The organism is Sphingobium sp. LMA1-1-1.1 (assembly GCF_040676365.1).
GTDB lineage: Bacteria > Pseudomonadota > Alphaproteobacteria > Sphingomonadales > Sphingomonadaceae > Sphingobium.
The window spans coordinates 217,056-274,726 of sequence record NZ_JBEGHS010000001.1; the positions used below are offsets into that span (position 1 = coordinate 217,056).

A 57,671-nucleotide genomic window follows, 5' to 3' on the forward strand; every position below is an offset into this window, starting at 1 on the left:
CTCGGATCGAGGTGCGCAATCCGGGCAAGCGAAAGCTGGTTGCACAGGTAGGGATCGACGATTCAGGTGATGCCGGCGGGCGCCGGGTTCGGTTTGAAATTTATGGTGACCGAAAGCTCCTGTCCCAATCAGCATGGCAGGCTGCGGGAACAGCTCCAGCATCGATTGAGGCATCGGTTGCCGGTTATCGCATCATTGAACTGGTTGCCCGGACTGACCGGCCCGGCGGTGGTGATTTCCCGGTAAGCTGGGGCAACGCGGCACTGACCGACTGAGGGATGGCATAGCCGCGTCCTGCCGGTTCAGGGTTGGTCGTCATCTCTGAACCGGCAGGCGTGATATGCGCCCATCCCGATTTCAGCAGCTCCCGCCTTACATCAATGAACGGGGCGTTCCCGTAGACCGATAGAGGGAGGAGGCGGACAGCCAATTAGGCCATCCGCCGGGAATGATTTCGATCACGAGGCCGGATGGATCACTTCTTGCCGGCACCCTCCAGCAGGGCGTCGAGACCTTGCTGGTCCTTGATCTCGGTCGTCCAGCGGTTGATGAGGTCACCTGTATCCCACAGGAAGGGACAAAGGCCGTTCTCCAATGCCTTTTGGGTCACATATTTCATCCAATGTGCCCGCGAGGCCAGGTGCTTTTCCAGATCCAGCGGCGTCGTGCGCCGTGGCGCGCCATATTCGCCCAGCATGACCTGTATGCCCTTGCTTACGAACATCTGGTTGGCAAGCGCCATATGGTCGTCGACAGTGGGCTCTTCACCCCAGGTGGCGTTGCGATCCGGCTCGATCGTCGAATGGAAGTCCTTACCCCAATAATAGAACATCCGACCCCATGACGCGTCCTCGGACAGGATGCAGAAATTGGGAGGACTGTAGAAATGGGGTTCCACCATCAACCGGTCGCTCACAGTGTCGGTCGGCATATGCGTCCACAAGGTCTTGGACAGGTCCATGTTGACGTTGGGAAGCTGTAGTACCAGCACGCGATAGGCGTTCCTTCCGCCGGTGGAGCGGACCGCGTCGATGAAGCTTTGGTGATAGCTGTATAGAACGTCCATCTGCGTGGTCGTGTCGCAGTTCGGCTCGTTCGCGCTGGCGAAGATCAGCCGCTCGTCAAAGTCACGCATATGCGTGGCGATCTGCTCCCAGAACGCCTTTTGTTTCGCGTTGACGGCATCCTTCTTTTCAACCGTGACGTTGTTTTCGAGCCAGCCGCCGTCCCAGTGGATGTTGAGCATGACGTACAAGTCGGCGTTGATGCAATATTGCACCACTTCCCTGACGCGATCGAGCCAGCTCGCCTTGATCTTCGCCGTGGCCTGGTCTGCATATTGATCCCACGCGCAGGGCAGGCGGATCGCATCGAAGCCGGATGCCTTGGCCTTGTCGACAAATGCCTGGGTGATCATCGGATTGCCCCAGAAGGTTTCCCCGCCCGTGGCTTCCAGCGTGTTGCCGATGTTCAGCCCGAGCTTGAACTTTGCGGCAACCTCTTCGGCGGTTCCCATGCCGGTCGAGATCGCGGAGATCGGGTTCACATTGTAGCTGGGGTAGAGGCTGGGCGGAGGGGGTGGTGGAGGAGGCGGCGGAGGAGGTGGCGACGGCGGCGGTGGTGGGGGCGGGGCTAATCCTGATTCGCTGCCGCCGCCGCAACCCGCGGTTGCCAAGGCAAGGGCTGACACGACTAGCTCACGACGCCGCAGTTTCACACGCTCTCTCCATGGTTTAGCTCATGATGGAACGCCGCCTGTTCGGTTGATGGCGTCCCGATTTTATGCCCTATCGCTCCAAGACCGTCAGAGCGGGGATTTTGCGCATATAAAAATAATAGTTCACAATTGCAAAAGAAACTCATACAAATTATGCTTTGGAGGATGATTGCGGAGGTCCTCGCATCGCGATGCCAGCGGGATACCGAAAGATGCATTGCTACATTTCTCGCGATCTGCAATGATTACTCAGACAATAATGCGAATCCGGCCGAGGAGCATGTGCAATTCGCGTTGCCGCCAGAATTTCCCGGCTCGCCATTGGTGGGATCGCAAATTGCAGGGATGGGTGATCGCCGCGATTAGCCGGGTGGAGAGAAGGGTGCCGAGTGGAGCATTGTGACGAACATCGTGGTCGCTATCGATCTTGGGATCCAGCGCGATTGCTGCACAGCAGTGCAAATTTTAAAAATCAACTTGCATATATGCAAAAACCTTCCCTAGTTGTGAATCATGGGAAAGGATAAGAATTTGTGGGGCAATGCACGGCTTGCGCCAATCGGCTTTGGTGGGGCGGTCATCGGCAATCTCTACCGGGCTGTGCGCGACATTGACTCGGTCCACGCGGTGCACCGTGCGTGGCGAAGCGGTGTTCGGTATTTCGACACGGCGCCCTATTACGGCATGGGTTTGTCGGAGCAGCGTCTAAGAGTGGCCCTTTGCGATCTGCCGCGCGATCAGTTCGTCATTTCGACCAAGGTCGGACGCCTGCTCGACCCGACAAGCGAAAGCCTGCACCCCATGCGCGACGGATTTGCCGACCCGCTGCCGAACAAGGTGCACTTCGACTACAGCTATGATGGGGTGATGCGCTCGTTTGAAGAGAGCCTGCGCCGGCTGGGGTTGGATCGCATTGAGCTGCTCTACGCGCATGATCTGGGATCGTTGACGCACGGAGCGATGCATTCGCACCATTTTGCGCAGTTCGCGGAGGGTGGTTACCGGGCCATGGACGAACTGCGCGCCAGCGGGGCGGTGGACGCGATCGGGCTTGGCGTCAATGAGACCGCGGTGATCGACCAGGCCATGGCGGTCGGACGCTTCGATTGCTTCCTGCTGGCCGGGCGTTACACCTTGCTGGAACAGGAACCGCTGAACGGATTTTTCGATCGTGTCGCAGCCCATGGGGCGCGGATCGTGGCCGGCGGCGTCTACAACAGCGGTATTCTGGCGACTGGAACGCGCTCGGGCCAACCCGTCTATTTCGACTATGCGCCTGCGCCGCCCGAGATAATCGCGCGGGTCGGCCGGATCGAGGCGCTCTGCTATGAGGCCGGAGTGCCCCTGGCCGCCGCGGCGCTGCAATTCACCCGCGCGCATCCTGTTATCGCGTCGGTTCTGGTCGGGCTTGGCAGAGCCGATCTGGTCGACCGCACGCTGGCCCTCGCGAGCACCCCGATCCCGTCATCTTTCTGGACGGCGCTGAAGGATGAAGGAGTTATTCCGGACAACGCGCCGGTCCCGGTGGTCCAAGAGTTGCAAGGCTGACGCGGATGATCGATGCGCATCAGCACTTCTGGCAGTTGGCCAATCCGTTCACTGACTGGCCAACCCCCGACCTGGCGTTGATCCACCGGGATTTCCTTCCTGCCGACCTCGCGCCGCTGCTGGCTGATGCCGGCGTGACCGGAACCGTTCTCGTCCAGGCGGCTCCGGCGGTCGAGGAAACCCGCTTCATCCTGAAACTTGCCGAGCGGGCCGCCCATGTCAAAGCGGTGGTCGGCTGGATCGACTTTGCCGCGACGGATGCACTGGAACAGCTATCCGCGCTGGTTCGCCGTCCCCTGCTCAAGGGATTGCGCCCGATGATCCAGGGCGAGCCTGAACCGGGCTGGATATTACAGTCGGCGTTCGGCCCCTTGCTGGAGGCGATGGCCGTCGCCGGGCTGCGCTTCGATGCGCTGGTGCTTCAGCACCAGATCGACGATATTGTCGCGCTCGCCGCGCAGCATCCCGATTTGCTTATCGTGCTCGATCATTGCGGCAAACCGGCCATCGCTTCCGGCGACAGCGCTGCATGGCGGAATTCCATCGCGCGGCTGGCGGCGCAACCGAACGTCTATTGCAAGGTTTCGGGCCTGTGGACCGAGGCAGGCGATGATTGGTCGGCGGCGACGATTGCCCCTTATGTCGAGGCGGTTCGCGCCGCCTTCGGTACGCAGCGGCTGATGTGGGGCAGCGACTGGCCGGTATTGAATCTGGCCGGGGGATATCGGGACTGGCTCGACCAGGCCCTGGCCCTGTTCGATGATCTCGACCCTGGCGAACGCGCCGCCGTGTTCGGCGGCAACGCGGCACGCTTCTATGGATTTTCTTATGACTGATCGCGTCCGGGTCATTGCCCTGCACCCCGCCGACAATGTGGTTATCTGCGTCGCTCCCATCGATGCAGGGGAGCAGGTGGAAATCGATGGGGCACCAGTGATCGCGGCAGGCGCGGTCGGCCTGGGGCACAAGCTGGCGCGCCGCGATTTGGCGAGCGGCGACAAGGTGATGCGCTATGGCATCCCGATCGGCACCATGACCAGCCCTGCAGCAAGAGGAGAACATGTGCACCGGCACAACCTGCGCAGCGACTATATTCCGTCGCACGAACGCGACGTGCTGCGGGACGGAGATCCGACATGAACGATGCTCCTGTCCTTTGGAATGGCTATCTTCGGCCCGACGGGCGCAAAGGCATTCGCAACGTCGTGCTGGTCGCTTATCTGGTCGAGTGCGCGCATCATGTCGCGCGCCGGATCGTGACGGAGGTGGCGGACGATAATGTCCAGCTGATCGGTTTTCCCGGCTGCTTCCCCAATGCCTATGCCGATACGATGATGACCCGACTGGCGACCCATCCCAATGTGGGCGGGGTCTTGTTGCTCTCGCTGGGCTGCGAGGGGTTCGACCGCGAAGGGTTGGCGGAACGGATTGCCCGATCCGGCCGCCCGGTGGAGACGCTGGTCATCCAGCAGCAGGGCGGCACGCGCAAGACGATCGAGGCCGGCGTGGCCAAGGCACGCGAACTGCTCGCCGTCAGCGCCGAAAGCACGCCACGGGTGCAAATGGGGATTGCCGACCTCGTCGTCGGGACGATTTGCGGCGGGTCCGACGGGACCAGTGGCATCACCGCCAATCCGGCCGTTGGTCGAACCTTCGACCGGCTGATCGCGGAACAGGGAACCTGCATCTTCGAGGAAACCGGTGAACTCATCGGTTGCGAGCAGATCATGGCCGAACGAGCGATCACGCCCGAACTTGGCGTCTTGATCGAACAGGTAGTGGAAAAGGCCGAGCGCTATTATACCGTCCTTGGTTATGGCAGCTTTTCGCCCGGCAACGCCGAAGGCGGGCTGACGACGCAGGAGGAAAAGTCGCTCGGAGCCTATTCTAAATCCGGAAACAGCCCGATTTCGGGCTTGCTCAAACCCGGCGACCATCCTTCCGGACCTGGGCTTTACCTGCTGGACGTGGTGCCTGATGGCGAAGTCCGTTTCGGCTTTCCCAATATTTCGGACAATGCCGAAATCGTCGAACTGATTGCCTGCGGTTGCCATCTGGTCCTGTTCACCACCGGGCGCGGTTCCGTGGTCGGATCGGCGATCAGTCCGGTCATCAAGATCTGCGCCAACCCCGAAACCTATGCCCGCATGTCGAGCGACATGGATGTGGACGCAGGGCGCATCCTGGCGGGTGCGGCCGATCTGGATCAGGTCGCCGACGAGATCTACGACGCTGTGGTCGATGTCGCAGGAGGCAGGCAAAGCCTTTCAGAAGAACTCGGCCACCAGGAATTCATCCTGACCTACAAGCAGTTCGAGGCGGCAGGTCCGGCCTGCCTGCCGAACAGGAGTCGAACATGACCCCCAGTCCCTTCGGCCTCACTGGCAAGAGGGCGCTGGTGACGGGCGCCGGGCAGGGGATCGGCAAAGCCTGCGCCGAATTGCTGGCAACGCAGGGCGCGGATGTCCTGGCGATCGACCGCAATGCCGAAACATTGGCGGCGCTGGCGGGATGCCGCACCCGCCTTGTCGATGTGACCGACCCTGAATCAATCGCCGCGCTTTTCGCGCAGGAGGGTGCGGCCTGGGACATTCTGGTCAATTGCGTCGGCAAGGTTCATGGCGGCACGCTGCTTGACAGTACCGAGGCCGATCTTGACGAAGCCTATGCGATCAACGTGGCGGCGATGGTCCAGGTGATCCGCGCCGTCCTGCCTGGCATGATCGGTGCGGGGGGTGGTTCGATCGTCAATATCGCCTCGGTCGCCGGCGCGATCATCGGCGTGCCCGATCGCTTCGTTTACAACACGACGAAGGCCGCCGTCGTCGGCCTGACCAAAGCCATCGCCGTGGACCATGTTGCCGAGGGCATTCGCTGCAATGCGGTTTGTCCAGGCACGGTCCGTTCGCCCTCGCTGGAGGAGCGGCTGCGCGTGACGGGTGATTTCGACGCGGCGCTTGCCCGGTTTTCAGCGCGGCAGCCAGTTGGGCGATTGGGCAAGCCGGAGGAAGTGGCGGCGGTCGTCCTGTGGCTGGCCAGCGATGCGGCGGCTTTCGTGACCGGGCAATGCCATGTCATCGACGGAGGCTGGTCCAACGCCTGACGGCAGGTGATCAAAGGAAAAGCAAAAAGGGGAGGGTGCGCAGTGTCATCCATGCATTACGAAGCAGCAGAGCCGTCAAAGAGCCATGCCGATGGCCGGGCGACCCTGGTAGAGCGCCGCTTCCTGGTGGCTTTCGCGGTGGTTACCAGCCTGTTCTTCATGTGGGCAATAGCCAATAATTTCAATGATATCCTGATCAAGCAGTTCCAGAAGGCGCTGGAACTGTCGCGGATGGAGTCGGGCCTGGTCCAGACGGCCTTCTACTTCGGCTATTTCACCTTCGCCCTTCCTGCCGGATGGTTCATTGCCCGGCACGGCTACAAGGCAGGCATCATCGCGGGGCTTGGCCTTTACGCGGCCGGCGCGCTGCTGTTCTGGCCGGCGGCCGGAGTGCGCGCCTTCGGCTTTTTCCTTGTGGCGCTCTACATCATTGCCGCGGGTCTCGCCTTTCTGGAAACCGCGGCCAATCCGCTGATCGCTGCCATGGGTCGGGAGGAGAGCGCGGCGCAGCGCCTGACTTTTGCGCAAAGCTTCAACGGGCTTGGCGGCGTGATCGCGCCCTTTCTGGGCGGCGCCCTGATCTTTTCGGGCATCGAGCACAGCGCCGCCGAATTGTCGGCCATGCAACCCGCGCAGATCGAAGCCTATCGTGCGGCCGAAGCCCTTGCGGTACGGCTGCCCTATCTTGCGCTGGCTGCCGTTGTCCTCACCCTTGCCGCGATCGTGGCGCTGACGCGTTTTCCCGTGATCGCCGAAGGGCAGGGTATCGATCAATCCGGTGGCGGACTGGGTGCTGCGCTGCGCCGCCCACGCCTGCGGGCGGCGATCCTGGCCCAGTTCTTCTATGTCGGCGCACAGGTGACGGTGTGGAGCTATTTCATCAATTTCGCTCAGGACCAGACCGACATTGGTGAGAAACTGGCCGCGCAATGGCTGGGCATCAGTCTGTTTCTGTTCATGGTCGGGCGGTTCGCCGGCGCGGGGCTCATGCGCTATGTCCCCGCACCGCGACTGCTGACGGGCTATGCATTAATCGCGGCGGTGCTGTGCGGCGTCGCGATGAGCGCGGGAGGAATGATCGCGGTCGTCGCGTTGGGACTGACCAGCCTGTTCATGTCGATCATGTTCCCGACCATCTTCACGCTCGGCCTTGCCGGACTGGGGCCGAGCAAGCGAATTGCCTCTTCGCTGATCGTCATGGCGATTATCGGCGGAGCCATCTTCCCGCCGCTGACCGGCCTTATGGCGGAGCGGCTTCATTCGCTGGCAATGGCGATGTTCGTGCCGCTGGTCTGTTTCCTAGTGATCGCCTGGTTCGGCCGCCGGGTCACCCGTAACATGGCGATGGGAGGAGCCTGATGGCACGGCAGGTCTATGTGCTCGATCTCAGCGACGAGGCGCTGGCGGAAGAATATGAGCGGTGGCATCGACCGGGCAACGTGCCCGCGCGGGTGTTGCAGGACATCCTTGATGCCGGCAATACGCTGATGGAGATTTATCGTACCGGCGACAGGCTGGTGATGATTACGGAGACTGCGGGCGACGTGGAGCCTCAAGATCGGACTGGCAGCGCGGAATCCCAGGCCTGGGAGGCGCAGATGGACCGGTTCCAGAAGCCGGTGCCGTCAGCCGGCAGTGGCGTGAAATGGCAGCCTGCCGAACGCATTTTCATGCTGGCTGAACATCTGCGGAAGGATGTTTGACGCGATGGTTTCCGCTGGGGAAGCGCGCAAGCACGGTTAGGACGGATCGACATTCAGATGATGACGAGCCGAAAATGGTGGTTTTTCGTGACCCGGCGCGCAGCCTACTTTCAGTAGGTGAGCACCGGAAGCACGAAAGGCCAACATTTGCAGGCCGTCAGGGCTGAATGTCGATCCGTCCTAGGGCTGGTAGCCCAGCCGATCGGAAATCCGCTCCGTCGTGCGGCGCAGCATGTCGCGCGCCGCGTCCATTTCGACCTTCTGCGACCCGTCGATCAATGAGAGGAACGGAATGGTCAGGGCCGCAACCACATCCTTGTCGAAACCGAAGATGGGGAAGCTGATGTCGGTGACGCCGTAGGTTATCGGGCTGGGACGACTGTCGAAACCGGCCAGGCGGATCGCCTCCCGCCGCTCCGCCAGCCATTCGCGGTCGACCGTCACATGCCGTTCTTCCTCAACCTCGCGCACGATCCGGTCGACCCGTGCCTGGTTGGAATAGGCCAGGATCACCTGGCCCGAACAACTTTTGAGGATGTCGACGATAGTACCGACCTTCAGGGAAAATCCCCGCGTGCCAGGCTGCTCCTCACGCGCGACGACCATCCCGTGGCCCGTGGCGGGCACCACCAGATGGCAGGATTGGCCCGTTTCCAGCGCCAGCCCCTGCATTTCGGGTAAAGCGGCCCGCACCAGATCCTGCGATGGCGTGGCCCGGAACGCAACGTCCAGAAGCTTGTAGCTCACCGTGTATCGGTCTGTTGTCTGGGACTTACGCAAATATCCCAGATTCTCCATCACGACGATGATCCGGAAAAGCTCGCCCACCGTTCGCCCCAGATCGGCGGCGATTTCGCTGACCAGCGCCCCTTTGGGGTGGGTGGCGAGGTATTCGAGAACCTCAAAGGTCTTTTCGACTGCTGGTGCCGCGTAGGCGCGCTTGAGTTCGGATCGCGGCACGTTCGTTCATCCCCCTGGCATTCGATGGCGGCACCGTCATCCGATTTCGTCAATCGAAGGCTCAATTGCAACTTGAAAATATGTTTGTAAATATGCAAACAAGTGCAGACGATCACCTCATAGAGGTGCGCATCAGGGGAGAATCGGATGTCGGGCTTTACCAAGCGCCAATTACTTGGGGCACCGTTGGCGGCTGCCTTGAGTTCGGCGCTCGCTCCTGCGAGCGCCAGTGCGCGGCAGGGCGTGGCCAGGATCGCCGGCGGCCGTTTTGATTCGTCGGTCGCAAGTCTGAACAATTATGAAGTCCCTTCCTGGTTCGCCGACGCCAAATTCGGGATCTGGGCACATTGGGGTCCCCAGGCGGTTCCGGGGCAGGGCGACTGGTATGCGCGCTTCATGTATGTTCCCGGCCATCCGCATTACGACCATCACCTCAAGGCCTACGGTCATCCTTCGGAAAAGGGCTATAAGGACATCATTCCGCTCTGGATGGCGGAGAGGTTCGATCCCGATGCGCTGATGACGAAATACAAGGCGGCGGGAGCCAAATATTTCGTCTCCATGGGTGTTCATCACGACAATTTCGACCTGTGGCGCTCGCGCCATCACCGCTGGAATGCGGCGGAGATGGGGCCGAAACGCGACATTGTCGGTGCGTGGCAGGCGGCGGCAAAGCGCCAGGGGCTGCGCTTTGGCGTGTCCGAGCATCTGGGGGCAAGCTATACCTGGTGGCATCCCAGCCACCTATATGATCAGTTCTGGCCTATGCTCGGCCGATCCTATGACGGTAGCGACGCCCGCTTTGCCGACCTCTACCACGACAACCGGGGTGAACCGTTCATCAATACCCCGGAGTCCTGGTATACCAAGAATCCGGCCTTTCACCGCCACTGGTTCGACCGGATCAGCGATCTGATCGACAGCTACCAGCCCGACCTGTTGTACAGCGACGGCGGCCTGCCGTTCGGGGAGACCGGGCGCAGCCTGCTCGCCCATTTCTATAACAGCAGCATAGCGCGGACCGGCAAGCTTGAAGCGGTCTATAATTGCAAGCAGACCGGCTCCGGTGAATTCCATCGCAACGCGGTGGTGCAGGACGTAGAGCGCGGGGTGCTCAAGGGCATTCAGGATCGGCCCTGGCAGACCGATACGTCCAACGCGGACTGGTTCTTCAGCGAGAACTTTCCCCATAAATCGACAGCGACGGTCATCGGCCTGCTGGCTGACATCGTCAGCAAGAACGGCAATCTCTTGCTGAACGTCACGCTCTATCCCGATGGCAGCCTGCCGCCGGAATCCGACCAGTTGCTGGTCGAACTGGCCGCATGGATGAAGGTCAACGCCGCCGCTATCCATGGCACGCGCCCGTGGAAGATCCACGGCGAGGGGCCGACCGAAACGCAGGACGGGATGTTTCGGGAAGACGTGGCCTATACGGCGCAGGACATACGGTTCACCACAGGTGGTGGGGCCCTCTATGCGATCACTCTGGGCGAACCGCGCGGTCGCGTTTCGATCGCGTCGCTGGCCGCCGGCAATCCCCATGACCAGCGTCGGATCAGGCGCGTCACATTGCTGGGCAATCCTGCGCAACTCCATTTCCAACAGGACAGCGCGGCCCTGACGGTGACGCTGCCGGACCGACTGCCGAGCCGCCTGGCAAGCGCCCTGCGGATCGATTTCGCATGATAGGAAGGAAAGTTCAGTGAAGATGGGTGGTGAAGGGTCTTGTCCGGGACGCGGCCATTGAAGGCGATTCTGTGCGACGCGCCATTCGCGCTTTCGGTGATAGAACGAGCCCGGCCTCAGCCCGGTCCGGGTGAAGTTCTGCTGAAGATCGCGCGGGTCGGTTTGTGCGGTACCGATTATCATATTTATTCGGGGACCCAGCCTTACCTCTCCTACCCGCGGGTGATGGGGCACGAGATTTCAGGCACGGTTGCCGCGACCGGGGAAGATTCCGCCTTCGGCATTGGTCAGTTGGTGACCGTCAATCCCTATCTGGCCTGCGGCGAATGCCGTGCCTGCCGCCGCGGCAAGCCCAATTGCTGCAGCAACATCTCCGTTCTTGGCGTGCACCAGGACGGTGCAATGAGCGAATATGTGCTTGTGCCGGAAAGGGCACTGATAGACGCTACCGGGCTGTCGCCCGACCACGCTGCGATGGTTGAGTTCCTCGCGATTGGCGCTCATGCAGTGTCTCGCGCGGCTGTGCGCCGCAACGATCGTGTGCTGGTTGTCGGGGCAGGACCGATCGGCGTCGCTGCGGCGTTGTTCGCGAAGCTCGATGGTGCAGATGTGACCTTGATCGACACGCGGCAGGCCCGGCTTGATCATGCCCGCGAGAAGATTGGCATTGCCCACACAATATTGGTTTCCGATCAGTTGAAAGCCGATCTGGCGGCGGCAACGGACGGAGAATTCTTTGACTGCGTTTTCGATGCGACGGGTAATATCCAGGCGATGTCCGCAGGTCTTGCCTATGTCGCGCACGGCGGCACTTATGTGCTGGTGAGCGTCGTCAAGGATGACCTGATTTTCCCGGATCCCGAATTTCACAGGCGTGAAACGACCTTGCTGAGCAGCCGAAACGCCACTGCGGGTGATTTTGACAGAGTAATAGCTGCCATATGCAGTGGAAAGTTGCCGATGCGTGCTCTTCATACGCACAGCGTGGCGATGAACGACCTGCCGCGCGATCTGCCCAACCTGATCGATCAGGCTGATTTCGTCCTCAAGGCAATTGTGGTCATGTGAGTCATAAATATTTGATTTATAGACAATTTAATCAGTCTGATGGTTCGAACTACAACGCTTTAAACGCCAGGAGGGTAGAAATGTCTGAGGATTATTTTTCTTGCAGAGCCTTGCGCTAAACGACCAATTTGGTTACCTATTCAATTACTCGGACAAAATGATTCGAGGGTTCGTCTGGCGTGATATCGGCTTGATCCGATGCGCGATTGTCTAACGGATTTTATAACTGATGGCTCGGTTGGGGGCCAACCTCGTGGAGGGGGCATGATGGGAAAAGTTTCCATGCATTCAAATGGGATGCTGTTTGCGGGCGCGTCGTCGCTCGCGCTGGCCATTTGTGCGACAAGTACGCCGGCATTCGCGCAAAGCACGGACGCGGCAACCAGCAAAAAAGCCGAAGATTCGGGCTCGGATTCCACGATCATCGTGACCGGCTTGCGCGGAGCGTTGCAGACGGCTGCCGTGCGCAAGAAGAATGCGGACACCGTGATGGACTCCATCACGGCGACGGATATCGGTGCCTTCCCCGACAAGTCGGTTGCGGAGGCTTTGCAGCGCGTGCCCGGCATCACGGTCAACCGTTTCGCAGTGAGCAGTGACACCGCGCACTTCTCTGCCGAACCTAACGGCGTGATCATCCGCGGCCTCCCGCAGGTCCGCAACGAGTTCAACGGCCGCGACACCTTCTCTGCGAACAGTAGTCGAGGCCTGTCGTGGAGTGACGTTCCGGCGGAGTTGCTGGGCGGCGTCGACATCTACAAGAACCAGACGGCGGACCTGATCGAGGGCGGTATCGCCGGTTCGGTCAACTTGCGTACGCGCGTTCCCTTCGACGCGAAGGGGGAACTGATACAGATCGGTGCCAAGGCTAATTATGGAGACGCGGCCAAGAAATGGTCACCGGATCTCAACGCATATTACAGCAATCGCTGGAACACCGGAATCGGTGAAATCGGTATTATGGGGCATGTCGCCTACTCGCACGTCAATACTGCATCTCTGGGTCTGCAGTCCTACCGCGCGGGCGTTTTTACTGGAGGTATGATTTCCGGCAGCCAGGACGTCAACGCCCAGTTTGGACCAGGTGCTGTCGTCATTCCGACTGGCGTAAATATGCTGGACACCACATATGAGCGTAAGCGGACGGGTGTTGCTGCGGCCGCGCAATGGCGAAGCAACGACCAGAAATGGCTAGCGACTTTCCAGTATATTCGCTCGAACTATAACAATGTAATGCGCGAGCATGGCGTTGGCGTCAACATGTTCGGAATTCCCAGCTCCGATCCGAATTACCGTTTCCAGCCGGGCTACAGCGACATTCCAGTGCCAGCCCCGGGGACCGACCCGTTTACCTTCGGGCAGGATGGCTTCATTGATCGCGGCACATTCAACATGGCTGGCGGCTGGTGGGGTCCTCCGGCGGATGAAGCCAACATGGCACTCAACTCGGATGGCACCGCCATGATCCGCAGCTGTTATGGGGGGAACACCTATCCTGAGGGCTATTGCTCGGCATCTGACCAGCACGGTGTAGGCGTCAATGCAAGCAACCGCTATTCCAAAGGTCAGAATATGACCCAGGAAGGCGGGTTCAACCTCAAATATGAGGCGACCGATAATCTTCGGTTCAATTTCGACGCACAATATGTCGATTCGACTATCAAGTTGTACGATGCTGCACTGACTTTGTCGTCATGGGCAGATGTCGAACTTGACAACCTCGGTACGCACCCGCGTATTTTGGCATTCAACGCGCCGACGAACATCGCCCAATCTCCGGGCGGACTTTCGAATCCCAACAATTATTATATCCACGACCTTGCGGACAATGTTCAGGACAGTTCGGGTCAGGAAGTGGCCATGCGCTTCGACGGCGAATGGAATACTCCGTTCGACTGGGCAGATACCGTCAAGTTCGGCGTACGCTATGCCGATCGCGATCAGCGGGTGCAAGGCAGCTCCTATAACTGGGCCAACATTGCCAATACCTGGACGCAAGGCTGCCAGTACATCTACTTCAACGCGGATTCGAAGCCGGGATCGTGCACCAGCAATGGCGTTACGACGACGTTCAACGGCTACCCCGCGAATTTCTACAAGGTGGGAGAGTTTGGCAATCCGTTCTTCGGCGGCTCGCTTGGCATGTTCCCACATGTTCCTTTCTCGTTCCTTGCCAATCACCAGCTTGACCTGTTCAGCCGCGACAAGATTTCAAATCCTGATCCAGTTACCGGCGCGGGTGGTATCGGTTCCTTTATCCCGGTCTGTAGCCGTAATGGTCAGCCAGGCACTGGCGTTCCGACGGAAATGCCCAACAGCTGTTTCGCGCAAAACGAAATCGCCGACGTGTCGGAAACGACCCGCTCTGCTTATCTGATGGTGAAGTTTGGCGGAAACGACACCTTGCACATTGGTGGGGTAAGGGTTAGCGGCAATATCGGCGTGCGTTACATCAACACGCGTGTAAAGAGCTTGGGCTTTGAACAGTATCCGCGGCTTCAGGCCAGCCCGGAAACTGCCTGTCCGTCCACTCCGCTCGTTCCGGGCGGGTTGACGGGCAATGCGTCGCCGCCGCCGCTGCCGCAACCAGGCCAGCCTGTCCAGGTACCCTATAGCTCCATCTGCTATATGTCTCCTGAAGATGTCCAGTTTGCCATGGGTGACGGGACAGGCAAGCCCATCAACATCAAGGTGTCGCAGAATCATATCCTGCCCAGCTTCAACCTGCGCTTTGATTTCTCGCCCAAATGGGTGATGCGTCTTGCCGCGTCGAAGGCAATGTCACGACCCGATATGGGACTGTTGAGAAGCTATCTGAGTGTCAGTCAGAACTTGCCGGGCACTTCGCCTGATGATCCGCGGTGGATCAAGGACGCGCAGGGCAATATCATAGGCGCGGCGCCTGAATATATGGCCAGCGCGTTCAATGCGCGTCTGAAGCCAACGACTGCATGGCAATTCGACGTGTCGCTTGAGCATTATTTTGCCAATGCCGGCATGTTCAGTCTCGCGCTGTTCCACAAGCAGTTTTACGACTATATCCAGTTCGGGCGCTTCTTTGCGGAAGTTACCAATAACGGCGTGACCCGGACGGTTCAGGTCAGTGGCCCTGCAAACGGCAAGGGTGCGAAGATCCAGGGCGCCGAGGTCGCTTATAACCGCTTCTTCGACTTCTTGCCCGAACCGTTCAATCACTTCGGCATACAGGCCAACTACACCTTCATCCGTAACAAGGGTGTGCCGAATTCGAACCTGGCGTCCATGTGGCCGGGGGTTTACACGCCCAGCACGATCAATCCGGGATCGCTCGAAGGGCTATCGAAGCATTCCTTCAACCTCGTCGGCCTGTTTGAGAAGGGGCCGTTCGGCGCAAGGCTCGCGTACAACTGGCGGAGTCGATATCTTATCACCGCCGCCGACTGCTGCGTTGGCTTGCCGGTCTGGTCGAAGGCCTTGGGCTATCTCGACGGATCGATCCGCTACAGCGTGAACAAGAATATCGAACTGAGCATCGAAGGTAGCAATCTGCTCAATACCAAGACTGTAACCGAGCAGCAGATGTCCGATTCCCAGAGCCCTGAAGGCAAGATGATCCTGATGCAGAATAGCTGGTTCCGGCAGGATCGCAGGTTCACCTTCGGCGTGCGGTGGAAGATGGGCGGCTAAGACAAGCGGAGCGGGAATAGGGGGCGCTCCTGCGGGTGAGGCCCCCTTTCTTTTTTGGCCATGAATTTGTAGCCAGAGATTTCACAACGGCCTCATGCGGACGGATGGTTTAGGATGGGCGAACCTCTGGATATCGTGATTTTGGGCGGTGGGACGGCTGGTTGGATGGCGGCAACCGCTCTCGTGACATTTCTGCCTTCGTCCCGTTGCCGCGTGCGTTTGGTTGAATCGGAGGAAATCGGAATTGTTGGCGTCGGCGAGGCGACGCTGCCGCAAATGAAGAATTTCAACGACGCGATTGGCGTCAATGAAGCGGAAATGATGCGGGCCACCAAGGGCGCGTTCAAACTTGGCATCGAATTTGTCGACTGGGGTACGAAGGGTTCGCGTTATATCCATCCCTTTGGCACGCACGGAACGGCCGATACGGCCCACGTCTTTCATCATCGATGGGTAAGAGCCCTGCGCAGCGGCTGGGAATCCGATATTCAGGAATATTCGTTCGCCGTGCAAGCAGCGCGAATGCGCCGATTCAACTTTCCGAGCACGGATCAGGCGGCGATCGATTCGACCTTTTCCTACGCCTACCATTTCGACGCCAGTCTTTATTCCGTGTTTCTTCGTGGACTTGCCGAACAGCGCGGGGTAATCCGCACCGAAGGCAAGGTCCGGGAAATCGTTCGCGATCCGCAAAGCGGCGATGTCCGTTCGCTGACACTAGAATCCGGAGAGTCGATTACTGGCGACCTGTTTATCGATTGTTCCGGCTTTCGTTCACTGCTGCTGGACAAGACTCTTGGAGTGGCGTGGGAAGACTGGTCCAAGTGGTTGCCATGCGATCGTGCCTTTGCCGTTCCCAGCGAGCGCGGCGAGTTTACTCCGTTCACGCGTTCCACGGCAATGGAGGCCGGCTGGCGCTGGCGCATCCCCTTGCAGCATCGTACCGGCAATGGTTATGTCTGCTCATCGTCCTTCATCAAGGAGGAGGACGCGGCCGCTTCGCTGCTACGCAGCCTGGATGCCAAACCTCTGGCAGAGCCGCGCATGCTCAGGTTCCAGGCGGGCAGGCGCGTCGTCAGCTGGGAAAAGAACTGCGTTGCCATCGGTCTTGCCAGCGGATTCCTGGAACCGTTGGAATCCACCAGCATCTACCTCATTCAGGTCGCGGTCCTTCAGCTTCTGCCATTACTCCCGATGAAGCGGATCGACCCGCGGCTGCGGGATGAATTCAACCGCCTGATCGACATGGAGTATGAACGGATCCGGGATTTCCTGATCCTGCACTATAAGCTCAACACGCGCGATGACGCCGAAATCTGGCGCTATTGCGCCGCCATGGAGGTTCCTGACAGCCTAAACCACAAGATCGAGATCTTCCGCCACAGCGGGATCATAAAGCGCTATCATGGGCTGTTTTCGCCGCCGAGTTGGCTGAGCGTGTTCGTTGGTCAGGGTCTTGTTCCTGAGGGCTATAGCCGGCTGGCAGATACAGAGCCGGAGGATGACATGATCGCGGGTCTGGATGCCTTGCGCACCACGATCCGTGACAAGGTCGGGCAAATGCCCAGCCACGATGATTTCATCGCCGATTATTGCGCGCCGGAATCCCCGCTGGCTGCGGTTACCGAGGAGGTCAGACCGTGAGGCCGGTAAACGATGTGGTGGTGATCGGCCGCGATGCTCCCGTCTGGATGGCTGCCGCGGCAATTGTTCGCTCGCTGGGCGCCGCAGGGGTCAAGGTGCGGGTGATCGAATTGCCCAGCCTGTTGAAAGCGACCGATTGCTATTCCGCGCTTCCCGCTCTGGACGGCTATCATTTGCGTGTCGGTCTGAACGATCGGCTCGTGTGGACAACGTGCAAGGCCGTGCCTGTGGCGGGCCAGCGTTTCAATGGCTGGGGCGGCGCTGGCGCCCCGTTTCTCCACGGCTATGATCGTGAAATCGCTGATGCGCCCCTCGAGTTTACGCATTTCTGGACCAAGGCCCGCCAGGATGGACTGCGGTCCGAGTTCGAGGCTTTCTCGCTCGCTGCCATGGCAGCGCGGGCTGGCCGTGTCCCTGTCCCGCAGGACGGCGCCTCCCTCCGCGCGACATTCGGCTATAACATCGATGCCCGCTCCTATGCCGTGCTGCTGCGGCATTGCACGCTCGGGCTGGGCATTGGAGCGAAGGAGGCCACGCTTGCGGACGTCGAGGTCGACGGGGACCGGATCGCGGCTGTCGTGCTTGATGACGGTGAACGGGTGGAGGCCGACCTGTTTGTCGATGCCTCCGGACCGGAAGGGCGGCTGATCGGTCGCTTGCCGGGCACCGAACTGGAGTCCTGGCGTGAATGGCTGCCATGCGACCGCGTCATGGTCGCGTCGGCCAGAGCACTTCAGCCGCTACCCTCGTTCAGCCAGATTTCGGCATTCGCGCAGGGGTGGATCGGGCTCTTTCCGATGCAGAATCGCACGAGCGTCGTTGCCGTATATGACAGCCGCCAAATATCCGACCAGGAAATGGCGCAAAGCCTGCCAAGCCTCGCGCGGGCGCCGGTCAACAGCGAGGTGGCGGTGTCGCCGCTCAACCAGGGCATTCGTCGTCGCTGTTGGGTAGGGAACTGCGTAGCGATCGGCGAAGCCGCCTTTTCACTTGAGCCGCTTGATGCCGTGCAGTTGCATATGACTCATAATTGCATCTCGCAACTGATGGCGCTGTTTCCAGTCGAAGCGGGGCAGTTTCCCGAAGCGCAGACCTATGACGACATCATTCGTTGTGTCGCTTCCAATCTGCGCGATTTCCAGATCTTGCATTACAAGCTCAATCACCGGATTGGAGAGTTGTTCTGGGACCGTTGTCGCGAAACGGTCGTACCTGAAACTTTGCAACGCAAACTCGATATCTTCGCCGCGCGAGGGCATGTTCCGCTCAATGATTTCGAGACGTTTCAGACGAGTAGCTGGGCCAGTTCGTTCATCGGTCACGGGTTGATGCCGCAAAGCTTCGATCCCCGGCTTGATGCAATCGAAGAGCGCGAGCAGATTGCCGAAGTGCACCTGCGAATGAAAGCTGTCATCAGCCAGGTCGAAGCTTTTCCATCAGTGGAAGATTTTATCGCACCGACACAACAGCAAGGTCAGGCGCGAGCTGCCCCTTTGCGACAGGAACAGTTGTGAACATCCGCAGCGTGTCCGCCTTCGAAGTCGTTCGTCGCCCCGGTGCGTCAAAGTGTTCGGGCGTGCGCCGGCTTGATGCTCCCCGACGAGCGGATCATAGAAAGGGGTGGAGGCGAGGTGCTTTGCCCGAAGGCACTCGATCCACGTCCTCCGCATGCGATCTGGTCGGACCGACCAGATCGCATGCGGGCTTCGGGGTTGCGGTTGATCGTTGCCGATCAGCTCCGCTTGAGTACACCTGTGAAGTGGTGGATGCTGTCGCCGGTGCGAACGGTAATCGTGATCGGAAGATCGGCATCGGCCGTGGACTTCTTGTTCCGTTTCGGCATCTCGAACACCAAATATCCTCCCGAAGCAGCCTGAGGAGCCACCTGGTCTGGCATCAGCAGCTGATAAAGGGCGTCCAGTGTCTTGCCGCCGGGTTGCAGATATTCGTCATCGAGATTGCGCCTGAGCGATTCGAAATCGGTCTGGCGCGTTCCGATATTTGGAGCCGCCGCGGGAGAGTTGCCGGGCATCCCCGATTGGGTTTGTCCCATCAGCGACGACAGCGTGCTGTTGTTCTGTGCGGTGACGGCTGCTGCGCGGTTCTGCTCCCGCTTGATGAGGCCATAGCCACGATCAAACTCCGCGAGCGGGACCTTCTTGAGTTCGGAACCATCGGCCAGGGTGAGAGTCACATCGTCCGGGCCGAATTCAAACGGCTCGGTTCCGAGGTTCATGACGAGAACCCGGATGGTTCCCCGCTTGTCGGCTGCAAGGCCGGGGGCGACAATTCGTACAAGGGCGCGATCGGTCTTGTCATCCACCGCGTGGAGGCCGGCGTGGCCCTTCACCGTAGCGCCATTCGCAGGCTGCAGGTTCACCATGTAGCCATTGGCCAGCGCCGCGCCAGAAACCGAAAGTGCCGCCGCAGCCAAAAAGAGTTTTCGCAAACGCATGAACTTGCTTCCTTCGGTTGTGCAATATGGGGTGCTGCTGTTACAGGTACAAAAATCAGACAATTGCGTCAATGATCCGGCTCGCCAGTGGAACTGCCGAATAATCTGCCTGGACCGCTGAGAAAATGAGAGAGGAAACAGAACCGATGACATGGAAAATCCTTACCGCAGCAGCCTTCGTGGCGGCCATGGTTGAACCAGCGATTGCCCAGACCATACCTACGGGGCCGTTGCCGGGAACGGTGGACAGCACTGCGGCCGCCCGCAACGACAGGGCTCAGGTCGAAGGATATAACCGGATCGTCAATGAGGGCGTAAAGGTTTCCAGTCCAGGCGACCGTCGCGCGGCAAAAAGGAAAAACGGCCCGATTCTCGCTACTCCGGCCGATTTCGTCCCTGGGGCGGCCGTGCGGGACAAAAATGGCGTCCAGGTCGCAACCATCAAGGAACTCGATGAGGATGGCGCTGTTGTCAGCGCCGACAACAGGTTGGCCAAGCTGCCCATCAATTCTTTTGGCAAGGATTCCGCCGGGTTGATGATCGGCATCTCGGCCGACGAATTCCGGGCCGCCATTGCAAATACCTCGGTTCCCGCTGTGCAGGAATCCAAGATCGTCGACGCAACGGCCGCAGACATGACGCCGGGTGCCGTCATTCGTGACAGCGAGGGCGTGCCGATTGGCACGGTCGAAAAAGTGCTCGACACCGGCGTTGTCGTGGTCACCGATGGGAAGAAGGTCAAAATGGCGCTCAACTCCTTCGCGAAGGACGAGAAGGGCTTGATGATCGGCATTACGGCCAGCGAACTGAAGGCGGCGATCAACAAATAGCATCGCTCGCCGGCAGCGTTGCCCAAATTGGAACGATAAATTTGGAGGGGTATTGCCCTGGCGTTGTGGTTGCGCCTCCAATCCGTGGCGGCGGCGACTGCCTTATGGGATTTGCTGATGACCTGGACCATTTTCGTTTGTCGGATGGGCAGGCGAAGGTGGAGCGGACGCGGCACCGAAAATCAGCGTCAGGACAAGTTGTGCGTCGCTCAGTTGCCATCGGGCGGCGAAAGTTTTTGCGTTCGAAATAAGATGTTTGGTCAGGCGATGGCGGCGACCGTCGCGGGCGAAGCAGGGAGCAAGAGTTTCAGCCATGTTACGAAGTTTGAGGCTGCTGGTTTGCGTTGTCGCTGCAACCATGTCGTTCGTATGTCCGACGGCCTTTGCCAAGGAAGCGAAGACGGTAATCGCCATTCCGGAAGGACGGACACGGACCATCTTTAATGCCGATTGGCATTTCGCTTTGGGATCGCACTGGGGGGCAGAGGCGGCCAATTTCGATGATGCAGCATGGGCACGGATTGGATTGCCGCACAGCTTCAGCATGCCTTATTTTCGGGCGCCCGACTTCTACACCGGCGACGGATGGTACCGCAAATCCTTCCACCTCGCCAAGATTCCCGTGGGACGGCGCCTGGAATTGGAGTTCGAGGGCGCCTTTCAAGACGCGCGGATTTATGTGAACGGCGTCGAAATCGCGCGACACAAGGGCGGCTATACCGGTTTTCCGGTAGACATCACCAAGGCGGTGCGCCCAGGACGCAATGTAATCGCGGTATTGGTCAACAACGAATGGCAGCCAACATTACCGCCCAGGGCGGGTGAGCATGTGTTCAGCGGCGGCCTCTATCGCGACGTCTGGCTAGTCACGACCGACGAAGTGCATGTGCCCTGGACCGGAACGAGGATCACCACACCGGAACTGTCGGAGTCGTCCGGCCGGGTCGCGGCCGAGACCGAGGTTCGCAATGCTGGATCGACGTCTGCCGACGTCACGGTGCGGACGAGCGTGGTCGACGGCCATGGTCGAGCCATATCGACATTGCCCGACCAGCGGTTGACGGTAGCCCCGGGCAGCACGGCGATCGCTCGGCAATTGTCCGCGCCCATAGCGCGGCCTGGCTTGTGGAGCCCGGAAAGTCCCGTGCTGTACCGGGCGATCACCAGCCTGATCGTGAATGGCCGCGAGCGGGATCGGTTCGACACCGAATTCGGCTTCCGATGGTTTGAATGGACCGCGGATCGCGGCTTCTTCCTGAACGGCAAGCACCGTTACTTCCGCGGCGCCAACGTTCATCAGGATCAGGCGGGCTGGGGGGATGCGGTCACCAACGGTGCGATCGAACGCGATGTCAAAATGATCAAGGATGCGGGGTTCGATTTTATCCGCGGCTCACATTATCCGCACGATCCCCATTTTGCTGAGGCCACCGATCGCCTTGGCGTGATGTTCCTGTCGGAAATGAATTTCTGGGGAACCGCGGGGTTCCGCAATCCATGGGGTGCTTCGGCCTATCCGACCGATCCCGCTCATCGGGCAGAGTTCGACGCGAACGCCAAGCAGCAATTGACCGAGATGATCCGCATCGACCGCAATCGGCCTTCGATCGTGGTTTGGGGGATGGACAATGAAGCGTTCTTCACTGCGCCCGAAACCATGCCGGACGTGCGGCGGCTGCTTTCGGAAATGGTCGCGCTGACGCATCAGCTTGATCCGACCCGTCCTGCCGCGATCGATGGCGCGCAGCGCGGCGACATCGACAAGCTGGGCGACATTGCCGGCTATAATGGCGACGGCGCCAGCCTGTTTGCCGATCCCGGCATTCCCAATTTCGTCGCCGAATATGGCACCACCATGACCAATCGGCCGGGTAAATATGAACCGGGCTGGGACGATCTGGTCAATACCCGCGGCGCGGACAAGACCAAGGAAGGTTCGTGGCGGCTGCCCTGGCGGTCGGGCGAGGTGATTTGGGCGGGTTTCGATCACGGCTCGATCGCGGGCAAACGGTTCGGCGGCATGGGCATGATCGATTATTTCCGCCTGCCCAAGCGGCAATATTACTGGTATCGCAACGCCTATGCCGGAGTGCCGCCGCCGGTCTGGCCCGTTGCCGGGGAACCGGCGGCCTTGCGGATCACGACCAGCGCCCCCACCATCACGCGCGGCGACGGCACCGACGACGTGCAGGTGATCGTCAGCGTGGTCGACAGCCAGGGACGCCGGCTGAGCAACAGCCCGCCGGTCCGGCTGAGCATAGAGGCCGGGCCGGGCGAGTTGCCCACCGGGCGCAGCATCGACTTTGCTCCCGATAGCGACATCGAGATCCGCGATGGCGAGGCGGCGATCGCCTTGCGCAGTTGGCAGGCCGGGATTACCCGGCTGCGCGCAACTTCGCCGGGACTCAAGGACGGGCTGGCGACAGTGCGAACGCTGAAGGGCCCGCCATTCGTGCCCGGAAAGACCGCGCTTGCCGCGCCGCGCCCCTACACGGCCTTTGTCAGGCAGCAGAGCGAACGCCCAGGAGATGGCGAATTCGGGCTCAACAACCCGACCTTCGCCAGCAGCAGTGCGCCGGCCCACAGCTCGCGCCTGGCAAATGACGGCGATCCGTCAACCTATTGGAGTCCGGCACCGGGCGATGGCGAAATGACCCTCGCTATCGACCTGGAACGGGTGGTTGAGGTGCATTCACTGAACATCACCTTCCCGCAATCGGCGCCCTATGGCTTCATGGCTGAAATTCTCGATGAGCAGGGGCAGTGGCGCAAGCTTGCCGAGAATTTCCCGGGCATGGAAGACGCGATCACGCGGAAGCTCGAAACCGATCCGGTGATCGGACGGCGTGTGCGCATCCGCTTCTGGCCGCCCAAGGACGCGATGGTCGGGATCTCTGAATTGCGGGTCACTGGCGCCCTGCAGAACTGACAAGAACAAGGGGAATGTGGATGATGAAAATGGTCAACCGGCGCGCGCTGCAGCCGTCTCTGGCTCTGGCTTTGGCCGCGGCGCTGCTTGCCGGCACGCCGGCACAGGCGGACCGGCGAGTGGCGGCCGATATGAGCGCAATCGCGGGCGACACCAACCAGATGTGGCGCGACAGCGTGGGCGCGGACCATGGCGGACTGTTGTTGCGGCGTGAAAATGTCGATCAGTTGGAACTGACTCAGCGCGAGATCGGATTCCGCTATATCCGCTTCCACGCGATCTTCCTGCATGACACCGATCCCTATCGCGAGATCGATGGACGACCCTATTATAATTTCGACCGGGTGGCACAGGTCTATGCCAACGCGCTCAAAGCGGGGATCAAGCCGTTCGTCGAGGTCGGCTTCATGCCGACCGACCTCGCCAGCGACAGCCGCACGATCTTTCACTGGAAGGGCAACGGTTCGCCGCCCAAGGACTGGCAGAAGTGGTCGGATTTCATCACCGCATTCACCAGGGACATGGAAGCACGGTTCGGCCGCGAGGAAGTGCGCAGCTGGCGTTTTGAGGTGTGGAATGAGCCGAACCTCGATGGCTTCTGGACCAAAGGGGATCAGGCCAGTTATTTCAAACTCTACGACACGACCGTCCGCGCGATCAAAGGCGTCGATCCCGAATTGAAGGTGGGCGGCCCGGCGACTGCCGGGGCAGCCTGGGTTCCTGAGTTCCTTGCGCACGCCAGGCAGGTCGGTTCACCCGTCGATTTCGTGACGACCCATACCTATGGCGTTACCGGGGGCTTCTTCGATGAGAAGGGTGAGGGCGACAACCGGCTCGTGCTCGATCGCCGTGCGGTCATCAACGATGTTGACAAGGTGCGCGGGGAGATCGACCGTTCGCCCTTTCCCGGCTTGCCTCTCTACATCACCGAATGGAGCACCAGCTACAATCCGCGTGACCCGATACACGATACCTATCTCAACGCGGCGTTCATTCTCAACAAGCTGAAGGGCACCGAGAAGACGGCGCAGTCGATGAGCTATTGGGTCTATAGCGACCTGTTCGAGGAAGCAGGGCCGCCGCCGACACCCTTTCATGGGGGCTTCGGATTGCTCACGCGCGAGGGTGTGCGCAAGCCCTCCTACTTCGCCTATCGCTACCTTTCGCAGCTGGGCAAATCCGAGTTGCGGAACGGCGATGAGGAAAGCTGGCTGACCCGTGATGGCGACAATTTCTCCGGACTGATCTGGAACTACACGATCCCCGATCAAAAGCTGTCCAACCGGCCTTACTATACGCGGATTCATCCTGCGCAGAAGCTGGAGCCGGTGCGCCTGTCGCTGGCAGCAGTAAAGCCGGGCTCCTATCGCTTGCGCGTGTACCGAACCGGATACCGGGCTAACGACGCCTACACCACCTATATGGAATGGGGACGGCCGGACAAGCTGACCGACCAGCAACTGGCCCGCCTGCAAGCTCAGACCCGAGACACGCCGGAATTGGACCGGACCGTCAAGGTCGGCGTCGATGGTCGGTTCGAGCAAAAGCTTGATATCCGGACGAACGACATGTTGCTGGTGAAACTCGACCGGCAGTAACCGCCCTGGCTTAAGGCAAAGGGGCAAACAGAGAAAAGTCTGGCAGGGGATGCGCCTTCAGTTCCGGCGCATCGCCAATCGCATGGATCGATGCGTTCGAGCCATCGAACGCAGGCCATTTAGAGAGTCCCTTGCGGCCCGGCTTGCCGGTGCTGGCAAAGGCAATGACGGTTTCGGCGAGCTGGTCCGCAAGTTTTCGATCCTTCTCGCTCCACGCGCGCGGATCGACCGAGAGGTTGTCGAACAGATACTGGATTTCGGTGCCGTGCCCCGCACCGCAAGCATAATAGCATGGGCCAGCCGCTTTGGTTGGCTGGTGCGCGAAATAGTAGACATAGGGTGCGGAGCGTCCGTACCGGGCCTGCAACCGCGCCCAGTGCACCATCCGCCAACCCCACCAGTCATTGACGAACCGGACCATCGATTCCCGCGCCTGCGCATCGGTCGTGGCGGGGTAGGCGGCCAGCATCGCGGGTGAAGGGGACTGGGGCAAAAGCTCGCCCATCAACCCGGCGCTATTCCTGGCGTCGAAAGTGGTTCCGCCGGTCAGGTCTTTGCTTTCTTCCGCATTCCAACCGACCAGGAGTGGCACGTCGTTCTGCACACCGTCGCGGTAGGTCGTGGTCATGTCGGAACGGAGCAGGTGCCCGTCAATGTGGACGTTCGGTTGCCAGATGTGCTGTTGCAACTGTTCCACGCTCATCGCGCGCAAGGCTGTCAGATTGGTGGCCCCAGCCGTCCTGGCGAACACCTCGCCATTTGCTTCGGCGGTACGATTGTCGGTAAAGCGATGACTGTCCTCCGGGTTGATCGGCAGCGCATCGTTCCCGCTTTGGGCGATGGCCCTGTGGAACAGGCCTTTGGCAAGCGGCGAAGCGACCAGCACGGCGACCGATTCTCCGCCGGACGAACTGCCCATGATCGTCACCCGGCCCGGATCGCCGCCAAAGGCAGCGATATTGTCCTTCACCCAGCGCAAGGCGGCGATCTGATCGTGGATGCCCTGATTGCCCGAGACATTATCTGGCGATTCGCGCCTGAGCTCAGGGTGGGCAAAGAAACCGAAAACGCCGACCCGATAATTCAGGCTGACCACGATGGCACCGCGCTTTGCCAGATTGGCGCCATGCTGGTTGGGCTGGGTGGGTGTGCCGCCTTTCATGGCGCCACCGTGGATCCACACGATGACAGGCAGGTCTTTCGCCTCACGCGGCGCCCAGACGTTCAGGTAAAGGCAGTCTTCGCTCTTGGGGTTGGAAACCCAGGTCACGGTCTGTGCACAGGCGGGTGAAAAGGCGCGCGTCTCACGCTGGCCTGTCCATGGCACGACCGGTTGGGGCCTTCGCCAGCGCAAATCGTCCAAGGGAGGCGCGGCGAAGGGCACGCCCAGATATTCGTCAACACCCGCCTGCCGCGTTCCGACAATGGCCCCGCCGCTGACCTCAAGCGGCCGGGTTGCGGTTTGCGCGAGAGCGGAGCCGGGCCAGGCCGGCACAAGCAGTCCCGCCACCAGCAGGGCCTTCAATTTGCGCATGGCGCTGCTCCCCTGATCTGGCGTTCCGGACTATTTCTGGTCGATCTTCAGCGAGAAACCCGAGGCCGGGAGACCTGCGGGGTTATAGAGGTTGACGATAGGACTGGCCTGCCAGAGGTAGCGCACCTCGACCGCCTCCGGGTCGGCGGGCAGGGTCACCGTGTCGCCCGCAACCTCGCCGTGGACGAAGCGGCACTGCACGGCTGCATTACACAGTTCGAAACCGATTGCGCCGGCTCCGGCCATGGCGACCAGAGGTCCATGGCCAAAGCGCACCTCGATGCCCTTGGCGGTGCGCGATATGCCTGTCGGCGAAGGCCCCCGATCCTCGACCGCTTCGCCAAGCGCCAGATGGCGTGCAGCCAAGGCAAGCCTGCGCCCGACGTCCTGCTTGTTGGTCGGGTGGATATCCGCGACCTGGCCGATATCGACCGCGCTGGCCATGCCGACCTGGGGATCGGCGTCGGCAACCTGACGCTGAACGTCGCGCAATTGGCCCCATGGGTCGTCCGTTGGGGTGGAAACCAGCGGCCCCCAATTGGCGAGTTGAACCATGATGAAGGGCGTCGCGCCAAATCGCTTGCGCCAATCGGCAATCATCAGCGGCATGAGCTTGGCATAGCCCTTGGCATCGCCAGCATTGGCCTCCCCCTGATACCATGCGAAGCCCTTGACCGGGTAGTTGTGGAGCGGGGCGATCATGCCGCTGAACAGCGTGGTTCGTCCGGCGCCGCCCGTCCACGGCGCAGAGGGAAGCGCGCCAATCTGGTTTATCGGAGCGCCGGCTGCAAAACTCCATTTTTCCAGCGGGATGCTGGTTCCATCCGCCAGAGTGAGATTGCGTGGACCATCGCCCCACAGACCGCCGCCGCCGCCGCTGTCGACCACCGTAATGTCGATCAGATTTTTGCCCGGCTTGAGCGTGCCGCGCGGAACGGGGTAGTTGCGCAGGGTCGTCCATCCGCGCTCCACTCCCACGCTTTTGCCGTTGACCCGCGTGAAATCCGCGTCGTCTATGGCGCCGAGCGAAAGTTTCGCGCCTTGCTTCGCTTGCGCCGCGGTCAGGGTGATCGTGGCGCGATAATAGCCAATCCCGTCGAAGTTCGCGAGCGACGGCACCCCCCAGCTTTCCCACAAGCGCAGGCCCGGCACATCCTGCCATTTCGCGTCGGCGGGCGCGGTCTCCCTTTCGCCCAGCGCATTGCGGGTCATGCTGGTCCACTCTGCTGATGCCGCCTGCGGATCGCGGGCGTAGGTATCGAGCAGCGCAAGTTCGCCGGTGTAGCGAGGGATCGTCTGCAAGGCCTCACGGCTGATCCACTCCTCGATCGGCGATCCGCCCCAACTGGCGGCGACAAGGCCGATCGGTATTTGCTGGTGAAGCTGCAATTCGCGCCCCATGATGAAGCAGGCGGCCGAGAAATCGGCAGCCGAGGCGGGTGTTGAGACCTGCCAGGGGGTGGGGGCGGTAAACCGGTCCTGCGGCCGCGGGCTGGATTGCCGCGGAACGTTCAGCAGGCGCAGCATCGTGTTGCCTGCGCTGGCTACTTCGGCGTCCGAATTGGTCACGTGGCGCAGCGTGAATTCCATGTTCGACTGGCCCGAACAGAGCCAGACATCACCGACCATGATGTCGTCCAGGCTGATGACCTCGGTGCCGCTGCGCAGCGTGACGGCATAGGGACCACCAGCCCCGCGCGGTGGAAGGGTGATGCGCCAACGCCCTTGCGGATCGGCATTGGCCGAATAGTTTTCGGCTCCGATCGCAACCGTCACCTTGCTGCCAGGCGCGGCCTGGCCGCTGATAGGGATCGGACGATCGCGCTGAATGACCGCGTGGGAGGAAAGGGGCGTATCGAGTTCCAACGTCTGTGCGGATGCGATTGCAGGCATTGCAGATGCAGACAGCAGGAACAGGGCAGGGATCAGCTTCATTTCGGGCCTTTCAAGTTCGGGCGGAGGTTCCGGAAGGCAGATCGGCTCTCTCGTCTGGCCGTCCTCCGCCGCCGCGACATGGCAGCACGCCCTGACAGCTGGATCGCCCCGTGCGTTTTCCGGATCGATGCCCCTTCCTCTCGGTTGATGTCATGGCTAACGAAGGATAATAAATCAGACAATAGAGATTCGAGGGAGGAGATGACTTGTTCAGTCTTGAACGGCGCAACCTGCTTGCCGGAGGCCTCGGCCTTGGCGCCATGATGTCGGCTTCGGCCCCGGCGGTAACCTTCCAGCCGAACTGGACGTCGCTGGTGGATGGCTGGGAAACCCCGCAATGGTTCCGTGATGCCAAGTTCGGCATATGGGCTCATTGGGGACCGCAATGCCAGCCGGAGGCGGGCGACTGGTACGGCCGGTTGATGTATCTTCCTGGCAGCGGCGCCTACCAGCATCACCTTTCCAATTACGGCCATCCTGCCGACACCGGATTCATGGAGATCATCAATCGCTGGAAGGCGGAGGCCTGGGATCCGGCCGCTCTTCTGAAGCGCTACAGGCAGGTGGGCGCCAGATACTTCATGGCGATGGCCGGCCACCACGACAATTTCGACCTTTACGATAGCAGCCATCATTCGTGGAACGCGACGCGTGTGGGGCCGAAGCGGGATATTGTGGCCGGGTGGGAAAAGGCGGCCCGCGCCGAAGGTCTGCCCTTTGGTGTCAGCAATCATATCGCCCATGCCTGGCACTGGTATCAGCCCGCCTATGGCTATGATCCCGAAGGCCCGCGCGCGGGACAGCGCTATGATGCTTTCCGCCTGCGCAAGGAGGACGGCCAGGGCAAGTGGTGGGAAGGGCTCGACCCGCAGGAGCTTTATGTCGGGCCAGCTTTCGTCGCTCCGGACGGCATTGCCAGCAACAAGGCGATGGAATCCTGGCACGACGTCCATGACGGGCGCTGGCTGGAACAGGCGGCGGCAAAGAACCCCGCCTTCGTCCGCAATTGGCTGCTGCGCCAGAACGAACTGGTCGACCGGTACAAGCCCGACATGGTCTATTTCGACAACACGCGAATACCTTTCGGTTCAGTGGGCCTGGAAGCCGTGGCTCATTACTATAATCGTGCGATCGAATGGCATGGCAGCCCGAACGTAGTGCTGACGTCGAAGATTCTGACCGACTATATGCAGGGCGGCCTGATGAACGATGTCGAACGCGGCTTCTCTCCGGTCATGCGCGAGCAGCCCTGGCAGACCTGCACCTGCATCGGTGACTGGCATTACAACCGCGGACGGTTCGACCATAAGAGCTACGTACCGGCGCAAAAGGTCATCCAACGCCTGAGCGACATCGTGTCGAAGAACGGCAACCTGCTGCTGTCTGTGCCTGTGCGCGGTGACGGAACGATCGACAGCGAGGAGGAGAAGATCCTCGACGGCATTGCCGCCTGGCTGAAGGTCAATGGCGACGCGGCGATCTTCGGCAGCCGTCCCTGGCGCAGCTTCGGCGAGGGGCCGACCAGCGTACCCGGCGGACGGATGGATGAAGGCAGCGCGAGCGACTTCACCGAGCGGGACGTGCGTTTCACCACCAACAAGGGCGCGCTTTATGCCATCATGCTGCTGTGGCCGACCGACACGGCGCGGATAACGTCCCTTGGCAGGCGCGCGCTGGGTGGTGCGACCATAGCGAAGGCCGAACTGGTGGGCGGCGGAAAGCTGGGTTGGAAGCAGGACGACGATGCGCTGGAGATCAACTTCCCCAAGCCAGCGCCGGGGCAGATGGTGCCGGTGGTGAAGCTGCAAGGGGCGGGGCTGCTTTCTGCATCCTGACCGCAATGAAAAGGCCGGCCCTGACAGGATCAGGGCCGGCCTTTTTCATGTCGACGGAGATTTGCCCGGTCGCCTCACCGCATGGTGATGGTGACCGGATTGCCGTCGTAGACGATTGAATATTTGCCGTTCTCCGCGAAGTCGATCGGCTGCCGCGTCGCCTTGTCGTAGAAGCGAACCGAGATTGCGCGCTTCCCCGGCATGCCGGAGAATTCGCCTTCGCGCTTGCCGATGGTCAAGCTGTGCGCGGCGTCGTTCCACTGGATCGCGACACGCGAGAAAGCGCCCTTGCGGTAGCCTTCGCTGGTGCCATCGTCTTCGTAGAGCGAATAGCTCCCGTCCGCACCTGTAAAGACGTGCAGCACGATGGGGCCATCCGGCTCTTCGCCCGTGTGTTGGATCGCCGGCCCGGTCGGCACGATGGATCCGGCACGAACGAACAAAGGCATGCGCTCATAGGGCGCAGCGGCGTCGATCTCTTGCCCGCCGGTATGGAAGGCACCGCTATTGAAGTCGTACCAGCCCGAACCGGCGGGCAAGTAGACCTTGCGGCTACGCGCCTTGAAATCGGTGACCGGAGCGACGAGGAATGCCGGGCCGAACATATATTGATCGTCGATGTTCCAGACCTTGCGGTCAGACCCGAAATCCTGGACCAGACCGCGCATTATCGATCCATCCTTGAACCAGGTATCGGCTGCGGTGGTGTAGATGTAGGGCAGCAGCCGGTAGCGCAGCTTGTCGTACCAGATCATCGATTCCTGCATCGCTGGATCCTTGTCCGAGATCAGGTAGATTTCCCGGAACGGCGTTTCCCCGTGGCTGCGGAACAGTGGCGAGAAGGCGCCGAACTGGAACCAGCGCAGGTTGAGTTCGCGCCATTCCGCCAGATGCGCGGGGTCCTGGTTGGTATAGCGGTCTTCAACCGCAAAGCCGCCAATATCATGCGTCCAGTTGGGCAGGCCGGACATCGAGACGTTAACGCCAGCCGAAATCTGCTCGCGCAGATTGTCCCACCGCGCGGCCACATCGCCCGACCAGATCGCCGCGCTGGCGCGTTGCAGGCCACCAAAACCCGAACGGGTCAGGATGAAGGGGCGAACGTCCGGCCGTGCCTCGCGCAGCCCCTCGGCAACGCCTTCGACATGGACAAGCGGATAGCTGTTGAACAGCGGTTCCGCAGCGCCGATCGCCGTCGGCCCCATGGTCTTGATGCGCTGTTCGATCGACAGGTTGGAGTGGATATCCGGTTCGGTCGCGTCGAGCCACCAGGCGTCGAAGCCCTTCGATACCAGTTCGCGCTTGATCTGGTCGAAGTACATCTTGCGCGCGCCGGGCGAATAGGCATCGTAGTCGGTGTTGAGATATCCCGGCCCGACCCAGTCGAGATTCTTCATTTCAAGATTGCCGTGATAGAGCCAGCCGTTCTTGTCCAGCTCCTTGGCGTTTTCGGTGTTGGGATAGAATTTGGGCCAGACTGAAATCATGACCCGCGCATCAAGCGCGTGAATTTCATCGACCATGCCCTGGGGATCGGGGAATCGCTTGGGATCGAACCTGTGGCTGCCCCATTGGTCCTGCGGCCAGTAGAACCAGTCCTGCACGATATTGTCGATCGGGATCTCGCGCTTGCGATATTCACGCAGCACGCCAAGCAGTTCGTCCTGGGTTTCGTAACGCTGCCGGCTTTGCCAGAAGCCATAGGCCCATTGGGGCAGCAGCGTCGCCTTGCCGGTCAGCTTCCGGTAGCCTGCAATGGACTTGTCGATCGAGCCGCCACCAACGAAATAATAGTCCACCGCCTTTCCGGTATCCGATGTCATCCACAGCGAATGCCGGTCCTTCTGGGGCAGGGGATTGTTGTGCAGGAACGCCATATATCCGGCGTTGGGGGTCCATTCGATGCGGATCTTGACCGGCTTGCCGGCAGTCATCGGCAGTTTGAAATTATGATACCAGGGGTTCCAGTTCTGACGCCAGTGATCCATGACCAGCTTGCCGTCGGCATAGACCTTGAAATAGCTTGATCCATATATCTGGAATCGGTGCTCGCCGGTCGTGTCCGCCGTCACGTCGCCTGTCCAGACCACCTGCTGTTCCTGGGTCACGACGCCTGCGGTGTTCTGCCCGCTGTCGGCTGACGCCTTGGTCGTGGCCTTTGCCGCCGCCGGCCATTTCGCCTGGTCCTCGATATATTGATAGTCGATCACATCTTCCTGACGCAGCGCGGCGCGCGACTTGCCCAGGAAATATTCGGCCTTCCAGCCCGGCTTGCCGTCGCTCGTGACCTTCAGATCCTTGCCGACGAATTCATAGGGGCGTGGATTGCCGAAGCGGGTGATGCCGTCATTGTCCCACAGCAGGCCGTATCCCCGCGTCGAAACGACATAGGGCACGGCTATCGCCATATTGTGCTGGGCGAGTTCGACGTCCTCGCCATTATAGTTCATCTGGCCGTTCTGGTGCTGGCCCAGGCCATAAAAGCCCTCGTCGGTACCGGGATTGAACTGCTGGGACACGGTGAACCAGCGCTTGCCTTCCACGTCACGCGGGCGAAACGCACTACGCCCCGATTCCGTCAGGACAGCTTTGCCCGCGCGATCCAGAAAGCTGACCTGTCCACTGGCCAGATTGATCACCGCGCTCGCGCCGGGCAGCTTCAGCGTGACGCTGCCTTTGGACTGGGTGACCACCGGCTTTCCCGCTGGTTTGGCATTGACCATGAGGCTTTCGGGGACCTCGTTGAAATCGCCGGTGGGTACCGCAGTGACGCGGAAGCTATCATCGCCATAGGCGATCACGCGGACCCGCTTGGCGGCACCGGCGTCAGGAGTGACCACAACGCCGTTGTCGATGGGTTGATAGCTGCCGGCGATGGCCGAGGTGCTCGCGGTGGCGAGCAGCGCAAACAGCGCGATACGGGAAAGGGACATGGCTGTATTGCTCCGGCTGATCAGTTGGGATTGCCGACGGGTATCGGCGGCGTGCCTTTGACGGCGGCGAATGTGATGCGCAGCACCTGCTCGCGATCGGTGAAGTTGAGGCCGTAATCGATCGAATCGCCGTTCCAGACGCGACGGAAAATCCATTTGCCGTTGTCGTAACGACCTTCTTCGACGCGCAGCATCATCATCGATTCAAACGGCGCCGGTTTGGAAAGGCCGAAATAGACGCGCGCCTTGAAGCCGGTGACGAGGAACTCGTTTTCGGCGATCTGGGCAACTGCGAGACCGCCGACCGGCTCGGCATTGCCGGTGGGCTTGTCCGTGCCGAACTGCCACTGACCGAAGGTAACGGTCATGTTGTACTTGCCCATGTCGACCTTCTGGCTGTGCTCGGCTTTCGGGTCGGTCGGTTCAGCCACGCCCCAGGTCTTGCCCTGCGCTGCCCAGGCGGCCCATTCCCGCTGCATCGGCGCGAACAGCCGATAGTTACGGGCGAATAATTCCATCGTCGCGTCGTCGAGATCCTTGGCGCCGAGCGGATAATTATAATAGCCTGTGTAGTCCATGCCGAACGGGGCGAAGCCAATCGAACCGCGGCCGACGACCGGGAAGAAAAACCTCGCAAAATCCCGGTCGTTCCCGGTTTCCGGGACGATCAGCGCGTTGTCAGGCCGGTCGTAATAGTCGAGATACGCCATGTAGGCCGCGTGGTCGCGAGTGTAGATATCCGGCGCCACGATATCGATCGCCGGAGCGGCGGCCTTGTACACGTCGATGACAAAGTGCACCGGGCCTCCGCTCGAATAGGTGGTCGCAGGCTGGCGGCCGAAGGCGCCGGCCAGCGCCGCGTTCACGTACATCGGCAGGGGCTTCACGGCCTTGCCGGCAGCGGCGATCTCGTCGATGTAGCTGGCGATCGACCAGGCATGGAAGAATTCGTCGGCATCGCCGCCGAAAACCTGACGCCATGTGCCCGACTGCTTCTTCATCTGCTTGAGTAGTGGGGCGGGCACCTGCCCATCAAAGAGCTTTTGCGCGATCGGGGAAAAATCGCGGACCGATCCATAGGAACCGACCTCATTTTCCGGCTGAACCATGATCACGGTGTTCTGCGGGTCGTTCTTCTTGAGATATTCCATCAGCTTCACGAAGGCCCGCTTGTCGGCCTCCAGCGTCGATCGATAGTGCGGCGAGAGGGCGTAATGGACCTCGCCTTTGGCATTGATCATGTGCGGGAAGCGCTTCTGGTCGAGCTTGACCCAGGCCGGCGCGTAAGCCGGCGCGGTGTTCTTCCAGGTTCCGAACCATAGCAGGACGAGCCGAACATTGTTTGCCCTGGCCTGGGGCAGGAGGGTGTCGAGAAAGGAGAAGTCGAATTTCCCCTCCACAGGTTCGATCTGTTCCCATCCGACCGGGACTTCGACCGTATTGGCGTGCATCTTTCGGATCGCAGGCCAGACCTCGGGAAGCATGTCGGGGTAGTTGGCCGAATTGTTGACCTGTGCTCCCAGCATCAGGAATGGCTTGCCGTCCACAATGAGCGCATGATTGCCGCCCCTGCTTTCCAGGCGCGGGATCGGATGCTCTGTCTGGGCCGCGACCGGCGCCGCGAGCAGCGCAAGCAGCAGCGCAAGGCATTTCTTCACGCTTTGCATGACATTTTCCCTTTCCAGGCGTCGTCAGTTTCGCGGCGGGCAGAAGCCGCCGGGCGCCTGTGTCGTCAATTCCACATTGGCGATCGATACGGTCAGCGGGCCGGTCGCGGACAGGCTCCATGCGGGGTGGACATGCGCCATGTCGCCGCCGCCGCGCTGGGCGAAGCATTTGAGCGGGATGCGCACCGTTTTCCATCCCCCGGCCGTGCGGAACAGGTCGGTTGCATTGATCGTGCCCCAACCCATTGTGAGCGTGATCGAACCGCTTGCGGGGCGATCGACCCGGTAGACCATCTGCAACATCATCTCGGCATTGGTTTCAAAGCCAAGGTCGATATCCTCGCCGTCGATCGTCGCCTTCCCATTGGCCGCCGATCGCCAGCTCAATTGCATCGCGCCCTCCTGGCGCATCGCCGAATCCACCGCTGTGCGGGTGATCGCGGGATCGATCTGCAGCGTAAATGGCTTTTGGACGTGCCCATCGATGTAGTAGCGGCTCTTGTTGATCGGGGTGCCGTCGATTCCGGGAACCTCGTCGAGCGATCCCACCTTGCCCGGCTTCGCGTAACTCAGCCCATATCCGAAGGGGAACAGCGGGTCGTAGCTCGGTTGGCCCCGGTTGAGGAGAAACTGGGCTGCTGTCCTGGGCCAGCTGAAGGAAAGCCGGCCGGTAAAGTCCTGGCGTGGCTGACCCTCGGCATCGCCGACCAGCACATCGGCTATCCCGCCCCCCTCGCTTCCGGGCAACCAGGCGGCAACAAAGGCGTCGGACTGGTTCAGTTCCGGATTGACCCACATCGGACGGCCGGACAGGAATACGGAGACAACCGGGATACCGGCAGCCTTCAACTTCTTGAGCAGCGCGAGGGCTTTCTTGTCGCCAGGCTCGAATTCCAGGGAGCGGATATCGCCGCTGCCCTCGGCATAGGGTTTCTCGCCGAACACCACGATCGCCAGGTCGGGCCTGGTGGCATAGCTTCCGTCCGCGCTGAAGGTCGCGCTGCCGCCGCTCGATTTCATGGCTTCCGCGATCCCGGAAAAGATCGACTGGGCATTGGGGAAATCGGCATTGGTGTTGCCGTCCCCCTGCCAGGAAAGCGTCCAGCCCCCGGATTGCTGGCCAATGTCGTTCCCGGCGCTTCCCGCGACCAGGATATTCGCGGCTGCTTTCACCGGCAGCACGCCATCATTCTTCAGGAGAACGAGCGATTTGCGGACCGCTTCCCGCGCCAGTGCCCGGTGTTCCGGCGACCCGATCATATCGCTGCGTTGTTCGAACGGTCGGGCCGGGTTGAAGAGTCCGGCCTTGAACTTGACGCGCAGGATCCGCCTGACGGCATCGTCGATCCGGGCCATCGGGATCACCCCTGCGCGCACCTGCTTCACGGTATTATCGAACAGCCCCTTCCAGCTATCGGGTGCCATTGCCATGTCGAGCCCGGCATTGAAGGAGGCCGGGCAGTCTGTCGCGGTACAGCCGGGAATCTGGGCATGTCCGTTCCAGTCTCCGACAATGAAACCGTCAAAGCCCATCCGTTTCTTGAGAACATCGGTCAGCAGGGACTTGTTGCCGTGCATCTTGACGCCTTGCCAGCTGTTGAAGCTCGCCATGATGGTGTGCGTTCCGGCGTTGATCGCCGGAGGATAGCCCGCCGCATGAATGGCGATCAGCTGGCCTTCAGGGATATCGGTGTCGCCCTGGTCGATACCGTTGGTGGTACCGCCGTCGCCCAGAAAATGCTTGGCGCTGGCGGAGACATTTCCGGTCTGGATGGAGCCCGTTCCCGGCTTGCCTTGCAGTCCCTCGATCATGCGACCCGCATAGGCGGCGACGAGAGAAGGATCCTCCGAATAGCTTTCGTAGGTTCGGCCCCAGCGATCATTCTGCGCGACCGCCAGCGTTGGAGCAAAGGCCCAGTCGATCCCTGCCGCCGTGATCTCCTTTGCAGTGGCGTCCCCGATGCGACGGATCAGGTCAGGGTCGTTCGCGGCGCCCAGCGCTATATTGTGGGGAAACAGCGTTGCCCCGACCACATTGTTGTTGCCATGCACCGCGTCGATCGCGAACATGATCGGGATGGGCACGTGACCCGGACGCTTCTGCATTGCGATCTGGTTGAAGGCGTGCGCAGTCGCGATCCACGGCCCGGCAGGAGAACGGTCGGGCGCGCCGATCGGCGGCGAACTGCCGCCGGCAAGGATCGAGCCGAGCGGGTATTTGACAAGGTCCTCCGGCTGGATCGCCGACGTATCGGCCTGGATCATCTGTCCGACTTTTTCTTCCAGCGACAGCTTGGCCAATAATGCGGTGATCTTCGCTTCCGTCCGGTCGTCGATCAGGCCCGCGCTGCGTGCCTGCGGCCATTTGGCAGGATCGGCCACGCCCCGTGTTTCGGCTTGGGCAGGCAGAGCGTTAGTCGCCGCCAACAAAAATGGCAGCGTCAGGCCTGACATTGCGGCCCGCTTGTGGCTAACTCTCATTTCAGACAATTCCTCCCAAACAACCATTTCTATTTGTCATACAAAATAGATGCCCGCCTATCAAGATCGGGTCGCAAGCAGGATGAAGATTTTGCTCGCGCGTTGCGCAATGCGGCAATTTGACCCTTGATCCGGAGGCACCATCAACGAAATAGCCCGACGTTGCTGCCAGGACGGGCGCACCTGCCCAAGCTTTGGGGCGGGATCAGTCGATTGGACGGATCCGAATTGCCGCACCACCACCGTCGGTCATTGCGATGGTCAGGGAATCGCGGCTGGTGACGGTGATGGATTTCGTAGTCACTTCGTTGGGCGTCGCGCCGTCCTGCCAGATTTGCGCCTCGAACCGGCCCGTGCCGAGCAGGGTGAGCGGGACGATCACGTTTCGTGCACCGCCGGCGTTCATCGCGCCGATGAACCAATCACGCCCTTTGCGTCGCGCGAGAACGATGTGGCTGTCGGGCGTGCCGTCGATGAAGCGGGTCTCGTCCCAGGCCGTCGGGACGATCCTGATGAAGTCGAACCCGCTCGCATTGGCGTAGGCTTCCGGCGCGTCGGACACCATCTGGAGCGGGCTGTCGTAGACCACATACATGGCGAGCGCCTGACCCCGGCTGTTCTGGCTTACCGGCATTGATCCGTCGCTGGGTCCGGCGGCTTTCCCGCCGTTGCGGAAGCCGCCGGGGGTGTAGTCCATGGGACCCGCGAGCATGCGCGTATAGGCCAGCTTGACATTGTGCGCCGGCGTGACGGCGCCCCAGCCAATCTTGTCATACTCCGCACCCATCACCCCTTCCTGGGTGATATAGTTGGGATAGGTCCGCTGCATCCCTGCAGGCAGGAAAGCGGCATGCATGTCGAGCAGGAGTCTGCGCTTGGCGGTCTCGCGCGCCGCGCGCGTGTAGAATTCGACCATCTGCTGATCCTGCCGGTCCATGAAGTCGACCTTGATCCCCTTTATGCCCCAATTCCTGTAGTGGTCGAGCACCTCTTCCATCCGCGGTTCGAGATGTTCCCAGTGAACCCACAGCAGGAGGTCGACGCCCTTGCCCTCGGCATATTTGACGAGCGCTGGTATATCGATCCCGAATTCGGCGCGCAGGATGTCGGTGTCCTTGTTGGCGGCGCAGCAGCCGCCGGAATTCAGGGCCCAGCCGGCGTCGATCAGGAAATAAGGCAGCCCGGAATCGGCAGCGAAGTCGATGAACTTGCGATAGCGTTCCATGGTGGGCTTTTCGCTTTGCGTTGGGCCTGACCACCAGTCCCAGGCGGCCTTGCCGGGCTTCACCCAGGAGAAATCTCCGCTCGGCTGGTGCGCCAGGTTGCCGACGAGCTCAGAGGATATGAGGTCGCCGGCCCGGTCGCCCAGCATCATCACCCGCCAGGCCGTTTCAACGCCATTGCTTGACTGAACGGCAACCGAAGGACGGTCCTTGCGCGGGGTCAACTCCACTTGCAGCCTATCTCCGGAACGGCGCAGGGTTGAACCGGTATATCCTTCTATCCCCGACTGCAGAATGGCGAAATGATTGCGGCCCGAAGGCGTGGCGCAGGTTGCCAGATGGTCATAGAGCTTGTTGGGGTCGAGTGCGGAGACCGGGATGTCTTGCCATTCCCGCTCATGCGAGCCGCTGGTTTCGGTGAAAAGACAATGCGTACCGGCGGGCAGGCGATAGCCGGTTCGCTCGCCGGCGATGGCGACCGGTCTGCCGGTGGGGATGACATAGCGAAACGCAACGCCGTCATTATAGGCGCGCGCCTCTATTTCGAGGACGCGTCCGCCTGCGCCGGTTTCCTGGAAGCGGATGGTCGCACCATTGTAGTGATCGGTCGCCTGGCTGGCCTTGGTCGCAATCAATGGCAAGGTGCGATTGACCGAGCGACGTTGAACCTTCATCGATTCAAGGGCTCGGTATGGTGGCGCGTCGGCCAGGACAATGCCGAGCGGGGCCTCGTTGGCGATGGTTTCGCCGTTGCGCGTGACCGAATAGGTCGTGCCGTCCGTAGCGATACGCATTTCAACGGATCTGTCGGGCGAGGTGATGGCGATCGCCGATGTGGCTGCGAGGGCGAGAGCGAGCACTGTCTGATCTCCATTTACGATTCATTCTTATCGGGATGGATTTGCTGCGCGCCGCACCAGCGGCTCCGTCGCAATCCATCTGTCCGTGGATATGTCAGACATAAAATTCAGGCAATCGTGAATTTTTCTTACGGCCTTTAAGGCAGTCGGGCTATTCTGGCCGCATGACCCGTTCGACCGCGCAATCATGGGGCCAGTGGATCGCATATCTAACCGGTCTATCACATATAAAAATTCATTTTCATCAGACGAATCATAATTGTCTGATTGAAGGGGGATTCTGTCGATCCCTTGCATAGAATAGCGAATGTTCTAAGAGTTATTCCATTATTGGGTGAAAGCGCGTAACCGGCTGGTCAGCAGGGCTTCTGTGGACGTTGTGTTCTGTGCGGTGGAAAGGTAATTAATGAAAAAAATCGCCGCCCGGAAGGATGCCGTCAATGACGGCAAGAGATTACGCATACATGGTACGATCGCGCGCGACATCGGCATCGCTATTGTATCGGGCCGCTATAAGCCGGGAGAATTGTTGCTCGGCGAAGTCGATGCCAGCGAGCGATTGAAGATTTCGCGGACGGCCTATCGCGAATCACTGCGGATCCTGTCGGCTAAGGGCCTGGTCGAATCGCGCCCGAAGACCGGAACCAAGGTCTGTGCGCACGACAAATGGCACTTGCTGGACCCCGATGTGCTGCAATGGATGTTCGAGTTCGAACCGAGCGATTTCTTGCTTGAGAGCCTTTTCGAACTGCGCCGCTTTGTCGAACCTGAGGCTGCAGCCTTGGCCGCCATACGGCGGAACAGCGAACAGGTCGCTCGGATGGAGACGGCGATCAACAACATGGCCAAGCACACTCTTGGAACGGAGGCGGGTCGTGAGGCGGACAAGGATTTCCATTCTGCCTTGCTCGAGGCCACCGGAAATCCGTTCATCATGACGCTTACTGGCGGAGTCAGCGCGGCCGTTGCCTGGACGACGGTTTTCAAGCATCGAGTGGCGCCGCTGCGCCGCGATGCCATTCCCGATCACCGCCGGGTTTTCGAATGCGTCAAGGCCGGTGATCCGGACGCTGCACGTAAGGCCATGGCTGATCTGGTTCATCTGGCCCTGCTGGATACCAAGCCAGTAGCGACCCAAACCCGATAAGTCACTACGCGGCCGGAACCGGCGTTGGAAATTTGCTGTCAGCCGGCAGCAAAGCCATGCCCTTTTGCGACATCATCGCAGTCAGATTGACTTGTCTGACTTAATCCTTCAAATGATGGGCGAGTGACGCTGTCAACCTGTGGGGGGAAGCCGGATTTCGTTCCAGCCAGCTCGGCTGCATAATCTGGTTCATGGCTGCTGCGGAGCGTCGCGGCGATGGCCTCTGCTTCCCCGAAGGCCGCAGCCTGCCGCCATGCAAGAAAATGGACGATGGGAGAATGGGAATGAAGTGGTTGCATCGCGTGACGATGGGGGCCGCTGCCTTGATGGTTGCCTCGGGCGTCGGCGCACAGGTTGCGGTTAACGTGTCGGTGGATACGACCAAAGCCGGACCGAAGATCGAGCGCGCGGTTTACGGTCAGTTTGCAGAGCATCTGGGCCGGGGGATCTATGAAGGCATCTGGGTCGGCCCTGACTCGAGCATTCCCAATATCAACGGTTACCGCAAGGATGTGGTTGACGCCCTGCGCAGGATCAAGGTGCCCGTGATCCGTTGGCCCGGCGGTTGCTTTGCGGATGATTATGACTGGCGCGACGGCATCGGGCCGACCGCGCAGCGGCCTGAGCGGATGAACAAGTTTTGGGGCGGTGTGCCGGAGAGCAATACGTTCGGCACGCACGAGTTCATGAACTTTTCCGAATTGATCGGCGCGGATGCCTATGTTGCCGCGAACATGGGTTCTGCCACGCCGCGCGACACCGCGCAGTGGATGGAATATATGACCGCCGGCGGAACCTCCACTCTTGCCAGGGAGCGCCGCGCCAATGGCCGGGACAAGCCCTGGACAGTGAAGTATATCGGCGTCGGCAATGAAAGCTGGGGCTGCGGAGGGGAAATGCGTGCCGAATTTGCCGCAGACCTGAGCCGCCAGTTCGGTTCCTATGCGCGCCTTCACGCACCCGGAACCTTCCGCGTGGCGAGTGGCGGTAGCGCTGATGATTTCAACTGGACCGATGTCATGATGGAACGGGCCGGCAAGATCTTCGATGGGATCGGCCTCCATTATTATACGATCCCGGGAGACTGGGCGAAGAAGGGTCAGGCGACCGGCTTTACCGAACGGGAATGGGCCGTGACCTTGCGCAACGCCATGGCTCTGGATGGCATGATTGCGAAGCACGAAGCCATCATGGACAAGCATGATCCGAAGAAGCGCGTTGCCCTGGTGGTTGACGAGTGGGGCACCTGGTACGATCAGGAGCCGGGATCGACGCCGGGCTTCCTCTACCAGCAGAACACGATTCGCGATGCTGAGGTGGCGGCGCTGACGCTCAACATCTTCCATCGTCATACCGAACGTGTGAAGATGGCCAATATCGCCCAGATGGTGAACGTGTTGCAGGCGATGATCCTGACAGACAAGGGCCGGATGACCCTGACGCCGACCTATCATCTGTTCGACCTTTATCTTCCATTCCAGGGAGCGACACCGTTCCCTGCGACGGTAAGCGGCCCCCATTATGTGCTGGGTAATGTCGATCTGCCGATGGTCGACGCTTCCGCGGCGAAGGATGCAAACGGCAAGATGTGGCTGGCGCTGGTCAATCTCGATCCCAACAAGTCGGCACGGGTCACCACCAATCTCACCGGCAAGGGGCAGGGCCGGGTGTTGAAGGGCGCGGCAATGGATTCGCACAACAGCTTCGACAAGCCTGAAACCGTAAAGCCGGTCGCCTATTCCGGGCGCATGGTGAACGGCAAACTTGTCTTCGATCTGCCTGCAAAGGCTGTTGCGGTGGTCGCGATCGACTGAACTCGCCCATGCACGGCGGTCGGCGTTCGTCCAGCGGGGGCGAGCGCCGACCATCGGCCTGGAGCATTTCCACTATGAGTGGAAATGCTCTGGTCTTCTGATGCCGCATTATCGGAGCCGTTGACCGTAAACGGCAAATTTGAACATATTCCAAGTCCGCCATCGCGCAGGCGGCCTCATCGCGCGCCAACTGTCGCCGGTTGCGACAGGCCACCGATCAGACCCGGTCGACTTTCCACCAGCAGCGTGACGACATGTTCCTCGCTGCCGGCGGGCACTGTCACGTCCAGCGGAGCCTCCACGAAGCCAAGCTTCTCCGCGACCTTGCGCCCGTCCAGCCAGATCTCCGCACGCCCGACGATCCCGCCGAAGCGCAATATTCCGCCATTGGCCTGTACGCGGCGTCGGGGGACGAAGGTGGCGCGCAGCGAGATCCAGTTGCCTTCGCCCTGCGCTGCTTCGATCTGGCCCGTGCCGAGCCATAGCCAGCTGTTCATGTCGGAATCTATCGGTTTCCGCATCGGATCCGGCTTGTCCGAGGATGCCGGGGATTGCCGCCAGCCTTCAAGCGTCTGCACCGAAGGGGTTGGGGCAACTTGTGCGCGCGGGGTGGTTGCGACGCGCGCGATGCTCACCTGTCCGGTTCTGAGGTCCTCCGCCTGGGCAGTCAGGCGAAGCGGGCCCGCTCCGGAATCGGCGCGCACGATGACCTGTGCAAGCCCGTTGAACAGCTTGCGGTTATCACCCTTTTCGGGCTCGTGGCTGTTCGGATCGCCATTGCCCAGACCGATGATCGCGCCGCCCGAGATCGCGAATTGGACAGGAAGTTGCGCCGTCGGAACATGGCGGCCGCGGGCATCGACCGCATCGACGGTGATCGGCTGCGCATCCTCGCCGTCGCCCGACATGACGGTTCGGTCCGGCGTAAGGCGCAGGGCAACGGGTGCGCCGGTGGTCTCGACAAGGGCGTGGGCTACCCGCCTTCCGCCGCGATAGCCCACCGCTTCAAGGCGGCCTGGCGCCCAGGGAACCTGCCAGCGCGGCATTTCGAAGCGATCGACCACCTTTTCGCCGAGCGGCCGCGCATTGAGGAACAGGGCGACGCGTTCGACATTGGTCATGGCCATTACTGTGATCGGCTCGCCTTCGCGCCCGGCCCAGTTCCAGTGGGGGGCAAGGTCGAGCAGCGGCCGGTCGTCGACCCATTGGGCCCTGTGCAGCCAATATGCGGTCTTGGGAAAGCCGCACAGATCCATGATCCCGAAAAAAGAGGACGCTGAAGGCCATTCATAGGGGGTGGGCTCGCCCCGATAATCGAAGCCGGTCCAGACGAAAGCTCCCGCCACGAACGGCCTCGTCGCGACCGCCTTCCATGCCTCGCGATGCGTATTGCCCCAGCTGGAACGCTCATCGTCATAGGATGCGAAGACATGATGGTCAGGATTATTCTGGAAGGCGCCGCGCGTCATGAAGGCGCTGGTGTCTTCCGAGCTGGTGATCGGTAGGTCCGGATGCGCCGCATGGAAACGGTCATACAGGCCGGGCTGGTAATTGAAGCCCACCACGTCGACCGCTTGGCTGACATTATGCGGTGTGAACAGGCCGGCGTTCATGGCCGCGGTAACCGGACGGCTGGGGTCGAGCGCCTTGACCTCGCTGGCCATCCGGCGGACCATTTCATATCCGGCCTCGCTGCCCTGCATCGGCTCTTCGTTGAACACCGACCACATGATCACGCTGGGCCGGTTGCGATCGCGTCGCACCAGCCATCGCAACTGTTCGATATAGTCCGGGCTGGTGTTGAAATTGCGGTTCTCGTTCATGACCAGCATGCCAAGCCGGTCGCAGGCGTCGAGCAGTTCGACCGGCGGTGCATTGTGCGAACAACGGATCGCATTGGAACCCATGTCCTTCAGCCTGCGGATCCTCCATTCCCACAGCGCATCGGGCATCGCGACCCCGACCCCGGCATGGTCCTGGTGATTGCAGCTTCCCTTGATCTTGAACGGCTGGTCATTCAGGAAGAAGCCCTTGTCGGCATCGAAACGGAAGGTGCGGAATCCGATCCGCAGCACGCGCTGGTCCTCCGCATCCGTCGGACCCGCAAGGGAAAGCCGCAGGGTGTAGAGATTGGGATCATCGACGGACCAGAGGCGAGGGGAGGGGACCGCCAGTTCGAGTTTCGCCTCGGCGCTGCCTAGCGGAGGGACCTTGGCTTCGACCGTGCCCTTGGCGACGGTGCGACCCTCGGCATCGCTCAGCACCGCGTTGAGCGTCGCCATGGCCTCGGTCTTGAGAATGCTGGCCAGCGAAGCGGTGACTGGCACGGTCCATCGGCCATCGATGCCGCGCCGGGGATCGGCATGGACGCCGTCGGTCCGGATATGGACCGGCGGTCGCGTGGCAAGCCAGGCGTGGCGGTAAAGGCCCGCCCCTTCATACCACCAGCCTTCCATCTTTTCCGCGTCGACCCGGATTGCGATAATATTGAGATCATCGCCGAAACGCGCGGTCGGGGTCAGGTCGATATAGATGGAATTATACCCGCTCCAATTGTGGGCTGCGACCGATCCGTTGATCCAGATCGTGGCATTTGTCGCGATTGCGCCAAATTGCAGTTCAAGATATTTGCCGCGATCCGCCGGGTCGAGCCGCACCGCCCGCCGGTACCAGGCATAGCCGCGCTGGCGATAGCCTTGCGAGGGGTTGGCATCGCGGTCGAACGGCATGTCGACGGCCCAGTCGTGCGGCAGGTTGACAAGCGGCCAGTCCGAATCGTCGAAATTGACCGCTGCGGCGCCCTGAGCCTGACCCGCCTTGGCATTGGCATAGCTCCAGCCATGGCCTTTTATCGCGGGAAAGGGGATATCGCCCTGGTGAAACTGCCAGGCCCGGTCCAGCAGCAGGCGTCCGGGTTCTTCCGGCTCGGGGGGCAGGGACATCGTGGTGCGCGGGGGCGGCATCGGCAGTTGGAGACCGGCCGGCTCGGCGGGGATCCGCGCACCGGCCTTCGCGAGCGGGGCCGAGGCAGCCACGCAGCCGATCGAGGCCAGAAATTCACGACGTTCCATCGGGCGATAGTTCCCTTGTCGATTGTGGGCTGGCCTGCCTTTTCCGGGCAGGGTTATGTCGAAGATGCTGGGATCAGGCCGTGGCTGGCGGCAAAAGCCGTGAACAGCTTGGGCCAGATGGAGGCTGGCTGGGAGGGGGGCAGGCGGACGCCGAAACCATGCCCACCTGCTTCGAAGACATGTAGCGTCACGAGCCGCCTGGCGGCCCGCATCGCGTCATACATGGCCAGGCTGTTCGCCGAGGGAACGGCGTCGTCGTCGATCGTGCTGAGCAGGAAAACGGGCGGCGTATCGGCTGTCACGCGCCGGTTGACGGAGGCCGCGGCCAAAGCTGCGGGGGACGCCCCCGCGCCCAAAAGGTTGTCGCGCGAGCCGGTGTGGGTGAAATCGGAATCGAGGCTGATGACGGGATAGATCAGTCCGGCCACATCTGGTCGCGCCGGCAACCTGTCGGCGGTATCGACGGGGGCATAGATGGCCTCGTCGAACCGGGTCGCCAGCGAGCCTGCAAGGTGACCGCCGGCGGAAAAACCCAGCACGCCGACGCGGCCTGGATCAATACCGAAGCGGCTTGCATTGTGGCGGATGATGCGCATGGCGCGCTGCGCATCCTGCAAGGGCACCAGGCCCCGATCATGCCAGCCTTCGCCCGGAAGGCGGTAGGAGAGGATTAAAGCGGTAACGCCCAGGGCGTTGAGCCATTCCGCCTGGCTGACGCCTTCATTGTCATAGGACAGGAAAGCATATGAGCCGCCCGGCACCAGCAGCACCGCGGCGCCATTTGGCCGGGATGGACGCCATATCTCTATGGTCGGTCGGGCGATGCCGCGTATCCAGCGATCGGGTTTGGCTGGATTTCGCGCCTGATCGTCGATCCGGTGCTCGACGGGTATTGCGGGGTTGTAACCGGGGGGCAGGTCGGGCCAGAGTTCCACCGCTTCGGACGTGCGGGACTTGGCGGCCTGTGCAAGGGTCGGGGCCATTGCAAGGGCAGCGCCGGCGCCCATGAATGTACGGCGGCCCAGCTTCACGCGTCGATCTTTCGGGCATTGGTCATGGCGATGGTGTCGGTCATAATTCCTCCCTGGCTGTTCAATTTTGTATGAGTATAAGGTAAGCGCCGTAGCGGTCAACGCGCTCCGTAGCGCTGGGGCCGGACAAGGTTCGTTATCGCCGAGAGGTGATCTGTTGGGAGGATTTCAATGCGGACAGGACAGGCTCTTTTGCGGGTCGGGTCGTTTCTGGCAGGCGCGTGCCTTTTCGCTGCGCAGGCTCAGGCGCAGGTTGACGCCGGCCCCTGGCCCGGCGGCAGGAAGACCGCCGTGGTCCTGAGCTACGACGACTCGCTTGCCTCGCAACTTGAAATCGCCTTGCCCGCGCTGGATGCGGTGGCTCTGAAGGGCACATTCTTTCTGATCGGCAGCCAGATCCGTCCGGAGCAGGTCGAACGATGGCGGGCTGCCGCTGCCGAAGGGCACGAGCTTGGCAACCATACGGTTCGCCATGCCTGTCCGCAGGCCAGCTATCCCCCCGCGCGCAGGCTCGACACCAGCGACTCCTATGACGTGGAAATGATGATCGCCGAAATCCGCACGATGAACAGCATGCTGACGGCGATCGACGGAAAGCTCCGGCACGGTCTCGCAACGCCCTGCGGACAACATCTGGCGGGGGGCGTGGACTATCTGCCCGCGCTTCGTGCCAGCGGCCTCGTCCGCTATACCCGCAGCGCTGGGTCGTCGGACAAAAGGGAACTGGACCCGATGGACCTGCCGTGCATCTGGTTCGATGAAAAGGCCAGCGGCACCGACATGATCGCCGCGGTCCACCAGGCCGAGCGCACAGGGGGGCTGCTGATAATCGGATTTCACGGTGTGGGCGGCGATTATCTCAAGGTGAACGCCGAAGCGCATGCGCAGCTCCTCGCCTATCTGAAGGCAAATTCGAAAACCATATGGGTCGCGCCGCTCATGACGGTCATGGAATATGCCGCCCGCTGAGGAAGAATAGGCAAGATCCTGTCCAGCGCCGTCCTTGGAGCTAGCTGGACGGTTCGAGAATGAATATCGCAGTGTCGCGCGGCGCCAATGTGACTTTCAGTTCAGCCGCAGTGTCGCCGCGCACCGCGCCGGTCCAGGCATCGACGATCCGCATCGTCCGTCCGCCAAGATTGGCCGAACGCTGCGAATGGTCGTCGGCCAATGGTTCCGCCTTCCAGTCGATGGCATGGCTACGCGCCGTGGACGTGCGATTGAGAATGGCCACCGCCCAACGATCGCCCGAAAGCGGGCGGGCCCAGATTTCGACTTCCGGCGTCTTGAACCAGGGGAAGCCCTGAATGCCCAGCGCGTCCTGATCGATGGCGACGATGCGCGGATTGGTCAGGATCTTGGCGATCTCGGGCTTCATCCCGACAATATCGGTTCCCGCGATCAGGGGCGCTGCCAGCATCGCCCACAGCGCGAAATGCGATCGGTTTTCCGACAGGCTGGGAAGATTGCCGACCTCCATCATGTCGGGGTCGTTCCAGTGTCCGGGGCCAGCGGCCTTGCGCAGTGCCACCTGCTTGTCGAGAATCTCGAGCACGCCAAGGCTGCTCCAACTGCCATGACTGACCTGGCACGACCAGCAATTGGTGATGTCGCCGGTGGTGCGCCAAAGGTGGCCGACATTCTGCGCCCATTCCCACGGCTTGTTGTCGCCCCATTCGCAGATCGAGAAAACCACCGGGCGACCGGCGCGGTACAGGGCATCGCGCATCGTGGCATAGGCCTCGCGCGGGTTGCGCTGATCAGGACCGGCGCCGGTGTTGCACCAGTCATATTTCAGATAATCGACCCCCCAGCGGGCATATTGCAGAGCGTCCTGATATTCATGCCCCCGACTGCCGGGGCGGCCGCCGCAGGTCTTCGCTCCCGCGTCGGAATAAAGGCCGAACTTCAGGCCGCGGGCGTGGACATAATCCGCCAGAGCCTTCATGCCGGAGGGGAAACGCACAGGATCAGCCTGGATGAAGCCGTCCCTGTCCCGTTCACCTTGCCAGCAATCGTCGATGTTCACATAGACATAGCCCGCATCGCGCATTCCGTTGGCGACCATGGCGTCGGCGGTCCTGCGGATCAGGGTTTCATCGATGTTGCAGCCATGGTGGTTCCAGCTGTTCCATCCCATCGGTGGCGTAGGGGCCAGATCAGGAAACTTCTGCGCCAGGGCCGGGCTCGCGGCGAGCGCCAGCCCGCCGAAGGTCGCCATCAGCTTCTTTAGGATCATGTCCATTCATCCCGTTGAAACACGGATCGGTTGTCAGTTGTCGAAGCGCAGCACCGTGGCGCGGCCGTCATAGCTGATGGAGCGCGTTGCCGGAGCGGCGGCGATGCCGCCCCCATGCCCGTTGCCGATGACCACGATGTTCAGCTGGCGCTGCCGGACCATGCCCGGGAAGCTGCCCTGCCGCGCACCGATCGACAGCGTGCGTCGGGCATCATCCCACCGCAGCTTATAGCGCGCGGACTGGCCGCGTTCATAGGCGTAGGTCTCGTTGTCGTCTTCGTATATCGTGAACGTGCCGTCGGCGCCGGGATAGACCCGGATTTCCAGCGGTGCGTCGGGTTTCTCCGTGGCATATTGCACGACCGGGCCCATGGGGATGATCGAACCGGCCCTGACGTAGAGCGGCAGAATGTCCAGCGACGCGTCGCGTTCAACGGTCCGCCCGCCTTGCAGGCGCTGGTTGTTCCAGAAATCATACCAATCCCCGCCCTGGGGCAGGTAGGTCGTCATCTTCAGGTCGTGCGACGGCGTGGCCGCAGCAAGCGCCTTGAGCTCGGTCGGCGTGCGCCAGCCGAAGCGCAGGCTCCGGCCGCCGCCGGCCTGGTAATATTCGATCCGCACCGCCACCCGTTGCCCCTTGTGCAGCGTGCGCCTGGTCGAGGCATAGCGGGCGCCCGATTCCTTCCAGTCCTCGACGACCTTCTCGCCGTCCAGGAACAGGCGGTAGCCATCGTCGCCCGCCACGCCGATTTCATATTCGCCCTCTTCGGGGGCGATCAGTTCCCCCTCCCAGCGCGCCGAAAAGTCGTTGAGCGATTTCAGCCCGGCCGGCATGTCCGCCAGCGGCGGTCCCGGCCAGTTATAATCCATCTTCGTGTCGACCAGCTTCGGTCCCGCCGGCGTGGCAAGATCGCGGCCCTGGAAATATTGCACCGAAAGGCCCGGCCGGCCATCGGCCGTGCGCAGGACAGTGGCCGGCACGGTTTCAGCTGGCGGTTGCACCAGATTGTACATTGGCCGGCTGACCGGATGGACAAGCATCGACGAGCCGAACATGAAACTGTCGTTGATGTCGTAGGTGGCCTTGTCCGCGGCGAAATCCATCTGGAGCGGACGCATCAGGGTATAGCCGTCGGAGGTGACCTTCGCGCTCAGGCTGTAGATGTAGGGCAGCAGTCGATAGCGCAGATGGACGGCGTTCAGCAGCGACTGATACATCGCCGGATCCTTGTCCTTGAAGATATAGGGCTCGCGCTCGATGCTGGTGCCGTGGACCCGCATCAGCGGATTGAACGCCGCATATTGGAACCATCGGGCGAACAGTTCGCGATAGGCCGGATTATTCTCCCCGCCGGGAAAGTCGTCGACGAAGAAGCCGCCGGTATCCTGCGTCCAGTAAGGGTTGCCGGTAACCGTCACGTTGACGCCGCCCGCGATCTGCTTCCTGAACGTTGCCCAGCTCGCGATCGTGTCGCCCGACCAGGATGAGGCGCCCGTCCGTTGCGCGCCTGCCCAGGCGGACCGGGTCAGCGTAAGCACGCGCTTGTTGCTCGTCGCGCGCTGGCCGTCATACACCCCCTCGGTGGTCAGCAATGTGTAGGGGTTCAGGTAGCGCGAAAAATCTCCCATCGCGTTGCGGCCAAGTGCCTTGATATCCCGCACATTCTCCTGGGGATCCCACATCGCCGATGTCACCTCGACCTCGGTGCCGTCCATCCACAGCGCATCCACGCCCTTGTCGAGCAGACCCGACTTCACATATTTGAAATAGATCTCGCGGCCCTTGGCGCTGTAGGCGTCGTAGACCCGCGCCTTCTTGGATATCCAGTGCAGCGGGGCGAAGCGCAGGCCCGACTGGTCGAGTTCATGGGCCAGGGCGGTGTCGTTGCCCACCGATGGCCAGATGGAGATCATCAGCTTCAGGTTGAGGTCGTGCAACGTCTTGGTCATCGCCTGCGGATCGGGATAGCGCTCGCGATCCCAGATCATGCCCGACCAGCTGCCATCCTTGTCACTGCCCCAATATTGCCAGTCCTGGACGATGTAGTCGAGCGGGAACCCCTCGCGTCGAAAGTTGCGCGCCACTTCGATCAGCCGGTCCTGGGTGGGATAGCGTTCCTTCGACATGAACAGGCCGAAAGCCTGCTTGGGATACATCGGAGCCTTCCCGGTCAGGCGGCGATAGGCGCCGACCACCGCATCCATGTTGCCGCCCGCCATCAGATAATAATCGACGCCGCCTGGCGCGTCCTCGGCCCACAGCTTCGCGCCGTCGGCACCGTCGGAAAAGCGCATCTGCGAATAGGTGTCCCACAAAACGCCATAGCCTTCTGTCGACATCATGACCGGAATGATGATGCCGATATTGGTCTGGACCAGCAGCAGGTCCTTGCCCCGCCGGTTGACCTGTTCATCGTCGGTGAAACCGAACCCGTAAATCGCCTCATCGGGCTTCAGCGTGAAGCGGTTCTCCACTTCATAGGTCGGTGCGCCGGAAATGGTCCTGGGACTCACTGACTGCGGCGCGCCGGCCTTTTCCCGCGTCAGCAGTTTGCCGGAGGCATCGAAGAAGCTGATGGCGCCATCGCTCTTGTCGATCATCACGCGCAGCTTTTCGCCGCTCATCGTCAGCGCGGCGGCAGTTTCCTTGATCGAAAATCCTGTTGTTGCGGGCGGGCCAAGCACGACGAGACTGGGCTGGTTCCAGTAGGAATGTCCCAGGCTGGCGTTCACGCGGACAATGTCGGGGGCATAGAACAGGACCGTCTTCACGGTCCCGTCGAGCTGATATTGCACACCGTTCGTCAGTCGGACGAACCGAAAACCCGGCTGGGCAGAAACGACGGAGTCCGCAATCTGGCCGGTCGCGGAAAGCCCGCTGCGGGGCGTATCTGCCATGGCGGGCACCGCTTGAAGCGCTGTCAACGCCAAGGCCGCAGGGCCGAAATAGGGTATGATGTTCATCCTCGCCCTCGGAAATTGTCTGAGTAGATCGCCTGTGCCACGTCGCGAGACGTTATTCAAGCATCACGCGATCTCCCCCATATCGTCGTCGATCAATATAGGCTGGCGCGGGACATCCGGTCTCTTTCGGCCAGGCGTTCGAAGCGATCGCAAACACGCCCTGAACGGCTTAAAGGATGCGCATGGCGGGGGGTATCCACGCCCCGATCATCCTGTGGTGAATGCCGTGCTTCGCCGCCAACTCGGCTGAGGTCAGTTCACCCCGAATGGCCTCGTTCGGCGTGGGCCAGCCATTCGTAAGCGACCGCCTTGAAGTTGTTGGACGCCGCCACCGTCGCCGCGATCCGGTCCAGCTTGACCCGCTCGGCCGGGCGTTCGCCTCGCGTCAGCAGCTTGCGGGCGGCGTCGCGTCGTTCGCGTGCATCGCGGGCCCCCGTGTCAGGCCACACGCCGAAGGCGAGGGTCTTCTGCTTGCCGAGATAGCGGTAGTTCATCCGCCAGTAGCGCCCACCCTTGGGCGTCACATAGAGGAACAACCCGTCGCCGTCGGTGAGCTTGTCACGCCCCTTGGCGGCTTTGATAGCACCGCCGAAAGCGCTATGATGGTGTCTCCCCATCAAGGAGCGGTGGACACCGTCAAATGTACCATCGGATTATTGGTATGCGGTGATATCCAGCTACTCCGTATGATCGGAGTATGTCACAGAAAACCCGCATAAACAGCCATTTACGAGACGCAATGGCACCTTCCGAGAAGGGAATATGGTGACCCCTACGGGAATCGAACCCGTGTTTCAGCCGTGAGAGGGCCGCGTCCTGACCGCTAGACGAAGGGGCCACAAGCCGCTCAGGCAGCGAGTGAGGTGCCGCGTTTAGGATCGCGTGCCGACGCCGTCAAGGGAAACTCGCACGACTTATTGCGGCACATAAAAAACCACCCCATGCGATTCGCACGGGGTGGCCAAGGTTCAGGGAGGAGACGCCTCCAAAGGGGGAGGCGCCCATACGACACACCCGAAAGGGGGGCAGGTGCGCCGTATGTTCAGTAAATAGAGAAAGTCGCGCGGTGTTTCAAGTGGCACCGTGCAACCTTTTTCCTTAAATATCTGTCACAAATGCGTAATTTGCTTAAGCGTTCGCTGCTTCCGGCGCGGAGGGCACGGCAATCGGGCCCTTCCCCTGCGCGACCTGCGCCTCGAACAGTTCACGCATGAGCTGAAGCGAAAAGAGGTGCGCATAGATCAGCGGCAACATGCCGTTCTGACTGATCTTGCGAAGCTGGTCGCCCCGCATGTCGCGCAGCTTTTCCTCGTTCACCATGCGAAAACCGCGATAAACGAAGGGCTGCTCATTGCCCGGCACCTGAATGGCGACTTCGCCGTCCATCAGCAGGTCGAGATCCTTGAGATCCTTCATGAACTGACCGGTGCGCGCCGCAGCCTGCTCGAAATCCTCGCAGAATTTCAGCACGCCCTGCGTTAGTTCACTGGGTTTGCCGTCCTCGAACAGGGGCTGGCCCTCCTCGAATGTGCCCAGCGCGTCGCTCGTCGGATCGAAGCAGAGCGAGAGTTCGTCGCTGTCGGGACGCAGCTTTGCCAGCATCCAGGGATAGCGGCGGACGTAAGCGGGCACATAGGCCGGTCCGCGCAGCTTCCCTTCGTCGTCGAGGAAGGTGTTGACCCCTTCATTGAGACCCATCAGCGCCAGCGGAACCGACTCATCGCCAGCAGAAAAAATAATCGGTACGAAGCGCTGGGCGGCGACAAATTCGTCGACAGTCAGCGGGATGGCATGCTGCGTCGTCAGGAACGGCGCCGAATCGACCGTGCGGCTGCGCCAGGCGACATGATCGACGCTGCTCAGCGGAATGAGGTCGTTGTAGAAGACGGGAAGACCGTTCGCGGGCGCGCTTGCCATGATGTGCTAGTCCATTTCCAACAAAAAGCGGCGCATATTTCCTTGCGCCGCGAGCTTGATACTGGGCCGAGTAGGATAAAGCCGTTGAGCGTGGGAGGCAATCGCTTTGTCGATACCCCGTGCTCCGGCCGAGGCGCCTTCAGCCTTCGTCCGGCCGAGGGATCAGCTTGTCCGGGTTCATGATGCCCTGCGGGTCGAAAGCAGCCTTGATCGCTCGCATCGCGTGCAGGCGTGCGGGACTGGCAAGGCGGCCGAGTTCCGCCCGCTTCATCTGGCCGATGCCGTGCTCGGCGGAAATGGAGCCGCCCGCTGCGACGACCGCGTCATGGACGAAGGCGTTGATTGCCTGCCCCTGCGCCGCGATCCAGGCCGGCCCGTCGGTCGTGCCCCTTGGTGCGCGGACGTGAAAATGGACGTTGCCATCGCCCAGATGCCCGAAGGAGGAAGCTGTCGTGCCCGGGAAAGCCCTTTCAGCCGCAGCCGCCGCATCCACCATGAAGGCGGGCATGCGGGCGACCGGGACGCTGATGTCATATTGAAGCGCCGGTCCCTGGGCCCGTTCCGATTCCGATAGCGATTCGCGAATACGCCAGAAGGCGTCGGCCTGCGCTTCATTGGCGGCGATCGCGGCATCGACGGCAATGCCCTGTTCCAGCGCGGCGGTCAGAGCGCCTTCCAATCGTTCGGCTGGGCCGGGATCGCGCAGATCGCCATGGTCTATCTCGATCAACACGTGCCAGGGCGTGCGCGTCGCGATCGGGCAGCGGGTGCCGGGAATGTGCGAGAGGACATGGCCCAGTCCGTCGTCGGCAATCACCTCGAACCCCTCGACGCTGTCGCCCAGATGCGCTTCGCAAAGCCGAAGCAGAGCCAGTGCGTCGGTGGGCGAGGGGACCCCGATCCAGGCGACGGCGCGCGCGGCAATCGCGGGTACGAGGCGCAGTGAAGCGGCAGTGATGATCCCCAGGGTCCCCTCGGCGCCGATCAGCAACTGCTTGATGTCATAGCCGCGATTGTCCTTCTTGAGCGCGTCCAGGCCATGGAAGATGCTGCCGTCAGGCAGGACAGCCTCCAATCCTTCCACCAGAGCGCGCATGGTGCCGTGGCGCAGCACCTGCGTGCCGCCGGCATTGGTGGAAATGAGGCCGCCGATCGTGGCCGAACCCTTGGCCCCAAGGCTCAGGGGAAAGCGGCGACCAGCCGCGGCGGCGGCATCGTGGAGGTTCGAGAGGATGACGCCCGCTTCGCAGACAGCCAGATTGTCTTGCGGGGACAGGCTGCGGATATGGTTCATCCGGCGCAGCGACAGGACCAGGGCGGAACCGTCTGGCGGAGGCGTGGCCCCGCCCACCATGGAAGTGTTGCCGCCTTGCGGGACAAGGGGCACGGAAAGATTGGCGGCAAGCTGGACGGCGGCCGCGACCTGCCGTGTCGTTTCAGGCTGAAGAATGGCGGCCGCTGCGCCATGATAGCGACCGCGCCAGTCGCTGAGCCACGGGGCGATATCGTCCGCATCGGTCACGACACGCTTTTCCCCCAACAGGGTCGTGAATTGCGCGATAACATCTTGTCCTATCATGGGACTGTCCTATGCCTTGGAATTCATCGGCGGTTCAACCTCTGGCACATAGCGTCTCCGTCCCAAAAGGGGTTCGACTTGTTTCATTCTGTCCTGCTGCTGTTGACGGCGCCGGCCGCCGAGCCCGTGCAATGGGCGCAACTGACGATCGAGCAACGCGTCATCATCCGCGTGCCGATGGCGAAGAGGGGCAGGGCGCCCGCTCGTCCCGCGCCGCAGGCGAGGAACGACTGGAAGGAGAAGAAGGGGCCGCGGTGCATCGCGCTGCGCTCGATTCGGTCGGCAAGCATATTGATGGACAACGCCATAGACCTGCTGCTGGCGGACAACCACCGCTATCGCGCAAGGCTGGAGCGCGGGTGCAACAGCATGGGTTTCTATTCCGGCTTCTATGTCGAGCCCGATGAGGACGGCTCGCTCTGTTCCGGACGGGACGAGTTGCAGGCGCGGAGCGGATCGAGTTGCGCGATCGACAGTTTCCGCCGCCTGGAGCAGGCCGATCCCGACGATTAACGCCATATCTTCGCGATTTTCTTGACAAGAGGCCGATATTTTCGCAAGGCGCGCCCGATTTCCCCTGCGCTTTTCGCGCGGGTGGAGAGCCTCCTGTCCCGGACCCTTGAATGACCTTTGCCGATCTCGGCCTTTCCGACGAATTATTGAAGGCCGTTATCGAGGCCGGATATGACACGCCCACGCCTATCCAGGCCCAGGCCATCCCTCCCGTGCTGATGATGAAGGACATCATCGGCATCGCGCAGACGGGGACGGGCAAGACGGCCAGTTTCGTGCTGCCGATGATCGACATCCTTGCCCATGGCCGTGCCCGGGCGCTGATGCCGCGATCATTGATCCTGGAGCCGACGCGGGAACTCGCGGCACAGGTGGCGGAGAATTTCGAGAAATACGGCAAATATCACAAGCTCAACATGGCGCTGCTGATTGGCGGCGTGCAGATGGGTGATCAGCTCAAGGCGCTGGAAAAGGGCGTGGATGTCCTGATCGCGACGCCCGGCCGCCTGATGGACCTGTTCCAGCGGGGCAAGATCCTGCTCAACGGTTGCAGCATGCTGGTGATCGACGAAGCCGACCGGATGCTCGACATGGGCTTCATTCCCGATATCGAGGAAATCTGCACCAAACTGCCGGCGCAGCGACAGACGCTGCTGTTTTCCGCGACAATGCCGGCGCCGATCAAGAAGCTGGCTGATCGCTTCCTCAGCAACCCCAAGTCGATTGAGGTGGCGCGGCCCGCCACCGCCTCCACCAACATCACCCAGCGGCTGGTGAAGGTGGATTCGCGCAAGAAGCGCGAGGCCCTGCGCGCGATGCTGGATGCAGAGGACGTGCTGAGCGCGGTGATCTTCTGCAACCGCAAGACGACGGTGAGGGAACTCAACAAGAGCCTTCAGCGCCACGGCTACAAGTCGGGCGAGATCCATGGCGATATCGACCAGTCGGCGCGCATCGCTGAACTGGAGCGGTTCCGGGCCGGGACCGTCAACATTCTGGTGGCGTCGGACGTGGCGGCCCGCGGGCTGGACATCAAGGGCGTGAGCCATGTGTTCAACTTCGATGCGCCCTGGCATCCGGACGATTATGTCCACCGCATCGGGCGCACCGGGCGTGCGGGGGCGAAGGGCGTCGCCTACACCTTTGTGACGTCGGATGATGCAGAGGCGATCGACAACATCCAGAAGCTGATCAAGCAGAAGATCGAGACGATCGACGCCCCTGCCGCCGCTGCTCCTGCCGCAAAGGCGAAGGAGGAGCCGCGCCGTCCCGAAAAGGATCGCAGGTCGGACAAGCGCCGCGACGACCGTCGGGAGGAACCGCGTGCCGCGAGGTCTGTCGATAATGGCGTCCGGCCGCGGCGGCCCGAACCCGTGGACGATGGCCCCGACGAGGGCTGGAACGGACCGGTCCCGGAATTTCTTTCAGTGGGATTCGGCATTTAAGGGCGCCATTGCGGGCTGGCTCGAACTGCATACTCCTTTCATCTGCGGATCGCGGCCCTTCGACGGGTATTTCGGCAGGCCCCTTTAACCCACCTGGCGTTTCGCCAGTTTCCTTGCCAGCGTTCGCCGGTGCATACCCAGGCGCCTTGCCGCTTCGGAGATATTGAAGTCGCTGTCCTTCAACACTTCGTGGATATGTTCCCATTCCAGCGTCTTGATCGATGTCGGGCGCGGCGCCAGTGGTGTGGATGGATCGCCGGCAGAGCGGGCGAAGGCGGCCTCTATATCATCGGTGTTTGAGGGTTTGGCGAGATAGTTGGACGCGCCCAGCTTGATCGCCTCTACCGCCGTCGCGATGCTGGCAAAGCCGGTCAGTACGACGATCACCATCGCCGGATCATGGGCATGCAATGTCTGCACGCACAGGAGGCCGGACTCCGCGCCCAGCTTCAGGTCGACCACCGCGAAGCCAGGTCTGCTGCCAGCCAATATCGTTTCCAGCGCCGCATGGCTGTCCGCCGTCAGCACGCCATAGCCCCGCCGTTCGAAGGAGCGCTTCAGAGTCTTGGCGAA

Annotated in this window: 40 protein-coding genes and 1 tRNA gene (2 of these 41 cut by a window edge); 22 read left to right on the forward strand and 19 right to left on the reverse strand. The window is 61.3% G+C overall.

From position 1 onward, the window contains the following. A protein-coding gene (locus tag MRBLMA1_RS01180; protein ID WP_363734572.1) for an NPCBM/NEW2 domain-containing protein crosses the window boundary here: on the forward strand, positions 1-275 show its 3' portion. Its footprint begins 1,618 nt before the window's first position; only the last 275 of its 1,893 coding nucleotides appear in the window; its start codon lies beyond the left edge, outside the window; it ends in the stop codon at positions 273-275. Between the two features lie 200 nt (positions 276-475). Here the strand turns inward: MRBLMA1_RS01180 and MRBLMA1_RS01185 are convergent, their stop codons facing one another. After that, entirely contained in the window at positions 476-1,546 is a 1,071-nt protein-coding gene (locus MRBLMA1_RS01185; protein ID WP_363734573.1) for a glycoside hydrolase family 5 protein, read from the reverse strand. Positions 1,547-2,248: 702 nt separating this feature from the next. On the opposite strand from MRBLMA1_RS01185, the gene MRBLMA1_RS01190 reads away from it, so the two are divergent. The 7 genes from MRBLMA1_RS01190 to MRBLMA1_RS01220 are packed head-to-tail and all read left to right on the forward strand — an operon-like array spanning position 2,249 to position 8,071. Then, entirely contained in the window at positions 2,249-3,265 is a 1,017-nt protein-coding gene (locus MRBLMA1_RS01190; protein ID WP_363734574.1) for an aldo/keto reductase, read from the forward strand. A gap of 5 nt (positions 3,266-3,270) precedes the next feature. Then, on the forward strand, positions 3,271-4,101 hold the full coding sequence (locus tag MRBLMA1_RS01195) for an amidohydrolase family protein (RefSeq protein WP_363734575.1): 831 nt from the start codon (positions 3,271-3,273) through the stop codon (positions 4,099-4,101). Continuing rightward, positions 4,094-4,405 (forward strand): UxaA family hydrolase, encoded by a 312-nt coding sequence (locus MRBLMA1_RS01200; protein WP_363734576.1) that lies wholly within the window; start codon positions 4,094-4,096, stop codon positions 4,403-4,405. Before MRBLMA1_RS01195 ends, MRBLMA1_RS01200 begins: the two co-directional genes overlap by 8 nt. Next, positions 4,402-5,625 carry a UxaA family hydrolase gene (locus MRBLMA1_RS01205; RefSeq protein ID WP_363734577.1) on the forward strand — a complete coding sequence of 408 codons (1,224 nt, stop codon included), beginning with the start codon at positions 4,402-4,404 and terminating at the stop codon, positions 5,623-5,625. The genes MRBLMA1_RS01200 and MRBLMA1_RS01205 overlap by 4 nt, the downstream gene beginning before the upstream one ends. Then, positions 5,622-6,368: an SDR family oxidoreductase gene (locus tag MRBLMA1_RS01210; protein ID WP_363734578.1), complete on the forward strand. Its 747-nt coding sequence runs from the start codon at positions 5,622-5,624 to the stop codon at positions 6,366-6,368. The genes MRBLMA1_RS01205 and MRBLMA1_RS01210 overlap by 4 nt, the downstream gene beginning before the upstream one ends. Before the next feature lie 51 nt (positions 6,369-6,419). Further along, positions 6,420-7,727, forward strand: coding sequence for an L-fucose:H+ symporter permease (gene fucP / locus MRBLMA1_RS01215; RefSeq protein ID WP_363734579.1), 1,308 nt, complete (start codon positions 6,420-6,422; stop codon positions 7,725-7,727). After that, positions 7,727-8,071 carry an L-rhamnose mutarotase gene (locus MRBLMA1_RS01220; protein ID WP_363734580.1) on the forward strand — a complete coding sequence of 115 codons (345 nt, stop codon included), beginning with the start codon at positions 7,727-7,729 and terminating at the stop codon, positions 8,069-8,071. The genes fucP and MRBLMA1_RS01220 overlap by 1 nt, the downstream gene beginning before the upstream one ends. 180 nt (positions 8,072-8,251) lie before the next feature. On the opposite strand, the gene MRBLMA1_RS01225 is transcribed toward MRBLMA1_RS01220, so the two are convergent. After that, a complete protein-coding gene (locus MRBLMA1_RS01225; RefSeq protein ID WP_133652229.1) occupies positions 8,252-9,031 on the reverse strand; it encodes an IclR family transcriptional regulator in 780 nt (259 codons plus the stop codon). Positions 9,032-9,178: 147 nt separating this feature from the next. On the opposite strand from MRBLMA1_RS01225, the gene MRBLMA1_RS01230 reads away from it, so the two are divergent. The 5 genes from MRBLMA1_RS01230 (at position 9,179) to MRBLMA1_RS01250 (ending at position 18,612) form a co-directional block, all read left to right on the forward strand. Beyond that, on the forward strand, positions 9,179-10,720 hold the full coding sequence (locus tag MRBLMA1_RS01230) for an alpha-L-fucosidase (RefSeq protein WP_363734581.1): 1,542 nt from the start codon (positions 9,179-9,181) through the stop codon (positions 10,718-10,720). A 57-nt stretch (positions 10,721-10,777) separates the two neighbouring features. After that, positions 10,778-11,788 carry a zinc-binding alcohol dehydrogenase family protein gene (locus tag MRBLMA1_RS01235; protein ID WP_363734582.1) on the forward strand — a complete coding sequence of 337 codons (1,011 nt, stop codon included), beginning with the start codon at positions 10,778-10,780 and terminating at the stop codon, positions 11,786-11,788. Between the two features lie 264 nt (positions 11,789-12,052). After that, positions 12,053-15,454, forward strand: a complete 3,402-nt coding sequence (locus MRBLMA1_RS01240; protein ID WP_363734583.1) for a TonB-dependent receptor — start codon at positions 12,053-12,055, stop codon at positions 15,452-15,454. A gap of 114 nt (positions 15,455-15,568) precedes the next feature. Next, positions 15,569-17,098 (forward strand): tryptophan halogenase family protein, encoded by a 1,530-nt coding sequence (locus MRBLMA1_RS01245; protein ID WP_363734584.1) that lies wholly within the window; start codon positions 15,569-15,571, stop codon positions 17,096-17,098. A gap of 14 nt (positions 17,099-17,112) precedes the next feature. Then, entirely contained in the window at positions 17,113-18,612 is a 1,500-nt protein-coding gene (locus tag MRBLMA1_RS01250; RefSeq protein WP_363734585.1) for a tryptophan 7-halogenase, read from the forward strand. A gap of 218 nt (positions 18,613-18,830) precedes the next feature. Here MRBLMA1_RS01250 and MRBLMA1_RS01255 read toward each other — a convergent pair whose 3' ends face one another. Next, positions 18,831-19,553 carry a hypothetical protein gene (locus MRBLMA1_RS01255; RefSeq protein WP_363734586.1) on the reverse strand — a complete coding sequence of 241 codons (723 nt, stop codon included), beginning with the start codon at positions 19,551-19,553 and terminating at the stop codon, positions 18,831-18,833. A gap of 146 nt (positions 19,554-19,699) precedes the next feature. Between MRBLMA1_RS01255 and MRBLMA1_RS01260 the strand changes: the two genes are divergently transcribed. Beyond that, complete coding sequence (locus MRBLMA1_RS01260; RefSeq protein ID WP_363734587.1) at positions 19,700-20,383, forward strand: hypothetical protein; 684 nt, start codon at positions 19,700-19,702, stop codon at positions 20,381-20,383. Between the two features lie 102 nt (positions 20,384-20,485). Here MRBLMA1_RS01260 and MRBLMA1_RS01265 read toward each other — a convergent pair whose 3' ends face one another. Beyond that, positions 20,486-20,929, reverse strand: a complete 444-nt coding sequence (locus tag MRBLMA1_RS01265) for a hypothetical protein (RefSeq protein ID WP_363734588.1) — start codon at positions 20,927-20,929, stop codon at positions 20,486-20,488. Here MRBLMA1_RS01265 and MRBLMA1_RS01270 point away from each other — a divergent pair. Both MRBLMA1_RS01270 and MRBLMA1_RS01275 read left to right on the forward strand, forming a co-directional pair. Then, a complete protein-coding gene (locus MRBLMA1_RS01270; RefSeq protein WP_363734589.1) occupies positions 20,928-23,312 on the forward strand; it encodes a glycoside hydrolase family 2 protein in 2,385 nt (794 codons plus the stop codon). The two genes, MRBLMA1_RS01265 and MRBLMA1_RS01270, sit on opposite strands and share 2 nt — an antisense overlap. Before the next feature lie 20 nt (positions 23,313-23,332). After that, on the forward strand, positions 23,333-24,910 hold the full coding sequence (locus tag MRBLMA1_RS01275) for a GH39 family glycosyl hydrolase (protein WP_363734590.1): 1,578 nt from the start codon (positions 23,333-23,335) through the stop codon (positions 24,908-24,910). Between the two features lie 10 nt (positions 24,911-24,920). On the opposite strand, the gene MRBLMA1_RS01280 is transcribed toward MRBLMA1_RS01275, so the two are convergent. Together MRBLMA1_RS01280 and MRBLMA1_RS01285 are read right to left on the reverse strand one after the other, a co-directional pair. Continuing rightward, on the reverse strand, positions 24,921-26,444 hold the full coding sequence (locus tag MRBLMA1_RS01280) for a carboxylesterase/lipase family protein (protein WP_363734591.1): 1,524 nt from the start codon (positions 26,442-26,444) through the stop codon (positions 24,921-24,923). A 30-nt stretch (positions 26,445-26,474) separates the two neighbouring features. Then, positions 26,475-28,379 (reverse strand): sialate O-acetylesterase, encoded by a 1,905-nt coding sequence (locus tag MRBLMA1_RS01285; protein WP_363734592.1) that lies wholly within the window; start codon positions 28,377-28,379, stop codon positions 26,475-26,477. A gap of 260 nt (positions 28,380-28,639) precedes the next feature. Between MRBLMA1_RS01285 and MRBLMA1_RS01290 the strand changes: the two genes are divergently transcribed. Beyond that, positions 28,640-30,214, forward strand: coding sequence for an alpha-L-fucosidase (locus MRBLMA1_RS01290; protein WP_414714750.1), 1,575 nt, complete (start codon positions 28,640-28,642; stop codon positions 30,212-30,214). A 74-nt stretch (positions 30,215-30,288) separates the two neighbouring features. On the opposite strand, the gene MRBLMA1_RS01295 is transcribed toward MRBLMA1_RS01290, so the two are convergent. The 4 genes from MRBLMA1_RS01295 to MRBLMA1_RS01310 form a co-directional block, all read right to left on the reverse strand. Continuing rightward, positions 30,289-33,147, reverse strand: coding sequence for a TIM-barrel domain-containing protein (locus MRBLMA1_RS01295; RefSeq protein ID WP_363734594.1), 2,859 nt, complete (start codon positions 33,145-33,147; stop codon positions 30,289-30,291). 20 nt (positions 33,148-33,167) lie between these two features. Then, the gene (locus tag MRBLMA1_RS01300; RefSeq protein WP_363734595.1) at positions 33,168-34,814 is read right to left on the reverse strand and encodes a DUF5597 domain-containing protein; all 1,647 of its coding nucleotides are present in this window, start codon (positions 34,812-34,814) and stop codon (positions 33,168-33,170) included. A gap of 24 nt (positions 34,815-34,838) precedes the next feature. Beyond that, the gene (locus MRBLMA1_RS01305; RefSeq protein WP_414714745.1) at positions 34,839-37,295 is read right to left on the reverse strand and encodes a glycoside hydrolase family 3 protein; all 2,457 of its coding nucleotides are present in this window, start codon (positions 37,293-37,295) and stop codon (positions 34,839-34,841) included. Positions 37,296-37,500: 205 nt separating this feature from the next. Further along, positions 37,501-39,378: a glycoside hydrolase family 97 protein gene (locus MRBLMA1_RS01310; protein ID WP_363734597.1), complete on the reverse strand. Its 1,878-nt coding sequence runs from the start codon at positions 39,376-39,378 to the stop codon at positions 37,501-37,503. A 406-nt stretch (positions 39,379-39,784) separates the two neighbouring features. On the opposite strand from MRBLMA1_RS01310, the gene MRBLMA1_RS01315 reads away from it, so the two are divergent. Together MRBLMA1_RS01315 and MRBLMA1_RS01320 are read left to right on the forward strand one after the other, a co-directional pair. Beyond that, positions 39,785-40,525, forward strand: coding sequence for a FadR/GntR family transcriptional regulator (locus MRBLMA1_RS01315; protein ID WP_363734598.1), 741 nt, complete (start codon positions 39,785-39,787; stop codon positions 40,523-40,525). Positions 40,526-40,809: 284 nt separating this feature from the next. Next, entirely contained in the window at positions 40,810-42,339 is a 1,530-nt protein-coding gene (locus MRBLMA1_RS01320) for an alpha-N-arabinofuranosidase (RefSeq protein ID WP_363734599.1), read from the forward strand. A gap of 176 nt (positions 42,340-42,515) precedes the next feature. Here MRBLMA1_RS01320 and galA read toward each other — a convergent pair whose 3' ends face one another. Next, a complete protein-coding gene (gene galA, locus MRBLMA1_RS01325; RefSeq protein ID WP_363734600.1) occupies positions 42,516-45,410 on the reverse strand; it encodes a beta-galactosidase GalA in 2,895 nt (964 codons plus the stop codon). Positions 45,411-45,463: 53 nt separating this feature from the next. Next, entirely contained in the window at positions 45,464-46,417 is a 954-nt protein-coding gene (locus tag MRBLMA1_RS01330) for an alpha/beta hydrolase (protein WP_363735365.1), read from the reverse strand. 195 nt (positions 46,418-46,612) lie between these two features. Between MRBLMA1_RS01330 and MRBLMA1_RS01335 the strand changes: the two genes are divergently transcribed. Next, on the forward strand, positions 46,613-47,410 hold the full coding sequence (locus MRBLMA1_RS01335; protein ID WP_363734601.1) for a polysaccharide deacetylase family protein: 798 nt from the start codon (positions 46,613-46,615) through the stop codon (positions 47,408-47,410). 40 nt (positions 47,411-47,450) lie between these two features. On the opposite strand, the gene MRBLMA1_RS01340 is transcribed toward MRBLMA1_RS01335, so the two are convergent. The 6 genes from MRBLMA1_RS01340 to MRBLMA1_RS01365 all read right to left on the reverse strand — a co-directional run bounded on the left by MRBLMA1_RS01340 (position 47,451) and on the right by MRBLMA1_RS01365 (position 55,140). Beyond that, positions 47,451-48,680 (reverse strand): glycoside hydrolase family 27 protein, encoded by a 1,230-nt coding sequence (locus tag MRBLMA1_RS01340; protein ID WP_363734602.1) that lies wholly within the window; start codon positions 48,678-48,680, stop codon positions 47,451-47,453. Positions 48,681-48,713: 33 nt separating this feature from the next. Further along, positions 48,714-51,578 (reverse strand): TIM-barrel domain-containing protein, encoded by a 2,865-nt coding sequence (locus tag MRBLMA1_RS01345; protein ID WP_363734603.1) that lies wholly within the window; start codon positions 51,576-51,578, stop codon positions 48,714-48,716. Positions 51,579-51,901: 323 nt separating this feature from the next. Next, positions 51,902-52,261, reverse strand: coding sequence for an Arm DNA-binding domain-containing protein (locus MRBLMA1_RS01350; RefSeq protein ID WP_363735366.1), 360 nt, complete (start codon positions 52,259-52,261; stop codon positions 51,902-51,904). A gap of 146 nt (positions 52,262-52,407) precedes the next feature. Further along, positions 52,408-52,482, reverse strand: a tRNA-Glu gene (locus MRBLMA1_RS01355). Positions 52,483-52,772: 290 nt separating this feature from the next. Beyond that, positions 52,773-53,561, reverse strand: coding sequence for a SapC family protein (locus MRBLMA1_RS01360; RefSeq protein WP_363734604.1), 789 nt, complete (start codon positions 53,559-53,561; stop codon positions 52,773-52,775). A 139-nt stretch (positions 53,562-53,700) separates the two neighbouring features. Beyond that, complete coding sequence (locus MRBLMA1_RS01365; RefSeq protein WP_363734605.1) at positions 53,701-55,140, reverse strand: FAD-binding oxidoreductase; 1,440 nt, start codon at positions 55,138-55,140, stop codon at positions 53,701-53,703. Positions 55,141-55,218: 78 nt separating this feature from the next. Here MRBLMA1_RS01365 and MRBLMA1_RS01370 point away from each other — a divergent pair, with 78 nt between their 5' ends. Then, positions 55,219-55,653: a hypothetical protein gene (locus MRBLMA1_RS01370; RefSeq protein WP_133652206.1), complete on the forward strand. Its 435-nt coding sequence runs from the start codon at positions 55,219-55,221 to the stop codon at positions 55,651-55,653. Between the two features lie 110 nt (positions 55,654-55,763). After that, positions 55,764-57,098 (forward strand): DEAD/DEAH box helicase, encoded by a 1,335-nt coding sequence (locus MRBLMA1_RS01375; protein ID WP_363734606.1) that lies wholly within the window; start codon positions 55,764-55,766, stop codon positions 57,096-57,098. 84 nt (positions 57,099-57,182) lie between these two features. Here MRBLMA1_RS01375 and MRBLMA1_RS01380 read toward each other — a convergent pair whose 3' ends face one another. Further along, positions 57,183-57,671, reverse strand: the 3' portion of a protein-coding gene (locus MRBLMA1_RS01380; protein WP_133652204.1) for a response regulator transcription factor. The gene runs 42 nt beyond the window's last position; the window shows 489 of its 531 coding nt (coding positions 43-531); its start codon lies off the right edge, out of view; it ends in the stop codon at positions 57,183-57,185.

Excerpts from the sequence above, each read along its gene's own strand:
- MRBLMA1_RS01305 (WP_414714745.1), bottom strand. The coding sequence starts at position 37,295 with ATGAGAGTTAGCCACAAGCGGGCCGCAATGTCAGGCCTGACGCTGCCA.
- MRBLMA1_RS01265 (WP_363734588.1), bottom strand. The coding sequence starts at position 20,929 with ATGCTGAAGCTGTGCGGCAATCCAATCCGTGCCCATGCTGCATCATCG.
- MRBLMA1_RS01210 (WP_363734578.1), top strand. The coding sequence starts at position 5,622 with ATGACCCCCAGTCCCTTCGGCCTCACTGGCAAGAGGGCGCTGGTGACG.
- MRBLMA1_RS01285 (WP_363734592.1), bottom strand. The coding sequence starts at position 28,379 with ATGAAGCTGATCCCTGCCCTGTTCCTGCTGTCTGCATCTGCAATGCCT.
- MRBLMA1_RS01295 (WP_363734594.1), bottom strand. The coding sequence starts at position 33,147 with ATGTCCCTTTCCCGTATCGCGCTGTTTGCGCTGCTCGCCACCGCGAGC.
- MRBLMA1_RS01375 (WP_363734606.1), top strand. The coding sequence starts at position 55,764 with ATGACCTTTGCCGATCTCGGCCTTTCCGACGAATTATTGAAGGCCGTT.
- MRBLMA1_RS01275 (WP_363734590.1), top strand. The coding sequence starts at position 23,333 with ATGATGAAAATGGTCAACCGGCGCGCGCTGCAGCCGTCTCTGGCTCTG.
- galA (WP_363734600.1), bottom strand. The coding sequence starts at position 45,410 with ATGGAACGTCGTGAATTTCTGGCCTCGATCGGCTGCGTGGCTGCCTCG.
- MRBLMA1_RS01345 (WP_363734603.1), bottom strand. The coding sequence starts at position 51,578 with ATGGCAGATACGCCCCGCAGCGGGCTTTCCGCGACCGGCCAGATTGCG.
- MRBLMA1_RS01280 (WP_363734591.1), bottom strand. The coding sequence starts at position 26,444 with ATGCGCAAATTGAAGGCCCTGCTGGTGGCGGGACTGCTTGTGCCGGCC.
- MRBLMA1_RS01260 (WP_363734587.1), top strand. The coding sequence starts at position 19,700 with ATGACATGGAAAATCCTTACCGCAGCAGCCTTCGTGGCGGCCATGGTT.
- MRBLMA1_RS01220 (WP_363734580.1), top strand. The coding sequence starts at position 7,727 with ATGGCACGGCAGGTCTATGTGCTCGATCTCAGCGACGAGGCGCTGGCG.
- MRBLMA1_RS01270 (WP_363734589.1), top strand. The coding sequence starts at position 20,928 with ATGCCTTATTTTCGGGCGCCCGACTTCTACACCGGCGACGGATGGTAC.
- MRBLMA1_RS01230 (WP_363734581.1), top strand. The coding sequence starts at position 9,179 with ATGTCGGGCTTTACCAAGCGCCAATTACTTGGGGCACCGTTGGCGGCT.
- MRBLMA1_RS01205 (WP_363734577.1), top strand. The coding sequence starts at position 4,402 with ATGAACGATGCTCCTGTCCTTTGGAATGGCTATCTTCGGCCCGACGGG.
- MRBLMA1_RS01240 (WP_363734583.1), top strand. The coding sequence starts at position 12,053 with ATGATGGGAAAAGTTTCCATGCATTCAAATGGGATGCTGTTTGCGGGC.
- MRBLMA1_RS01200 (WP_363734576.1), top strand. The coding sequence starts at position 4,094 with ATGACTGATCGCGTCCGGGTCATTGCCCTGCACCCCGCCGACAATGTG.
- fucP (WP_363734579.1), top strand. The coding sequence starts at position 6,420 with ATGCATTACGAAGCAGCAGAGCCGTCAAAGAGCCATGCCGATGGCCGG.
- MRBLMA1_RS01365 (WP_363734605.1), bottom strand. The coding sequence starts at position 55,140 with ATGATAGGACAAGATGTTATCGCGCAATTCACGACCCTGTTGGGGGAA.
- MRBLMA1_RS01350 (WP_363735366.1), bottom strand. The coding sequence starts at position 52,261 with ATGGGGAGACACCATCATAGCGCTTTCGGCGGTGCTATCAAAGCCGCC.
- MRBLMA1_RS01360 (WP_363734604.1), bottom strand. The coding sequence starts at position 53,561 with ATGGCAAGCGCGCCCGCGAACGGTCTTCCCGTCTTCTACAACGACCTC.
- MRBLMA1_RS01290 (WP_414714750.1), top strand. The coding sequence starts at position 28,640 with ATGATGTCGGCTTCGGCCCCGGCGGTAACCTTCCAGCCGAACTGGACG.
- MRBLMA1_RS01330 (WP_363735365.1), bottom strand. The coding sequence starts at position 46,417 with ATGGGCGCCGGCGCTGCCCTTGCAATGGCCCCGACCCTTGCACAGGCC.
- MRBLMA1_RS01245 (WP_363734584.1), top strand. The coding sequence starts at position 15,569 with ATGGGCGAACCTCTGGATATCGTGATTTTGGGCGGTGGGACGGCTGGT.
- MRBLMA1_RS01335 (WP_363734601.1), top strand. The coding sequence starts at position 46,613 with ATGCGGACAGGACAGGCTCTTTTGCGGGTCGGGTCGTTTCTGGCAGGC.
- MRBLMA1_RS01340 (WP_363734602.1), bottom strand. The coding sequence starts at position 48,680 with ATGATCCTAAAGAAGCTGATGGCGACCTTCGGCGGGCTGGCGCTCGCC.
- MRBLMA1_RS01195 (WP_363734575.1), top strand. The coding sequence starts at position 3,271 with ATGATCGATGCGCATCAGCACTTCTGGCAGTTGGCCAATCCGTTCACT.
- MRBLMA1_RS01320 (WP_363734599.1), top strand. The coding sequence starts at position 40,810 with ATGAAGTGGTTGCATCGCGTGACGATGGGGGCCGCTGCCTTGATGGTT.
- MRBLMA1_RS01255 (WP_363734586.1), bottom strand. The coding sequence starts at position 19,553 with ATGCGTTTGCGAAAACTCTTTTTGGCTGCGGCGGCACTTTCGGTTTCT.
- MRBLMA1_RS01315 (WP_363734598.1), top strand. The coding sequence starts at position 39,785 with ATGAAAAAAATCGCCGCCCGGAAGGATGCCGTCAATGACGGCAAGAGA.
- MRBLMA1_RS01300 (WP_363734595.1), bottom strand. The coding sequence starts at position 34,814 with ATGCAAAGCGTGAAGAAATGCCTTGCGCTGCTGCTTGCGCTGCTCGCG.